Source organism: Bradyrhizobium neotropicale (genome assembly GCF_001641695.1).
Lineage (GTDB): Bacteria > Pseudomonadota > Alphaproteobacteria > Rhizobiales > Xanthobacteraceae > Bradyrhizobium > Bradyrhizobium neotropicale.
This window is the reverse complement of the sequence record NZ_LSEF01000058.1, coordinates 44249-99735: the sequence shown is the minus strand read 5'-3', so window position 1 is coordinate 99735 and position 55487 is coordinate 44249. Positions and strand designations below refer to the sequence as shown.

The window sequence follows — 55487 nt, the reverse complement described above, 5'->3', positions numbered from 1 at the left end:
GGTTTCTAGTAGCGCTTGCCGCTCGCGGAACCGCCCGAAGCGGGATCGTTGACCGTCCCCCTGGGCGCCGCGCTGCCCGTGGTGCCGACCGCGCCCTTCGTCCCTTTGGTCGACTTCATGCCCATCTTCTCGCCCGGAGCCCCCTGCTCGGTGCTGAGATCCTCATCCCCACTGCCGGCCGTGCCGCCCTGCATGGGTTTGCTTTGCACGGTGCCGCCTGTCTTGGCGCCGGATGACGTGCCTTGTGCGAGAACGGGCGTCGCAATGAGAGCCGAGACAGCGCATGCGATCACAGAGGTCTTGACCAACTTCATCCATTTCTCCTGGATTTTTTCGCGATGAACGGTTCGGCTGTTTCCCACGCCGCTCGGCTGCACCGGACCATGTCATCGCGTAAAGAACTCGAACGGCGCGGTCGTCATGCAATCCGCGTCGTGTGGTCATCGTTTAGGGATTTCGGGGCGCTTTCGCGGAATTGTGCTCCTCATATGCGGCAGCGCGGAACACACGCACGCCGCGAGCACCACCGCTTGCAGCGAAATAGCCCGCTACTACCACCGCATCTCTGACGCCGCCTAGAGTTTGCGCGCGCTGACGTTGATGTGGATGAGCGGGCTCTTGGTGATGCGCGCAGTCGTGCTGGGATTGTGCACCGCAGTGGTGCTGGTGGTGCGGGTTGCCGACGCGCAAATGCCTTTGCCGGCCGCAAAGCCGCCGGATGGCGCGACGCTGTTCAAGCAGCAATGCGCGGTGTGCCACACGATGGATACGTCAGCGCCGATGCGGCAGGGCCCGCCGCTGGTCAAGGTCGTGGGACGGCCGGCCGGCAAGGTCGAAGGCTTCCGCTATTCGGAGAGCCTCGCGAAAGCGGAGTTCATCTGGGACGAGGCCAGGCTCGATGCCTGGTTGACCAATCCGCAAGCCGTCATTCCCGGCGTGGTCATGGCCTACCGGCAGGCCAAGCCGGAGACGCGCGCCGCCATCATCGCTTACCTGAAGGAGCAGAACTGAATGGCGAAACCGGTCCATTCCATGATCCGTGTATTCGATGAGGCGCGATCGCTCGACTTCTACAGGCGCGCCTTCGGCCTCGAGGTCACAGATCACCTGAAGTTCGCGGACTTTGCCTTGATCTACCTGCGTCACCCGTCCTCACCTTTCGAGGTGGAACTGACGGTCAATTTCGATCGCAAGGAACCGTACGGCCTGGGTGACGGCTACGGCCATCTCGCCGTGGTGGTCGAGGATCTCGATGCCGAGCACGCGCGCTTCGAGCGCGAGAAGCTCGCGCCGGGACCGCTGCGCGACTTCAAGCACGATGGCAAGACGCTGGCGCGCTTCTTCTTCGTCAGTGATCCCGATGGCTACAAGATCGAGGTGATCCAGCGGGGCGGACGTTTCAATTAATCAAAATCACAAGAACTACGGAGGAACACCATGAGAGAAGTCGACCGTCGAAGCAAGCATAGCCGCCGCGTCTTTCTCAAGGGCGCGGCGACGGCCGTGCCGGTCGTGGCCGCAGCGACCAGCGTCGGCGTCAGCATCGAGAGCGCCTGGGCCGACGATGCGAGCGCATTGGAACCCGCGACGATGAAGACGCTGCTGAAGGTCGCACGCGACATCTATCCGCACGATGTTCTCGGTGACAGCTACTACATCGTCGCGATCAAGCCGTGGGACGGCAAGGCGGCCAAGGATCCCGCCGTCAAATCGCTGATCAGCGACGGCATCGCCCGGCTCGACCAGAATGCGCGCGACCGTCACAAGCTGCCCTATGCCGAAGTGCCCTGGGAGGCCGACCGCGTGGTGCTGCTGAAAGAGATCGAGCAGAGCGACTTCTTCCAGAAGGTGCGCGGCGACCTCATCGTATCGCTCTACAATCAGAAAGAGGTCTGGCCGAAGTTCGGTTACGAGGGCTCCTCCGCCGAGCACGGCGGCTACATCAACCGCGGCTTTGCCGACATCGACTGGCTGCCGAAGGCTTAGGTCGCACCCCAACGGTTCAGGAGAACGCATATGGCAAAATTCGATCTGAACGACAGTGGCGTTGTGGTGATCGTCGGCTCCGGAGCCGGTGGCGGCACGCTGGGCAACGAGCTCGCGCAGAAGGGCGTCAAGGTCGTCATTCTCGAAGCAGGTCCTCGCATCGAGAACCAGGACTTCATCAACGACGAGTGGGACAGCTTTTCCCAGCTCGCCTGGTCGGACACGCGCACCACGTCGGGAACATGGCGCGTCGCCAAGGACTTCCCGAATCTTCCCGCCTGGATCGTCAAGGCGGTCGGCGGCTCGACGGTGCATTGGGCCGGCGCCTCGCTGCGCTTCGACGAGCACGAGTTCAAGGTGAAAAGCACCTACGGCAACATTCCCGGCGCCAACCTGCTGGACTGGCCGGTCACGCTCGCGGAGATGGAGCCATGGTACGCCAAAGCCGAGAACAAGATGGGCGTGACCCGCACCAACGGCATTCCCGGACTTCCCGGCAACAATAATTTCAAGGTGCTCGAAGCCGGCGCGAAGAAGCTCGGCTACAAGACCGTGCACACCGGCAACATGGCGATCAACAGCCAGCCACGCGATGGACGCGGCTCCTGCCAGCAGATCGGCTTCTGCTTCCAGGGCTGCAAATCCGGCGCGAAATGGTCGACGCTCTATACCGAGATCCCGAAGGGCGAGGCGACCGGCAATCTCGAGGTCCGGCCCAACAGCATGGTGATCAAGATCGAGCACGACGCCAGCGGCAAGGTCACCGGCGTCGTCTATGCCGACGAGAGCGGCGCGACGCAGCGCCAGAAGGCGCGCATCGTTGCGGTCGCCGGCAATTCGATCGAGAGCCCGCGGCTGCTGCTCAACAGCGCCTCGACCATGTTCCCCGACGGCCTCGCCAACTCCAGCGGCCAGGTCGGCCGCAACTACATGCGCCACATGACGGGCAGCGTCTACGCGGTGTTCGAAAAGTCGGTGCACATGTATCGCGGCACGACCATGGCCGGCATCATCCGCGACGAGGCGGCCAACAATCCGAAGCGCGGCTTCGTCGGCGGCTACGAGATGGAGACGCTGTCGATCGGCCTGCCGTTCATGGCCGCGTTCCTCAATCCCGGCGCCTGGGGACGTCCGTTCACCTCAGCGCTCGACGGCTATCCGCGGATGGCCGGCATGTGGCTGGTCGGCGAGGACATGCCGCAGGAAACCAACCGCATCACGCTCGATCCGACCGTGAAGGACAAGCACGGAATGTCGGTCGCGAGCGTGCATTTCGACGATCATCCCAACGATGTCGCGATGCGCGCCCACGCCTACAAGCAGGGTGCCGCGGTCTACGACGCTGTCGGCGCCACCGTGACCTATCCGACGCCGCCCTATCCGAGCACTCACAATCTCGGCACCAACCGGATGAGCGAGAAGGCGAAGGATGGCGTCGTCAACAAGTTCGGGCAGACCCACGACATCAAGAATCTGTTCGTCTCGGACGGCAGCCAGTTCACCAGCGGCGCGGCCTGCAATCCGACGCTGACCATCGTCGCGCTCGCCATCCGGCAGGCCGACTACATCGCCGGCGCGATGCAGAAGAAGGAGATCTAGTGTTGTGACTCCGACAATCCATTCCGTCATTCCGGGGCCGGAGCGGAGCGAGGGAGCCCGGAATCCATCAGGCCGCAGAGTATGTGGGTAAATGGATTCTCAGATGCGCAATTGCGCATCATAGCTCGCGACTTCGTCGCGCCCCGGAATGACGCTGAGTGAACCTATAGCGAAGCGGCTCTGTCCTTTCGGACAGAGCCGCTTTTGCTTTAGGGGAAGCGCGCACCTGATGATGGATGGCTATTCAGCCGCATCGAGAATGGGCGTAACCGCCCTCTTGAAGTCCTGCACCGGCGCCATGCTCCTGGAGCGGTAGATCAGGCAGGAGCAGCGCAGCAGCGAGGCGAAATTGTTGACCTCGCCGTGATGGTCGAGGACCTCGTTGTAGAGCGTCGTCAGGAACTTGCCGAGGCTCATGCTCTCCTTGGCCGCGATCTCCTCCAGTGTGTCCCAAAACGCCATTTCCAGGCGGATCGAGGTGCAATGCCCGTCGATCCGCAATGAGCGGGTCTGGGACTCGTAGTCGCGTTGGGGCTGATGCGCGAAGAGATGGCACATGGCGTCCTCCCGTCCTGTTGCCATTTTTTCACGATGCTACACCCCTGCCCCACGCCTCACAATCAGGACTGCGGCAGGAGATTGGCACCCGTCACCGGCGCGCGAACGTCCAATGTCTTCAATGTGATAGACCTTCCCCTTCCCCAGCCTGTCACGATGGGGTTGCTCAACACATGCTTTTGACGCAACACGGCTTAAGATAACGCGACCAGCGAATCCCCAGACCTAAGCCCATGCCCGTCCGCCAGCTTCCAGAGCAAGTCGTCAACCGCATCGCCGCCGGCGAGGTGGTCGAGCGCCCGGCGAGCGTGGTCAAGGAGCTCGTCGAGAACGCGATCGATGCCGGTGCGAGCAGGATCGACGTGTTCACCGATGGCGGCGGGCGGCGGCGGATCGGCATCACCGACGACGGCGGCGGCATGACCGCGAAGGACCTGTCGCTTGCGGTCGAGCGCCATGCCACCTCCAAGCTCGACGACGAGGACCTGCTGCAGATCCGCACGCTCGGGTTCCGTGGCGAGGCACTGCCCTCGATCGGCTCGGTCGCGCGGCTCTCGATCACGACGCGGCATGCGAGCGAGCCGCATGCCTGGGCGCTGTCGGTCGAGGGCGGCGACAAGTCCGAGATCATGCCGGCGGCGCTGGCGCACGGCACCCGCGTCGAGGTCAACGACCTCTTCTACGCGACACCGGCGCGGCTGAAGTTTCTGAAGACCGACCGCACCGAGGCCGAAGCCATCCGCGAGGTGGTGCGGCGCCTGGCGATGGCGCGGCCGGATATCGCCTTCACGCTGGCAGGCGAGGAGCGCGCACCAGTCACCTGGGCCGCGGCGCTGCCCGGCGCCGCCGGCCGCCTGACGCGGCTCGGCGATATTTTGGGGGCGGAGTTCCGCAGCCACGCCATCGAGGTTCACGCCGAACGCGAGGGCGTCGTGGTCGCCGGCTATGCCGCCGCCCCTGCGCTGACGAAAGCCAACGCACTCGGGCAGTATCTGTTCGTCAACGGCCGCCCGGTGCGCGACAAGCTGATCCTCGGCGCGGTGCGCGCGGCCTATTCCGACTATCTGCCGCGCGACCGCCATCCCGTGGTGGCGCTGTTCGTCACGCTCGACCCGCGCGAGGTCGACGCCAACGTGCATCCGGCCAAGACCGAGGTGCGGTTCCGCAACGCCGGCCTCGTGCGCGCCCTGATCGTGCATGGATTGAAGGAGGGCTTGGCGCGCGAGGGTCGGCGCACGGCCGCCAACAGCGGCGGCAGCGCGTTGTCCTCGTTCCGCCCTGCTTTCGCGCCACGCCCGGCGAGCTGGGACTGGCGGCAGTCGCCGTCGGCGCCTACGGCGCCGCAGCCGTCGTTCGACGGCGCCGCCGCGCCCGTTTTCGCGGAGCGCGCGCAGGCCGCCTTTGATGTCGGCGCACCGAGCGCAGATGTGCGGATCGAGACGCAGCCGATCGGCGACCTCGTCGATCGCCCACTCGGGGCAGCCCGCACGCAGATCCACGAAAACTACATCGTCTCGCAGACGCGCGACGGCCTCGTCATCGTCGACCAGCATGCCGCACACGAGCGCATCGTCTATGAGCGGCTGAAGGCGTCATTGGCAGCCAACGGCGTGCAGCGGCAGATCCTCCTGATCCCCGAGATCGTCGAGATGGATGAGGGCACGGTCGAGCGATTGCTCGCACGCGGCGACGAGCTTGCGTCCTTCGGGCTCGCGATCGAATCCTTCGGCCCCGGCGCGGTCGCTGTGCGCGAGACGCCGTCGCTGCTCGGCAAGACCAATGCGGGCGGCTTGTTGCGCGACCTCGCCGAGCACATGGCCGAATGGGACGAGGCGCTGCCGCTGGAGCGCCGCCTGATGCACGTCGCTGCCACCATGGCCTGCCATGGTTCGGTACGTGCCGGCCGCCGGCTCAAGCCGGAGGAGATGAACGCACTGCTGCGCGAGATGGAGGAGACGCCGAACTCCGGCCAGTGCAATCACGGCCGGCCGACCTATGTCGAGCTGAAGCTTGCGGATGTGGAGAAGCTGTTCGGGCGAAGGTAAGTTCGAACTCGTAGGGTGGGCAAAGGCGCGCAGCGCCGTGCCCACCATCTCACGACGTGGTGGGCACGCTTCGCTTTGCCCACCCTACGATCTCTACGAAGCTCTCAGAAACACGAACTCCGTGTCATCATAAGCGCGCCGCTCCAACTCCTCGTAGCCTTCAGGCGCCGCGAATAGCGCGGCCTTCGCCTCCTCGACCACCAGCAGCGCACCCGGCGTAAGCCAGCCGCCGTCGCGCAACGAGGCGAGCGCCTGCTCGGCAAAACCTTTGCCATAGGGCGGATCGAGAAACACCAGCGAGAACGGCTCGACCGGATGCGCGGGGCCGAGATCGGTCGCATCGCGGCGATAGACCTTGGTCACACCGCCAAGGCCGAGCGCCTCGACATTGTTGCGGAGCAACGCGCGGGCCTCGGCGCCGTTGTCGACGAACAGCGTGAATTTCGCGCCGCGCGAGACCGCCTCGATGCCGAGCGCGCCGGTGCCGGCGAAGAGATCGAGCACGCGCGCATCCTGGATCGGATCGTCATAGGCGTGCACGAGAATGTTGAACACGGACTCGCGCAGGCGATCCGCAGTCGGGCGGATGTCGCGCGAGGACGGTGAGGCGAGATTGCGCCCCTTCAATCGACCGCCGACGACGCGCAACTAGTCCTCCCGCGGCTTCAAATCGCGCTTGCCGTGATAGCCGCGCTTGGGACGGCGCGGCGGGCCATAGCCTGAGGCCTCGAGCTCGTTGCGCTCGCGCGCCTCCTCGCTGCCGGTGCGCTGCACCAGCACGCGACGGCCCTTGCGGTCGCTGATCACCGCCCTCTTGCTCACCGGCTTCTTCTCGCGCGGGGCATCGTCGTCGCGCGAAGCAGATTTCGAGGGCACGTCGAACTGCGCGCCCGACTTCTCGATCACCTTGTCGCCGAGCTGCTCGCGCAGCACGCGCGACTTGATCTCGTCGACCTGGCCTTCGGGAATCTCGCCGAGTTGGAACGGGCCGTAGGACACGCGGATCAGCCGGTTCACCTCGAGCCCGAGATGGGCGCAGACGTTGCGCACCTCGCGGTTCTTGCCTTCGCGGATCGCGAACACCAGCCAGACATTGGCGCCCTGGTCGCGCTCCAGCGTCGCCTCGATCGGACCATATTTGACGCCCTCGACCTCGATGCCGTTCTTGAGCTCGTCGAGCTGCGCCTGGGTGACGTCGCCATGAGCGCGGACGCGGTAGCGGCGCAGCCAGCCGGTATCCGGCAGTTCGAGCGTGCGCGCGAGCCCGCCATCATTGGTGAGCAGCAGCAGGCCTTCAGTGTTGAAGTCGAGCCGGCCGACCGAGATCAGACGCGGCAGGCCTTCGGGCAGATTGTCGAACACGGTCGGACGTCCCTCGGGATCGTCATGCGTCGTCATCAGCCCGCGCGGCTTGTGATAGAGGAACAGCCGCGTGCGCTCGCGCGGCGGCAACGGCTTGCCGTCGACGGCGACGACGTCGTTCTGGGTGACGTCCAGCGCCGGCGAATTGATCACCCGGCCGTTGACGGTGACACGCCCTTGCGTGACCATCTCCTCGGCGTCGCGGCGCGAAGCGAGACCCGCGCGCGCCAGCACCTTGGCGATGCGCTCGCCGGCCTTCTTCGGCTTCGGCGCCTCGTCGCGATGAGGACGGCCCTCGAAATCACGATCGCGCTCGCGATAGGCGCCGCGGCCGCCAAAGGCCGGGCGCCTGGTGAAGATCTGGCTGTCGTCCTCGTTGTCGCGGCGCGGACGGTCGCGGAAGCGGCCCTCGCTGCGCGGATGCTCGTGCCAGTCGGAACGGCCCTCGCCGCGATCCTCGCGCGAACGACCGAACCTCGGACGGTCCTCGCCAAAGCGCTCCTCGCGCGAACGCGAGAAACGCGGGCGATCCTCACCGCCCTCGTCGCGCCGCCGGGGGAAGCGCGGACGATCCTCGCTGCGCCCGCCTTCCCGGCGGTCGTCGCGCTGACGCCAGGGCTTCTCCTCGCCGCGGTCGCGGCCGCCAAAGTCCTTGCCGAAAGGTTTGCCAAAATTCTTGCGAGGGCGGTCGTCCCGATCGCGCGGACGGTCGCCGAAGCTGCGCTTGCGATCCCCGCCCTCGAAATCGCGCTTGCGATCACCGAAGTCGCGCTTTCGCTCTTTCCCCTCGAAATCACGATCGCGGCCAAAATCCTTGCGGGGCCGATCCGAGCCGCCACGCGAAAACTTGCGGTCCTCGAAGCGCCGCTCGGAGCGCTCGCCACGCGGCGCGCGCTCGTCACGGTCGAATTTCGGGCGATCTCCGCGCGGCTTGAACGGGCGGTCGCCACGCGGCTTGAAGCTGCGCTCGCCGCGATCCTCGCCACCGCGGTCGTCGCGCTTGAAGCGCGGCCGGTCGCTGAAGTCGCGGCGCGGGGCGTCGCCCTCCTCACGGCGGCGGAACGGACGGCTGTCGCGGTCGCCGCGGGAGGGGCGCTCGTCGCGGTCGCCCTTGCCGGCAAAGCCGCGCTTGGCGAACTTCTTCTCAGGTCCCCTCGGCTTGCCGCTGCGGCCCTTGAATGACCCCTTGGGCCCGCCTCGATCACGCCGGCCGCGCGGGGAATCGTTGTGTTTGTCGCTGTCGCGGGGCATGAAGCGTCTCACTTAGGGATGGTCAAAAGGGCATTGTGCGCGCTCATTCCGAGCCGCATGCTCAGGCAAAACCGGTATCCACTCTTGCTGAAGGCGGAGCTAGTAGCAGGTTTCTGGCGATGATACGAGGCATGAAAGCCCCTTCTTTCATGGATTTGGCGCTCAAGACGGCCGAAAATGCCGGAAAATCGGGCGAAGTTCCGATTGGATGCGTGGTGGTCCGCAATTACGAGGTCATCGCCACCGCGGCCAACCGGACGCTGACCGACCACGACCCCACGGCCCATGCCGAGATCATCGCACTGCGCGAGGCCGCCCAAAAGATCGGCAGCGAGCGGCTGGTGGACTGCGATCTCTACGTGACGCTGGAGCCCTGCACCATGTGTGCGGGCGCGATCTCCTTTGCAAGGGTCAGGCGGCTCTATTACGGGGCCGCCGACCCCAAGGGCGGCGCGGTCGAGTCCGGCGTACGCTTCTTCGCCTCGCCCACCTGCCACCACGTGCCGGAGGTCTATTCCGCGGTCGGCGAGAGCGAGGCGGCGCGGCTGCTCAGGGAGTTCTTTCGGGAGCGGCGGTAGGCGCCCTCCCCGTCATTGCGAGCGCAGCGAAGCAATCCAGAGTCTTTCCGCGGGGACAGTCTGGATTGCTTCGCTGCGCTCGCAATGACGATGGGGATCAAGCCGAGAAGAAGTCGCGCAGCGCCTCCGCAGTGACGCTCGGATTCTCCTCCGTGAGGAAGTGCCCGGAATCCACCGGCATGCCGTCCACGTTCGTGGCCCATTGCTTCCAGGTGTCGAGCGGCGTGGCCGCGGCCTGCGCGACGCCGGCATTGCCCCAGAGCGCGAGCATCGGGACCGTGATCTTCTTGCCGGCCTCGAAATCGGCCTTGTCGAGGTCGTAGTCGAAATAGGCGCCGGCGCGGTAGTCCTCGCACATCGCGTGCACGCGCGCGGGGTCGCGGAACGGCGCGATGTAGTGCTCGAGCGCGCGCTTGTCGATGGCGTCAAGCGTCTTCGACTTGGTCTGGCTCGCCACCTTGAAACGCAGGAAGAACTCGCCATTGCCCGAGATCAGCGTCTCCGGCAACGGATAGGGCTGCGCAAGGAAAGTCCAGTGATAGATCTTCAGCGCGTACTGCCGGTTCATCCGCTCCCAGTAATTATAGGTCGGTAGGATATCGAGCACGGCAAGCCGCGACAGCCGGCCGGGATGATCGAGCGCGAGCCGGTAGGAGACCCGGCCGCCGCGGTCGTGGCCGGCGAGCGCGAAGTGCACGTGGCCGAGCTGCTCCATCGCCTGCACCATGGCCTTCGCCATCGCGCGCTTGCTGTAGGGGATATGCAGTGCGTCGCTCTCGGGCATGTCGGACCAGCCATAGCCCGGCAGGTCGGCGATGATCAGCGTGAAGGCATCCGCAAGCTCGGGCGCCACGCGGTGCCACATCACATGCGTCTCGGAGAAGCCATGCAGGAGCAAAAGCGGCGGCCCCTTGCCGCCGACACGCGCGAAGACCCGGCCAAAAGACGTATTGATCCATTCGGAGGCGAAGCCGGGATAGAGGTCGGCGAGATCGGACATCTTTTGCATCCTTATCCGGTTGTTCCCGTGGCACCCGGTGGAGAGCCCATGGTGCCCCCAGCCAAAATCTCAAAAACAACCCCATGCAAAGTAGCATGGCAGTTGCCGGCAAGGATGCTCCGATTGCGCGCCGGCGGGAAAAACGGCTGTCAGCTCTTGGCCTTCTCCGCTTCCACCGCCTGCCAGCCGATGTCGCGGCGGCAGAAGCCTTCCGGCCAGTTGATGCGGTCGACGGCCTGATAAGCGCGGCTCTGCGCTTCCGTCACGGTCTTGCCGAGCGCGCAGACATTGAGCACGCGGCCGCCATTGGCGAGGATCGCACCGTCCTTCGCGACGGTGCCGGCATGGAAGATCTCGACGGTGTCGACCTTGGCGGCCTCGTCGAGCCCTTCGATGCGCGTGCCCTTCTGGTAGTCGCCGGGATAACCCTTCGCGGCCATCACCACGGTGAGCGCGGATTCCGGGTACCAGCGCAGATCAAAATGCTTCAACTCCCCGTCGCAGGCGGCGATGAACGCCGGCACGATGTCCGACATCATGCGCAGCATCAGCACCTGGCACTCGGGATCACCGAAGCGGACGTTGAACTCGAACAGTTTTGGCCCCTGCGAGGTCAGCATGATCCCGGCATAGAGCACGCCGCGGAACGGCGTGCCGCGCTTCTTCATGCCGGCAACCGTCGGCAAAATGATCTTCGCCATGATCGCGTCATGGATCGCGGGCGTGACCAGCGGCGTCGGCGAATAGGCGCCCATGCCGCCGGTGTTGGGGCCGACGTCGTGATCGAACACACGCTTGTGGTCCTGGGCCGAGGCGAGCGGAATCGCGGTCTCGCCGTCGCAGAGTGCGAAGAAGCTGATCTCGCGGCCCGGCAGGAATTCCTCGATCACGACCTCGGCGCCGGCCTCGCCAAAGGCGCCCTCGAACATCATGGCAATAGCGTCCTCCGCCTCGCGCACGGTCTTGGCGACGACGACTCCCTTGCCGGCGGCAAGGCCGTCCGCCTTCACCACGATCGGGGCGCCCTGGCTCTGGACGTAGGCAAGCGCGTCGGCGGCTTTCGTGAAGCGCTTGTAGGCGCCGGTCGGAATACCAAATTCGGTGCACAGCGCCTTGGTGAAGCCCTTGGAGCTTTCGAGCTGGGCGGCCGCCTTGCTCGGTCCGAACGCCTTGATGCCGGCGGCGGTGAGGTCATCGATAATGCCGGCCGCAAGCGGCGTCTCCGGGCCAACCACCACGAGCTCGACGGCGTTTGTCTTGCAGAAGTCGATCACGGCGGCATGGTCGGCGACATCCAGCGCCACGCATTCCGCCTCCCGCGCGATGCCCGCATTGCCGGGCGCGCACCAGAATTTGGTCACCAGGGGAGAGGCGGCGATTTTCCACGCCAGCGCATGTTCGCGGCCGCCGGAACCGAGCAGGAGAATGTGCATCGAAGGCTCAGGATTAGGGGTTTGCTGGACGCGTCGGTCGCACGAATCGGCGCTGGTCTCAAGGGGCTTGCCCCGAACTCCCCGTCATTCCGGGGCGCGCCCTCTTGGGCGCGAGCCCGGAATCCATCAGGCCGCAGTGTTGGTGGTGCGATGGCTTCCGGGCTCGCGACTTCGTCGCGCCCCGGAATGACGGCGAGAGGGGGACGCCCCCGGAATGACGATGACGGCTAGACCTGTTTCCCCGCAATGATCTCCTGCAACGTCGCAACATGCCGCGCGAAGGCGCCGCGGCCGGCTGCGGTGGCGATGACTGTCGTTTGCGGCTTCTTGCCGACGAAGGCTTTCTCCACCGAGACGTAGCCGGCCTTGGCCAAAGTCTCGATATGCGCCCCGAGATTGCCGTCGGTCGCGCCGGTCAGCTTCTTCAGCCGGGAGAATTCCAAACCCGTGGCCGTCGGCAGCGCGTTCAGCGCCGCCATGATCTTCAGTCGCAGCGGCTGGTGGATGATGTCGTCGAGCTCGGCCATCAGTTTCGTCGCATCCAGAGGCCACCCAGGATCAGGCCACCGCCATTGACGAAAGCCATCCAGAGAGGAAACCCCTCACCGATGTAGAAATAGCCGAACAGCGTCAGCGCGGTGATGCCGAGACCGATCGCCACGAACGCAGTGCCGAACCAGAGGCCTGCAAGGGTGTAGAACAACATGAAATAGATCGGCCAGAACGCACCAAGCTGGCGCGGACCGAAATGACCGAGAACACTGGTGCAGACGTAGCCGAATGCAAAGAACAACAAGAACACCAGGGGGAGCCTGACGTCGAAGGCCGAGCCATGGGTGCGCGGCGGATTGAAGAGACGGAGCGCGACCAGACCACAGACGCCCAGAATGTTCACGGCAACCCACGTGTAGCCGGCCTGGACCGGCCAGAGCCAGGTCGCGAGATTGCCGGCAAATACCAGCCCTCCCCACCACAGGGCAGCAAGACTTGCCAGTTCATAGAGCTGCGATTGCCGCACGCGCTGGACGATGTCGTGGACGTCGGCGAGCGCCTCGGCGGCCTCCTTGCTGTCGATCATGATTGCCCGCTCTCCCGCGTTGCCACGTCCTCGGCGATCGTCGAGACCGCCTTCGGATTGGTGACCATCCCCATGTGGTTGATGCCGTCGAGCACCTTGACGTCGACCTGTGGCTTCACCGCCTGCACGGCCTCGGCGTACTTGTCCGAGATCATTATCTCGTCTTCGGCGCCGGCGAAGATCGTCATCGGATGCGTCACCGCCGGAAGATCGAGACGATAGCCGCGCGTCGCGAAGTTGCGCATCAGGCGGTCGGAATAGGTCGGGACCAGGATCCGCTCGGAATTCGGCGGGACTGCGAAGGCGAGCACCGGAAGCTGCGCGCAGCAGTCGATGCCGAGCTTGCGTAGCGCGGCGAGCGCGAACAGGCGCGGAAGGTCGGCGTTGGCCCAGCCGCCGGCATGCGGCCTGTTGGTCGGCGCGTCGTAGCCGAGATAGGGCGCGATCAGCACGGTGCGGACGAACAGATCCTGCATGATCGGGGTGGCCGCGACGCGCAGCGAGAAGCCGGCGCCGGCGGAATGACCGATCAGGATCAGCGGCAGATCGGGCGCGCTCTTGCGGACATGCGCGACGAAATCGATGAGATCGTCCTCGAGCTGACCGACATAGCCGATGTCGCCGCGCGTGCCCGAGGCGCCGTGGCCACGGATGTCGAGCGCCCAGGTCTCGACGCCGCGCATCGCGAGCGCCGCGGTCAGCGCGTGATTGACCGTGGCGGAGGAAGCCGAGGAGCCGTGGATGAAGATGGCGCCGCGTCCGCTCGCCGCCCCCTTCGCAGCGTAGTGCCGAAAGCCCAGCCAGGTGCCATCGCGCGCCTGAAAGCGCTCCAGCGCCGGCAGCGTGGACCAATCGATACCCTTGGCGGAGTCCGAGACCGAGCGCATCTCGGCGGGCCGCTGCAGCGGCGTCGCGATCAGTGCCGTCAGCAGCAGCGCCACTGCGCCGACCGCACAGAGCCCCCATTTCAGCAGGTTCAAGACACCGCGTAGCAGCCGGATCGCCATAGCCCCAACTCCGATGATTTCGCCATCAATAGATAACTCTATAGTACAGAGTACTCTTGCGATCAATCCCAGGATTGGCGCCGCGCGGCGAAAATCCTTAACGTCGAGTCCGACCCCAAAATGCCGAATCGTTTGCCGATGCCGCCTGCGGAACAACTGCTCAACGCGCCCGAATTCACCGTCTCCGAGCTCTCGCTGTCCCTGAAGCGGACGGTCGAGGATGCCTATGGCCATGTCCGGGTCCGCGGCGAGATCTCCGGCTTCCGTGGCGCCCATTCCTCCGGGCACTGCTATTTCGCGCTCAAGGACGAGAGCGCCAAGATCGAGGCGGTGATCTGGAAGGGCGTCCACAGCCGGATGCGCTTCAAGCCCCAGGAAGGGCTCGAGGTCATCGCCACCGGCAAGCTCACCACCTATCCGGGCTCCTCGAAGTACCAGATCGTGATCGAGGCGCTGGAGCCGGCCGGCATCGGCGCGCTGATGGCGCTGATGGAGGAGCGCAAGAAGAAGCTCGCCGCCGAGGGCCTGTTCGACGAGGCGCGAAAGCAGCTCCTGCCGTGGCTGCCGGAGGTGATCGGCGTCGTGACCTCGCCGACCGGCGCGGTCATCCGCGACATCCTGCACCGGCTCGAAGACCGCTTTCCCCGCCGCGTGCTGGTCTGGCCGGTCAAGGTGCAGGGCGAAGGCTCGGCCGAGCAGGTCGCGGCCGCGATCCGCGGCTTCAACGCGCTGCCCGAGGGCGGCAAGATTCCGCGGCCCGACGTGCTGATCGTGGCGCGCGGCGGCGGCTCGCTGGAGGATCTCTGGTCGTTCAACGAGGAGATCGTGGTCCGCGCCGCGGCCGAGAGCATGATCCCGCTGATCTCGGCGGTCGGGCATGAGACCGATATCACCCTGATCGATTTCGCCGCCGACAAGCGCGCGCCGACGCCAACGGCCGCGGCCGAAATGGCCGTGCCCGTGCGCAGCGATCTCTTCGTCGAGGTCGCCGACCTCGCCCGCCGCACCCGCGCCTATTGGCAGCGCAGCCAGGAAAGCCGCCGCAACGAGCTGCGCGCCGCCGCACGCGCGCTGCCGGCCGCAGGCGATCTCCTCGCGATTCCGCGCCAACGCCTCGACTCCGCGGGTGCCGCCCTGCCCCGCGGCCTCAAGGCCAACACACATGCGCATTTCCGCAGGTTCACCGCCGCCAGCGCGAAACTGACGCTGCGGGTGCTGCACGGCCAGATCGCGCAGGCCGACCATCGGCTCACCGTGTGCGGCGAGCGGCTCGGCCTGTCCGCGCGTTCCCTGCTGCGGCAGCGGCGCGACCGCTTCGCCGGACTTGACGTGCGGCTGCGCGCCTCGCGCCTCTCCAACGCGCAGGCCCAGCGCAACGCAATCGCCCGCCAGCGCGAGCGCACGCATCGTCTTGCCGAGCGCGCCGGCCGCGCGCTGGCGACGCTGCTGCAACGGCTCGATGCTCGCGTCGAGAACAGCGGCAAGCTGCTCTCCGCGCTGTCCTATCGCAGTGTGCTCGCGCGCGGCTTTGCTCTCGTGCGCGACGAGGCCGGCCATCCCCTGCACTCCGCCGACGCGGTCGGACCGAATTCAAGGCTCGAGATCGAGTTCGGCGATGGACGCGTGGGCGCGACGGCCGATGCCGATCGCCCTGAACCGGTTACGGAGCGTGCGCCAGCGCAGCCGAAGCCTGCATCGCGCGAGGCCAAGCCCGCACCGAAGCGCAAGCCGGTGGATCAGGGCAGCTTGTTCTAGAGGTAAGCGAGGCTCTCTGTCGTTCCCCGCCAAAGCGGGGAATCCAGTACGCCGCGGCTTCTCCGTATCACGTCGCCGTCTCTGGAACCCTCGATCGCCCGATCACGTCGGGCGATGACACCGAGTATGTGGGATGCGCGCCGCATACTCACCGTCGTCCTGGCGAAAGCCAGGACCGAGAGATCGCGCGCGTCGCCGATCTAAAGAAAGTTACTAATGGAGATTTTCGGCCAAGTCTCTGTTCGCCGCGCCGCTTCAATCTTCGCTGACCAAGCGTCAATGAGATTGCCGAGCACCAATCGTCCGTTACCGCGAATGTCCGGCCATTTCATCGTCGGCGTTCCCAACGGTAATGAAATTACGCCATGCGCCGCCGACAGCAGGGCCGTTGCCAGGCGCTGCGCCAGCATGGGCGTCGTCTCCACACCTAGTTCGGAAAGATACTCCCCGATTGAAGTCACAAAAATCCCGTATCCCCGCCGGGAGATCTCGGTCTCCCCGAAATAGACGCCGTCGGGAAAGCGTCGGTCCTCGACCGTCCCGGCCATCGAATAGAGCGATCGGAAGTGATCGGGGTTGTCGATCCAATAGTCGATATAGGTCTCCATGACGCGCCGCAGCCGGGTCTCACCGCCGGAATGTCGCGCGCGCACCCGTTCGAGCCGATCGGCCATTTCCTCGAGGTTGCGTTCCTTGACCGCCAGCAGCAGCAGGATCTTGGTCGGGAAATATTTGAGCACCGTCCCCTTCGAATAGCCGAGTGCGTCGGCGATCTTCTGGATCGAAACTGTTTCGAGGCTGCCCCTCGCGAATTCCCTGCGCGCGGTTTCAAGAATGCGAGCCTGCAAAGCCTGCTTGTCGGCCTCCTGACGCGCGCGCCGCTGAAACCGGCGCGTCCCCTCGGGCTTTCCTGACCGTTTGATCGACATTGCAAGATCTCCGCTGGTCTCTCCATGCAGCTACATCGCTGGAATCACAAGCAAAGAAGCGTCCCTTCATTCGCAGCTTGCCACCATCCAAATAAATGACTATGGTCAATTAATTCTGCAAGACAACAATGGGAGGGAGCAATGGCGAGATTGGCGCTCGGCTATGCCTGCAGTGATTTCGATCCGTTCGACTGGGACACCCGCATCGATCCCTATCCCGCCTATGCCGCGCTTCGCGCCGCGGGCCCGGTCATCCGCCTCGAGAAATACGGCATCTTCGCCGTGCCTCGGTTTGCCGAGATCAAGGCGATCTTCGCCGACCATGTAAACTTCAGTAATGCCGGCGGCGCCGGCATCGCCAATTACTTCAAGGAAAAGCCGTGGCGTCCGCCGAGCATCGTGCTTGAGGCCGATCCGCCGCTGCATACACGCACGCGTAAAGTGCTGGCGCGGATCATGTCGCCGGGCGCGATGCGGAAGCTCGAGGATGCCTTCAAGGCCAAGGCGGTCGAACTCGCCGACGAACTTGTCGAAAGGAAATCGTTCGACGCGATCCGCGACCTCGCCGAAGTGTTTCCGGTGACGGTGTTCCCGGACGCGCTCGGTATCGACAATGAGGGCCGCGAAAACTTTTTGACCTACGGCGCGATGGTGTTTGCCGGCATGGGACCGGAGAACGATTATTTCCGAAGCCTGATGGCGCACGCGCCCAAGGTGCTGCCTTGGGTCACCGCGAAGTGCCAGCGGGACGCTTTGGCTCCCGGCAGTTTCGGCGCGCAGGTCTATGAAGCGGCCGACTCCGGAGAAATCACCCAGGAAGAGGCGCCGCTGCTCGTCCGGTCGTTTCTCTCGGCCGGACTGGACACGACTATCAGTGCCACCGGCATGGCGCTCTATAGTCTTGCCCGTCATCCTGAGCAGTGGGCCATCCTGGCCGCCAATCCGTCGCTCGCGCGCGCAGCATTCGACGAGACGCTGCGCTACGATTCCGCCGCACCTTACGTGTTCCGGACCACGCCGCACGAAACCGAGATCGCGGGCGTTCCGATCGGCAAGCACGAGAAGGTGTTGCTGCTGATTGCTTCGGCGAATCGCGACGACACGCGGTGGGAGCGAGCCGACCAGTTCGACGTCACCCGGCGCGTCGCGGGACATATCGGGTTCGGAACCGGCATCCACGGCTGCGTCGGCCAGATGGTCGCGCGGCTGGAAGGCGAAGCCGTGCTGGCCGCACTGGCCGCGCGCGTCGCATCAATCGAGATCACGGGTGAGCCGGTTTACCGCGACAGCAGCGGATTGCGCGCGCTCAGCTCATTGCCGGTGCGCGTTGTGACGAAATAGCTCGGGGCTCGTCGCGGCGGGCAGGCGTGCTTCAGGCCGGACGGGGCGCGCTTAGTGAACAGCATGCTGAGCCGGGTTGCACGGAGGAAAATGATGGATGCAAATAGCGTTAAGCAAATTGCCAGGACCTGGATGGACCTTCTCTTGCAGAAGGATGCGGCCGCCTTCGCGGCGCTTTTCGAGGAAGACGGGGTTTATATCGATCCTGCCTTTGGGATCGCCCGGAGGGGCACAAAGTTCGTCAGTATCCATCATGAGAAGTGGCATGCCGCCGTTCCCGATTTTCGGGCCGACGTTGAAAGGATTCTCGTCGATGGACGAACCGCAGTCATCCAATATCTTGGGCAAGGCACCTTTAGCGGTGAGGCTCTTGGACCTCCGGACCATCGAGTAGAGCCGACTGACAGGGCGTTCAAAGCCCGAGCCGTTGTGATCCTGGATTTCAGCGAAGCGGGGCGCGTGCGCTCTTGCGTCGAATACTACGATCGGCTGAGCATGCCAAATGGCGACCGCCGTCCCTTTGCCGACGATCTGACGCTCGACGGACTCTAAGCCAGATGCGGTAGCGGCTGTTCGGCCGACAAAGTTGAACAGCCGGCCCCGTCATCCTGAGGCGCTCGCGAAGCGAGCCTCGAAGGATGAACGGCCGGGATGCGGCCGGGCCGTCGCCCTTCGAGGGCCGCGGTCGCGGCCACCTCCAGGGACAATGGCTTCGCCATTGCGCGGGGTGACGGTGGCGCTTCAGCGGCAGGACAATCCCGCGTCGATCGTGGTCCAGAAGCCGCAATGTTCCGGCGCAAGCTGCGGTGCGCCGGCGCGGGCCTCGAAGAGGAAGATCGCGACGGTGAAGATGACCAGTGCAGAGGAGAAGAGCAGGACGCGGTGGCGCATGTGATTGGCGTTTAATCGACATCATGGTCGAACTATGGCGGCACTGTTTGCGCTGAAACCGGCAGCCGTTCCATCCGTAGATTCCCGGTCGGCCATCTTGTTCCGTGCAGGGCGGTGGTCGATGCGGGGCTGTCCGCCTCACATTGTTCCTCGGGCGGCCCCGCTTCGGACTACCGCGCCAGCCACTCCGCGACTTCCTTCTGCGCCTCCGCGCGCGCTTCCGTGTCGGTGCCGAGATGGCCACGGTCCGGCGTTGCAGCGTCGGTGCTGCCGGCGAGCGCGTGCACCGGCAAATTGGCGCGGTCGAAATCGTGATAGGCGCCGGGATAGACCACGATGCGCGCAAGCGCGCTGCGGCCATGCGCGCCGTCGATCATCTGGCGGCAGGCCGGCGGCGACGACACGTCATCGTTGCCGCCGATCAGGAGCAGCGTCGGCACGCGCGTGCTCCAGCCGAGGCCTGCGGAAATCCGGCAGTCCGGGTAGAAGGCGACGGCGGCGCGAAAATCGGGCCCGGCGTCGCGTGCCGCATTCTGCGGGCGCACCGCCCAGAGCAGCGCGCTGGCGCCGTTCGCCCAGCCGATCAGGCTGACCCGATCGCGCGCCACCCAGGTCTGCTTCATCAGCCAGGCGCGCGAGGCCACGATATCGGCGACGCGCTCGCGCCGCGCCTTGACGTGCCCTTCCTTGACCCGGCATTGCGGCCCGACTTCGCGCGAGCCGTAGCTGTCGGGCAGCAGCACCGCGTTACCTGTCTTGAGGAATTGCAGGGCCCAGTCGCGATAGCGCGGCGCGACCGGGTCGGAATGGCCGCCGAGCCCCCCGCAGCCATGCAGTGCAATCACCGTCGGAAACGGCCCTGCCCCATCTGGCTTGTAGAGCTGCGCATGCAGGACCCCACCCGCTAGCGGAATATCAACCTGCTGCGGCGCAGGCGTGGACGCGGTCGCAGGCGCGGTCGCCGCATGGGCGGGCGACAGCAGAAGCGCCAGGAACAGGGCGATTGACGGAAGGCGCATCGGAGACTGCCGTGAGTGACCGGGACCAGCGATCCTTCGCGCGAGCACTATCATGCGTGAACGGCGGCAAAACATCACAAGTCGGTGGGTTTAACGGGCGGACAAGCCACCCTATTTATGGTAATCGGATTCATCACATCACGCCCTGAATGGGCCTTCCACGGAGACTTTCGACCGTGCTGAACAAGTTCGGCCCCTCGGGCCATGGCGAGGCGCAGGTACAATATCTCGACGGCGACTTCCGCGTGATCTCGCCGGGGACCTATGTGCGCTGCGTCGTGACGGACACGAGGATTCCGCTCGACGAGCTGAAATACTGGAGCGTGGACCTGCAGGAGGCCTACGCCACTCCAGCCGCAGTGTTGCAGCGGCATTTTCCCGGCGCGCTGAAGCCGCAGCCGTAAGGACGCGGCCGCCCGCCTATTGTTGCTCCGCGCCATCCATACCCACACAGCTTTTGACGAAAGTCTTCCGGGGCTCGCCGACGATCTTCTGATCGATCGCCTGCTTCAGGCAGTCGAGCCGTGCCTGGGCCATGCAGAGCTGCATTTGGTCCCGCTTGTCCTGCCCCTTCAGGTTCTGCGTCGAGCTGAGACAGGTCACGCGCTTGGTCGCGGGAACCGGCACCGTCGCGGTCGGCGCGGCGGGTGCGGCTGCAGGCGGTGAAGGCGTCTGGGCAAAGGCGGACGCAACAATCAGACACACAAGGCTGGCAACAACGGTCGCGGACGGCAGTTTCATGGAACTCTCCTGATCGAACTTAACTCGATAGGAGTCTGGCGATGAATGTCGGGTGAATGATCGTCGTCACGCTGGCGAAGCCCCTCCTGCATCGCCCTGGCGAAAGCCAGGGCCCATCCCTTGACTGTCGATGTGGCGCTGAGCCGGTGCCGCAGTGCCCCACCAAATCCGGTGGGGTCGCAGGATCACTTCAGCTCCCGCATGGTCGATGCGGCGCGCACGCCTGATGGCGTCTCGCCGAAGTGCCGGCGGAACATGCGATTGAAATGAGAAACATCACCAAAGCCGACCGCAAACGCGATATCGAGGATGGTCAAATGCAGATGCTGCGGGTCAGTCAACATCGCGAAGGCACGCTCTAGTCGACGTCCTGCAAGGTGCTCGGTGAATGACTTTCCGGTCCCCTCGAGCAAATTTTGCACGTATCGCCGCGACATACCGAGCGCCCCGGCGACATTGTTCAGATCGAAATTGGGATCGCTGAAGCGTTGTGCGACCTCCGCCAGGATCGCCTGCAACTTGGCTGCCTTCACACCACGCTCCGCAACGATGTTTGCAGCTTCGGCGGTCGGCCCGAGCGTCGCGGCCACGAGATCGAGGAGATGTGCGCCGACGGTGGAGGCCAGTTTTGATGACGGAGGCTCCTTGAAGGAGGCGAGCGACCGCAGGTAGCGGTCGAGGAGTCTAAGCGCCGGTCCGGAACGCACCGGCCGACCGGATAGATCCTCCGGGTGCGCAACCAGAGACCTAAGGGCCGCAGCCTGCACGGTCACGAATCTGACGTTGCCGCCACGCGGCCCAAATACTCGCAGCGGCCTTCCCCGGTCGACCAAACAAGCGGAGCCGGCATCATGGACATGGTCCTCGCCGGCATTTGCAAACTGGACCGGTCCAGCCTCGACGATGTTCAGTCCGAATTGGTCACGGCTATCCTTGAGGTGGTGTTGGTGACGGATAAACTCCACCGGCGTGGCGACAAGGCGACAAACGCCAATCGCGCCGAGCTGCAGATGGGTGACGTCGATACGCGGGCGGCCGCCGCTGTGATCTATCACGTCCAAGGCGAGGTTCAGCCGCGCAAACTCCTCACGGAACGTGGAGGACCGCGCGCGCTCCGGCAGCATCTCGGTCGACCATCGCAAGAGGTGAGATGACGTTGGCATTTCGGCCTCCCGTTCTGGGGGCCAGCCCTCGGGAAATCATATCGGACCGCGCTTCGCTGCTGTGTGAAATGGATTACAAAGGGGGAGGCAGGCTACGCGACATGACCGCGCGCGCCCCCGCTGCGCGCTGCGCGCGATGAGTTGGCGCACCCGCCGCGCAGATTGTGGCGGGCAACGAGACCGCAGCTTCCTTCACTTGCGAGAACAACCAGCCCTATCGTCGCCAGCGACGATGCCCGTGGTCATGTGCGAGCTCCGAAAACATATGCCATCTCGTGCACGCGCCGATCAGGGGCACGCGGCCTGGCCGGGATCCCTGCCGGCGCAGCGAACCCCACGCGGCGAATCGCCGAAGCGAGCTCGGAACAAGCGATTGAAATGCGAAACATCCGAGAAGCCGACCTCCAGGGCGATGTCGGAAATCAGCTGCGCGCTGACGCGCGCCTCGGTTAGCAGCTTGAGAGCAAGTTGGAGACGCAACTCGTTCACGTGCCCGGTGAACGATGACCCTGATGACGCCATCAGGCGCTGCAGATAGCGAGGTGAGATGCCTTGGCAACGGGCGACCGTCTCGACGCTAAGTCCTGGGTCCTGAAAGTGTGCCGCGATGTAGTCGAGTACGGCGCTGTGGCGCGCGGCCACGACCGCGCTCGCATCGCTCTCGCCCAGGGGCGCGCACTCGCTGACTGCGAGCGCCACGAGATCATGGATGTGAACCATGACCGCATCACGCAGCTTGGGGGCGGCCAGAGCCCCCTCCTTGAATGCCGACTTCAGATAAGCCATCAGGAGACGAAGCGCTTCGGTTCGGCAGGAAATCAGCCGCATGGCGAGGCCTTCAATGTCCGTCACGCGCTGTGCAAGCGCGTCGCGCGGCACGGCCAGACCGAACAGTAATCCGTCAACATAGGTGACGGTGACGGGCTCCGAATGCAGAATTCCGATTGCGTCGCCGGCGCAAAGCCCAATGTCCCGGCCGCGCTGCGAGAGCTGACTTCTGCCGGGTGAGCCGACGATGAGACCGATCGAGTCATCACCATCAGCAATGCTCGCCTGCAGGCGCCTGAAGCGCATGGACGAGCCTTTCAGTGCGAGCGTGCGCAGACCCGGGATCGCTTGCAGCGTTGCGTCGGCCTGAAACGGAACGTTCGATATCGGCTCGATATCGACGTGAACTATCCCTCGCACAAAGCTCTCGCGCCAGAGCGGAAGTCGCAAGCGCTCCGGAAGCTCGCGCGACGAGAATCGATGCGATACGAAATCGGCTGCGTCCGTAGACATGGGGGACCTCCAGCCTTGACAAAAACATCGGGTTGAAATGCTACGACAGGCCGCTGTCGGTATCCGTATTTTGCAATTCGCGCACCACGCCGTCTTCGCAAAGGTGCGCAGAACTCCAAGAAGTTACATCACTTGCCTGCTAGTCTCATTCACCTGTGAGCAATACTGTTGTGAACTGGCTCACGTAGCGGCCAGAAAATTACGCCTACACGGATTGCGAGAGTCGCGGTGCAGAAAATCTCCTTTAAGGGGAGACAAGCGTGATGGCTCTATTTCAAATTGCTGCCATCGGATCCGATTTGAACGTCCCTGGCAGGGTGCAAGCGCAAATCCATCTTTACGACGTCGTTCGCGATTGATCGAACTCAACGGTCCGCGACGCAAACGTTTTGCAGCACTGGATGTCCCCTGATACCGATTTCGTGGCGTTCCTTGGCCGCCACATCGTCATCAGAGTTTGTCGGACAAAAATTGCTTTCCGGCACCGTTCGTTTTTACCGCCGGCTGGAATGCTCGAAATCTATCACGCGGGATGTCAACGCTGTTGATCAAGCGAGGGTTCGATCATGTCCACCATAGTCGACATGCTTTACCGTGAGTACTGCCGCGCCCGCCTCGCCGAAATGCGAAAGCAGCTCTCCATACCGGTTGCCAGCGACGACACGCTGCAAGAGCCGTGGGAGGACGGTGATACTTCCGACTCCGGCGATCAGCACAGCGGCTGGGCGACGAAAGAACCCCGGACCATCAGGTAGCTGGGGCGCGCAACCGCATCGCCTGGTCGGAGACCCGCTCGGCCCGCGCAAGTCCCCGAGCATCCGCACGTCTCATCGACCTACCTCCGATGAGGGCATGCGCGCACGCCGTGCAGGTCAACAGATGCTTGATAGAACTCACACCTCGAAGCGATTGATCGGCGAAACTCCGCCGGAGTTCCGCGGGGCCGGCCGCGACCTGCGCATCGATGCCTGTCGGGGGATCGCGCTGTGGTGGATATTCCTTGACCATGTGCCCAACAACATCGGAAGCTGGCTGACACCGCGCAATTACGGCTTCTGCGATGCCGCCGAGATATTCATGTTCATCTCGGGCGTGACCTGTGCGCTGGCCTACGGCAGGACACGTCAGCGCGACGGCTGGAGCGGCATGATCGGCCGTTCGCTGCGGCGGGGATGGGACATCTACGCCGCGTTTCTGCTGCTCACGCTCGCTTGCGCCGTCCTCGTCTACCTCACGGGCAGCGATGATCTTGCCGACGATAGCAATACGCGAATTCTGTTCGAGCAGCCGGGGGCGAGCCTTGCGCACGCCGCAATCCTCCAATATCGCCCTGTCAACACCGACGTCCTGCCGGTTTTCGTGATCTTTCACGTGTTGTTCGCGCCGCTGTTGTGGCTGCTGCTGCGAGCACCAAACGTGACGCTGGGCCTTTCGCTGGCGCTTTATGCGCTCGTGCACGTCTTCGGCTGGAGCGTTCCAGCCTGGCCCAACAGCGTCTGGTTCTTCAATCCGCTGGCCTGGCAGCTTCTGATCGTGCTGGGCGCTTGGTGCGTCATCGAGGGAGAGAAATTCCGGCCGTGGGTGATGTCGCGCCCAGCGCTTGTTCTTGCCATTCTCTATCTGGTTTTCAGCCTGGTCCTTGCACTGAGTTGGGGCATCAAGCCACTGGTCCCGCAGGCATTGACGGACCTGGTATTTCCATTGGACAAATCCAATCTCAGTCCGTTGCGGCTGCTGCATTTCCTGGCTCTTGCAGTTGTGGCGTTACGGCTCATTCCCCAGGATTGGCGAGGGCTATCGTCGCCGGTGCTGCGCTGCGCGAGGTGCTGTGGCGAGAATTCGCTGCCGATCTATTGTCTCGGCGTCCTTCTGGCGCTCGCCGGCCACCTTACGCTGCTCGACATCTCGGCGGGGCTCGCGATGCAGATCCTGCTCAGTCTTGCTGGAATCCTGATGATGATCGCCGTCGCGAGGCTGCTGCACGCAATCAACAACAAGCGCTCGCGGCAGCCCCAGCGGACGCAGATGGACGAGACGGTCTCGCCGACATTCTCGAGCTGTCAGGCCGACGGAACGCTTTGGCCCGGGACCAGGACCACATCACATTAATCGCTTGGTGAATCTCAGCGGCGTGCGAACCGTCGCTCGCGCGCCTTGTAGAGATGGTCGCTGATCAGGCGGCTGAGCGCTGCGCGGTCGTCGAACTCGAGCTGGACCGCGAACGGCACCATGTCATCAGGCACGCCCTCGCTGCCACGCAAGCGGGCAAGATCTTTTTCCGTGGTCACAAGCGTGAGCTGCTCGCGCCTGGCGTCGGCGACAAGCGCGGCGATCTCGGCCTGCGAGAACATGTGGTGATCGGCGAAGGGACGCGTGCGCGCGACGTCGATGCCGCTGGCCTGCAGGGTGCGGAAGAAGCGCCCGGGATCGCCGATGCCGGCGAAGGCCAGGACCTGCCTGCCGAAGAGCTGCGCGACGGACGCAGCATCCGGCTTCAGCCGCGCGCGCAGCACCGGCCTGTCCCGCGCGACGATCTCCGCCGCGACATCGTCGGCGGCATGGCCATCGCCGATCAGCACCAGCGCGTCGGTGCGCGCGAGCTGCCCCTTCAGCGGCGCGCGGAGAGGGCCGGCGGGGAACACCTTGCCGTTGCCGAGGCCGCGCTCGCTGTCGATCACGATCAGCGAAGCATCCTTGGTGATGTGCGGATTCTGAAAGCCGTCATCCATCAGGATGACGGTCGCGCCTTGCGACCTGGCGAGCGCCACGCCGTCGAGGCGGTCGCGCGCGACCGCGACCGGCACGTCGCGCACCATCATCAGGGGCTCGTCGCCGACATCGGCCGCGGTGTGCCGCTCGCGATCGACCATGACGGGGCCCTTCAGGCGTCCGCCATAGCCGCGGCTGAGCACGACCGGTGTCTCGCCGAGCTCGCGCAACAGCTTGGTCAGCGCGAGCACGGTCGGCGTCTTGCCGGCGCCGCCGACATGGTAGTTGCCGACGCAGATCACGGGGATGCCGGCGTCGAAGCCCTTGCGCGCCATGCGCCGCGCGGTGATCGCGCCGTAGAGCGCGCCCAATGGCTGGAGAAGATGCGACTTCGGGGAACGTGGCCGGTACCAGAAGGCCGGCTCACGCATTGGCGGCTCCCATCTCGATCCGCAATTGCAGCAGATACGGCTCGAGCGCCGCCATGGTGCGATCGAGCGCACCGCCGAGTTCCTCGACCACGCCGGTGCCGGCGCGCTGCATTCTGTCGCGCACGGCTGGATCGGCCAGCAGCTGGCCGAGCTGCTTCACCAGAGCTTCCTGCGACTCCGCCTGCCGCGTCCCGCCGCTTCCGTCGAGCGCCGCATAGACGTCGGTGAAGTTGAAGACGTGCGGACCATGGACGATCGCAGCGCCGAGCTTGATCGCCTCGATCGGGTTCTGCCCGCCATGGGGGATCAGCGACCCGCCCATGAACACGATCGGCGAGAGGCGGTAGAACAGGCCGAGCTCCCCCATGGTGTCGGCGACGTAGATGTCGGTCGTGGCCGTCGGCAGCTCCTCGCGCGAGCGCAGGGCCGGCGTCAGGCCCGAGGCCGTGATCAGGCCGGCGATCGAGGAGCCGCGATCCGGATGGCGCGGCACGATCACGGTCAGGAGCTGCGGAAAGAAGCCGACGAGGCTGCGATGCGCCGCCACCAGCATCTCGTCCTCGCCCGGATGGGTCGAGGCCGCGACGATGATCGGACGGCCCCGCGTCATCGCCATCAGGCGCTCGAGCTTGGCGGGATCTGCGGGCGGCGCCGGCACGTCGAGCTTGAGATTGCCGGTGATGACGACGTCGCGGCCGCCAAGCGTGGCAAAACGCTCGGCGTCGATCTTCGATTGCGCCAGGCAGATGTCGAAGCGCGACAAGAGCGCCGAGATGGTGCCGTGCATCCGCCGCCAGCGCGGGAAGGAGCGGTGCGACATCCGCCCGTTGATCAGCACCATCGGCAAGCGGCGCGCCGCGCCGGCCAGGATCAGGTTCGGCCACAAATCGGATTCGATGAACAGCGCCAGCGATGGCTTCCAGTGATCGAGGAAGCGCGCGACGTAGCGCGGGGAATCGTACGGCACGTATTGATGGATGACGTCGGGCGGGAAACGCTTGGCCACGACGGCGGCCGAGGTCACGGTGCCTGAGGTGAGCAGGATGCGCAGGTTGAGATCGCGCAGCCGTTCGATCAGCGCCGCCGCAGCCAGCACCTCGCCGACGCTCGCGCCATGGATCCAGACCAGCGGCCCGTGCGGCCGCACGTCCCGGGACAGGCCGCGCCGCTCGCCGACGCGCGCGGGGTCTTCCTTGCCCTGCTTCAGCCGCCGCTTGATCAGCGCAGGCGCAAGTGGCACCAGGCCGGAAGCCAGGCGCCTGTACATCCGCAGCGTCATCGGCAGCGAACTAGGCAGCGACTTAGGCATCTTGGGGTCCCGGGCGGCCGAGTTGCGCATAGGCGCGACGGGTCGCTTCGTTCAAGGTGTCCTCCAGATCCTGCCGCAGCGCTTCCATGGTGGCCGCGTCGGCGTCCGGAGGGACGTGGATTTCCTTGATGCCGACCAGGGCGCCCCGTCCGAATGGCAAATTGATGGTGGTGCGGTCCCAGTTCTTCAGCCGGATGAAGCGACTGGTCGCCATCGCGAAAGGCATGATCGGCCGCCCCGATTCCCGTGCGAGCATGATGATGCCGAGTCCGGCCACGCGCGAGCGCTTCGGGACATCGGCGGTCAGCGCGACATTACAACCGTCCTGAAGCGTGCGCACCATCTCCTTGAAGGCGCCGACCCCACCTTTGCGGTGGAAAGCCCCGCCATGATCGCCGGAACCGCGGATCGTGCCGATGCCGAGCCGCTCGGCGGCGATGGCATTGAACTCGCCGTCGCGGTGCCGGGAGATCAGCACCCTGGCCTTGTACCAGTCCTTGTTCTTGATGAACGGGGTGAGGAAATGCTGGCCGTGCCAGAAGGCGAAGATCGCAGGGATCTGCGGCTCGACGCGAGCGTAGACGTCAGGCGGATCGAACGTGAACTTGTTGGTCCGCCAGACCAGCCGCAGATATTCGGCCGCCAGGATCCCGACGGCACGCTGAAACCAGCTGCTCCGCAGCGTATTGCGAAGCAGTCTCTTCAACGTGCCGGCTTCGATTCTTGATTCGGGTCGAGCAGCCGGTGGAGATGGACGATGAAATAGCGCATCTGCGCATTGTCGACCGTGCTCTGCGCCTTGGCCCGCCAGGCGGCGTGAGCGGTCGCATAGTTCGGATAGAGGCCGACGATCTCGACGTCGTCGAGATTCTTGAACGTGTTGTGCTCGAGATCGACGAGCTCGCCGCCGATGACGAGATGCAGCAGTTGTTGCGGGGCACTATCTGACATGGATTCTCTTCCTAACGGACTGCCCGGCAAGCAGTATTCGACAAGCACAGCCGACGCGCTTCAGGGCAAGGGGCGGTTTCGAAAATGCGCGACGATGCTCGCATGACGATCCAGGCCCGCTGCCACCAGCACCCCGTGCGCCACTTCCCGGCGGTTATAGAGGAGGGGTTCTCCGGAGAGGTCGCTCATCCTACCATCCGCTTCCTGCACGATCAAATCCGCAGCCGCAAGATCCCAATCATGGCTATTGCCCCCCGCAAAAGCCGCATCCAGCGCGCCGTGGGCGACCCGGCACAGCCGAAGCGCCAGCGAACCGATTCGCGGATGCAGCTTGATCTCGCCCGGTGATGGCTTGAGCCGCTCGACCAGCGGTTTCGGGCCGGCCACGCGGGAGAAGTCGAGCTCGGCCCCTAGCCTCGCCCGCACGCGCCTGTCGTTGAGGGTCGTGTCCTGCCCGCGCGCGGCGAAAAAGAACTCGTCGCTGGTCGGCGCGAACACCGCAGCGAGCACGGGCGAGGCCCCCTCGACCAGCGCTACGCTGACGCACCAGTCGTCGTGGCCGCCCAGATAGTTGCGCGTGCCGTCGATGGGATCGACGACCCAGACCAGGCGCCGCGACAGCCGCGCCTGGTCATCGGCGCTTTCCTCCGACAACCAGCCATAATCGGGCGTCGCGCCGCGCAAGCGCGCTTCGAGGAGATCGTTGACGGCGATGTCGGCTTCGGAGACCGGCGAGGACGCGCCCTTGATCCACTTCTTCAGCTCGGTGCCGAACATCGACAGCGCGAGCGCGCCTGCTTCCCGCACCGTGTCTTTCAGCAGCGCCGCGTCGCGGGCCAGAATGGTCTCGTCCAGGGAGTTCGCGTCAGCGTCCGCCAAGCGTCAAACCCTCGATGCGCACCGTCGGCGCATTGATGCCGTAGCGGAACTCGAGGTCGCTGGCGGGCTGCATCGACTTGAAGATCTCGAACAGGTGCCCTGCGATCGTGACCTCGCTCACGGGATAGGTGATTTCGCCGTTCTCGATCCAGAAGCCGGAGGCGCCGCGGCTGTAATCGCCGGTGACGCCATTGACGCCCGAGCCGATCAGGTCGGTGACGTAGAAACCCTGCTTGATGTCGGAGATCAGCTCGGCCGGCGTCGGCGTGCCGGCCTCGAGATGCAGATTGTACGGCCCCGGCGAGGGCGAGGACGACACGCCGCGATGGGCATGGCCGGTGGTCGCAAGGCCCAGCTCGCGCGCGGTCGCGCAATCCAAAAGCCAGGTCGTCAGCACGCCCTCGTCGACCAGCGCCTGCCTCTTCACGGCGACGCCTTCCGCATCGAAGGTCTGCGAGCGCAGGCCGCGCTTGCGCAGCGGATCGTCGATGATGCGGATGTTCCTGGCGAAGAGTTGCTGACCGAGCTTGTCCTTCAAAAAGCTCGTCTTGCGCGCGATCGAGGCGCCGTTGATGGCGCCGACGACATGGCCGACCAGCGAGCCCGCCACGCGCGGATCGAACACGACCGGCACCTTGCAGGTCTCGACCTTGCGCGGATTGGAGCGCTTCACCGTACGCTCGCCGGCCGAACGGCCGACATATTCGGGCGACAGGAGATCCGAGGCATGCGGCGCCGAGGTGAAATCATAGTCGCGCTCCATGCCGGTGCCTTCGCCGGAGATCGCGGTCGCGGAGATGCCCTGGCTCGAGCGCAGATAAGAGCCATGGAAGCCGGTGCTGGTGACGAGCACCATGCCGCCGATACCGGCGGAAGCCGACGCGCCGCCGGACTTGGTCACGCCCTTCACGGCGATCGCGGCCGCTTCCGCTTCGAGCGCACGCCGCTCGAGCTCGGTGGTCGCCGGCACGTTGGAATCGAGCAGGTCGAGATCGGGGAAGTCGCGCGCAAGCAGCGCGGGATCGGCGAGCCCGACATATTTGTCGACTGGCGCAACGCGCGCCATCGCCACCGCACGCTCAGCGAGCTTGGCGACGGCATCGCCGCTGACGTCGTTGGTCGACACCACCGCCTGGCGCTGGCCGACCAGCACGCGCAGCCCGACATCGTCGCCCTCGGAACGCTCGGATTCCTCGACGCGGCCGTCACGCACCTCGACGCCCTGCGAGATGCCGCGCACCGCGACCGCATCGGCGGCGTCCGCGCCGGCGCGCTTCGCCGCATCCACCAGCCGCTGCGCGAGATCCGACAGCTGAGACTGATCGAACAGGTCGCGGCCAGACTTGGAGGAATCCTTGGGCGAAAGCGTCGAGCTTGCGGATGGTGAAGAGTTCACGAACGAAATCCTGTTGGGGGCGGGTTCGAAGGCCGAGGGGCCGAACCCACCAGATGTGCCCGATTGGAGCGGACTTCAAGCATTTTCGGCCCGCCGAAAGCTCAGATTCGCGGCAGCGCGGCAACGTCCCGTCAATCATGCGCGCCAAGGTCTTGTCAATCATGAGCGGCAGTGACGGGGGGTTAACCAGCCTTTTTAAGCGGTTTCCGAAGCTTCCCGCGCTAAGGTCCTCGCATCGACCGGGAACATAATCCCGGCGGGGAGACTAAAGCCGTGAGGCGTCAAACAGCAACATGCGGGGTCGCTCCCGCCGGGTCGAGCCGCGCATTGCGGCTCGACCCTCTTTCCCTTCCGGTCCGCTTCGACGCGCACGATCCGCGCGCCGACGGCCACACCAGACAGATCGAGCTTCATCGCGAACGCGTCGTGCTGCGCCGTGCGATCCGCGGCATGCAGATGGCGGTCAACGTCCGCGTCAGTGATTTCACCGGCATCGCATTGCGCGGCGATGACGCGGCGCAGACGCTCGTCCTGGTCCACCGCGATCCCTCGCTTTCCATTCCGCTGCTCGTCAGCGCCGATGGCGACGAGATCCTCGAAGCCTGGGCGACCTGGAGCGAGATCTTCGCGCTGCCGCAGCTCGACGAAGGCACGCGCGAGCCCGCGCCGCGGCGCCGCCGATGCAACGCCATCCGCGCCCGCCGTCCGAAATTCCTGATGCGCCGCCGCGCCGGCATTGCGCGCGAGCTTTCCATTCATCGCGACGAGCGCGAGATCATCGCAAGGAACTGAGCAAGGATTTGTAGGGTGGGTTAGCCGAAGGCGTAACCCACCTCTTTTGTGTCCGCAGAAGCAGACAGTGGTGGGTTAAGCTTCGCTAACCCACCCTACGAGTTCTACGCTGCCCGCATCACCGCGTCCGCGAGCAATCCCGCAAACAATAGCAGCCCCGCATCGCGGTTCGATTTGAATAGCCGCAAACAGAGCGCAGGATCGTTGATCCTGAGCCGCATGATCTGCCAGACCAGATGCAGGGCGAAGGCCAACAGCCCGAGCCAGGCCGGCCAGCGCGCATCGCCAGATGCCAGCGCGATGCCGATCAGCATCACCGCGAGCCCGTAGAACATGATGAGCGCCTGATGCGTGTGCGCGCCGAACAGGCGCGCGGTCGACTTGATGCCGATCAGCGCATCGTCCTCGGTGTCCTGGTGCGCGTAGATGGTGTCATAGCCGATTACCCAGGCGATCGCGCCGGCATAGAGCACGAGCGCGGTCACATCGATGCGGGCGAAGGTGACGGCAAATCCCATCAGGGCGCCCCAGGAGAAGGCGAGGCCGAGCACGATCTGCGGCCACCAGGTGATGCGCTTCATGAAGGGATAGATCGCGACGATCACGAGCGAGGCGATCCCGGTCAAAATCGCGAAGCGGTTGAACTGCAGCAGCACGACGAGCCCGATCAGGGCCTGCGCGACCAGGAAGATCAGCGCCTGCGTCACGCTCACCTGCCCAGAGGGCAGCGGCCGCGAACGCGTACGCTCGACCCTGGCATCGAGGTCGCGGTCGGTGATGTCGTTCCAGGTGCAGCCGGCGCCACGCATCACGAAGGCGCCGATGAAGAACAGGACGATGATGAGCGGCAGGCTGCCGATGTCGTGCGCCATGCCGGCGGCGAGCGCTGCCGACCACCAGCACGGCATCAACAGAAGCCAGGAGCCAATCGGACGATCGAAGCGGGACAGCCGCAGGTAAGGCCGCGCCCATTGCGGCGCGACCGTATCCACCCAGTTGCCGGTGGAATCGGCAACGCGGGCGGAGGCGCTAGTGCCCGGTTTTCGAAGTTCGTATTCCATCGCTATGCATTCCGGTACGAACTTCGAAAACTATAAGGGCACTAGCTAGAAATCACAGCTCACGTGCCGCTTATCGATTTGAAGTTCCTAGAAGGAATTCGCAGCAAGCACTGTAGGAACTTCAAATCGGCGGCACGTGGCTCATCGGGTCAGAACGTTGCCGTTGAGCGTGTCGAAGGTGCTGCCGCCCTTCTTGCCGGCATTGGCCTCCGGCACCGAAGCCGAGGAGCCGAGCACCTCGCTCAGCGAGGGGCCGGCCGGTCCGCGCGGACCACCCTGCTGCATCTGCTGCGCCACCATGCAGACCTTCTTCTGCATGTTTTCGGTATTCTTGTGCCCGGCCTTCATCTGATCGCCGATCTGCGGCGGGATTCCGCATTTGGCGGCGTGGCTCTCGATGTACTTGATCATCTTGACCTCAGCCTGGCTGAAGTTGCCGATCAGCTTGCAGGCCTCGTCCGGCGGAGCGTGACGGTCGCTCGCGGCCTTGATCAACTTGCCGCGCTTCTCGGCCTCCTCACGCAAGGGGATGAAGGCCTTCATGCATTCCTCACCGGGGCCGCTCTGCGTCGGCGGCGCCGCGCTGAACGCGCCACCACCACCGCCGAGGGGGGCCGCGCCATTCGCGGGAAAGGACGATTGCGGCGCCGTGCCCACGGAGGCGACCGGAGCCGAACCGTTAACCGGCGGAAAGGCGGAATCGGAAGTCGCGGCCTGACCGGGCAGCGGCGCCGGGAAGGCGCCTTGCGCATAAGCTCCTGCGCCGCCCATGATGACCGTGGCGGCAGTGATCGGAACCATCAAACGACGGATCATGAAGGCTGTCTCTCCGGCGGGAGCTACGGGGTTCGGCGTCTTCCTAATTGAAGCGCAACCAGCGTGTTCGCGTTTTTACGATTCCCGCCGCCGCTTAACAACCCGTCGAATTGGGCAAGAGCGCGGCGCCGGGACGCACCGTGGGGGCAATAATTACCCCCGAAAGTGCTGCTTTCGGTTAAGAACGGCAGCAAATCGGACCTTGAGCAATGCCCTCCCACGATTTTCGCGCCCCCCGCCTGTTTGTCGACGCCCCCCTTGCGCAGGACGCCAGGGTCGCGCTCGACCGCGACCAGAGCAATTATCTCGGAAATGTGCTCAGGCTCGGCGCCGGCGCCTCCGTCCTGGCGTTCAACGGGCGTGACGGCGAGTGGCAGGCCGCGATCGAGGGCCGGAAACGCCCCGACAGCCTGGTGATCCTGCAGCAGACCCGCCCGCAGGACACCCTGCCCGACCTCGCCTATGTCTTCGCGCCGCTGAAGCACGCCCGGCTGGATTACACGGTCCAGAAGGCCGTGGAGATGGGCGCCGCCACCCTGCAGCCGGTGCTGACCCGGTTCACCCAGGCCTCGCGCGTCAACAGCGAGCGCATGCGCGCCAATGTGATCGAGGCGGCCGAGCAATGCGGCATCCTGAGCCTTGCCTCCGTGGCCGAACCGGTGGCGCTCGAGCGCTTTCTAAGCCAGCGCGAATCAAGCCGCCTGCTGGTGTTCTGCGACGAGGCAGCCGACGTCGAGAACCCGATTCGCGGCCTTCAGGACGCGCGCGAGGCAGGGCACGGCACCGACGTGCTGATCGGTCCCGAAGGCGGCTTCGCCGAGGAAGAGCGGGCGCTGCTGTTGCGGCAGCCTAAAATCCTGCGGCTGGCGCTCGGCCCCCGGATCCTGCGCGCCGACACGGCCGCGGTCGCGGCTCTGGCGCTGGTCCAGGCGGTGCTGGGCGATTGGGGCGGCGGATCGGTCTAATTGGTTTCCGCGGGCACGCTCTGTAAGCCTCAGGCAATCCCGACGCGGAAGCACCCCCACCCCAACCCTCCCCCGCAAGCGGGAGAGGGAGCGCACCTGTTTCGCGGCCGCAAGCGGGCCGGTCGAATCCCCGCCAGCCATGTGCATTGGCCGAACCGTTAAGCGATTGATCCTTTGGAGGTCGAAACCGCCACCCGGCCATGCTAAGGGGCTGCGCCAACGCCCCTTCCCCCTTTTCCGCCCGGGTCCACCGGGACGATGGGACCTGAGATGACCGCGACTGCCATCCCGAACGCTGCCGGCTCCGCCTGGGCGGATACGCTGCTCCTGTCGTTCGCGCAGGCCGGCTACCTCAGGGCCGAGCCCGCCATATTGCAACCGGCCGAACCGTTCCTGGACCTCTCCGGAGAGGACATCCGCAAGAGCCTGTACCTCACGACGGACCTGACCGGGGAGGAGCTCTGCCTGCGTCCGGACCTGACCATCCCGGTGGCGCGCGACTATCTCTCCTCCGGCCGCGCCGGCCAGCCGGCCGGCTTCAGCTATCTCGGTCCGGTATTTCGTTACCGCAGCGGCCAGCCCAGCGAATTCCTTCAGGCCGGCATCGAGTCCTTTGGCCGCCAGGACCGCGCCGCGGCCGATGCCGAGATGCTGGCGCTGGCGCTGGAGGCGACCGCGGCCTTCGGCGTGAGCGACGTCGAAATCCGCACCGGCGACGTGGCGCTGTTCAACGCGCTGCTCGATGCGCTCGACCTCTACCCGGTCTGGCGCCGCCGCCTGGTCAAGGACTTCAACCGCAAGATCAGCCTCGAGCAGGACCTGGAGCGCCTCGCGCACGCCACCACCGCGACCCGCAGCGAATATGAGGGCGTGCTCGCCGCGCTCGCCGGCTCCGACCGCAAGGCGGCGCTTGCCTTCGTCACCGACCTGATGTCGATCGCCGGCACCACAAATGTCGGCGGCCGCACCACGGCCGAGATCGCCGACCGCTTCCTCGAGCAATCGACGCTGAAGGGCGGCGCGCTGCCGCGCGAGGCGCTCGCCGTGCTGAAGCGCTTCCTGGCAATCTCGGGCAATCCCGACGACGCCATTGCCGAGCTGCGCGCACTCACCACTGAAGCAAAGCTCGACATCACGGCCGCGATCGACCAGTTCGAAAGCCGGATCGGCTTCATGGCGGCACGCGGCATCGACGTGAAGCAGACGCGCTTCTCGACCGCGTTCGGGCGCGGGCTCGATTACTACACCGGCTTCGAATTCGAACTGCATCACAGGGGCAACGGCGCCGAGCCGCTGGTCGCCGGCGGCCGCTATGACGGGCTGATGACCCAGCTCGGATCGGTCGCGCCGATCCCCGCCGTCGGCTTCTCGGTCTGGGTGGATGCGCTGACCCGGATCGGCCGCAAGGAGCTCAAGTCATGAGCGCGCCATTCGTCCTGGCCGTTCCCTCCAAGGGCCGCCTTCAGGAAAACACCGAGGCCTTTTTCGCCCGTGCAGGCCTCAAGCTGTCGAAGGCCGGCGGCGCCCGCGACTATCGCGGCACGATCGCAGGCCTCGACAATGTCGAGGTCGCCTATCTCTCGGCGAGCGAGATCGCCTCGCAACTGGCCCGCGGCTTCGCGCATCTCGGCGTCACCGGCGAAGATCTGGTGCGCGAGAACATCGCGGACGCCGACACGCGCGTGTCCCTGATCGAGGGGCTCGGCTTCGGCTACGCCGACGTTGTCGTCGCCGTGCCGCAGGCCTGGATCGACGTCCGCACCATGGCCGACCTCGACGACGTCACCACCGGCTTCCGCGAGCAGCATCACATGCGGATGCGGGTCGCGACCAAGTTCATCAACCTCACCCGCGCCTTCTTCTCGAGCCACGGCATCGTCGACTACCGCATCGTCGAAAGCGCCGGTGCGACCGAAGGTGCGCCGGCGGCCGGCGCCGCCGAGCTGATCGTCGACATCACCACGACCGGCGCGACGCTCGCCGCCAACGGATTGAGGGTGCTCGACGACGGCGTGATGCTGCGTAGCCAGGCCAATCTGGTCGCCTCCAGGGACGCCGACTGGTCGCCGCAGGCCCGGGAGACCGCGCGCGTCATCCTGGATCACATCGCGGCGCGGGCGCGGGCCACCAAATACCGCGAGGTCCGCACCCGATTCCGCCAGTGCGACGCCGCCCTGCTCGGCGAAGCTCACAGCCGGTTCGGCGTCGAAACCCCGTTCGGCGGGCCGACCTCGTCGGGCATGCTCACGTTGCACTGCCCGCCGGGCCAGCTCTATGCGCTCGCGAGCTTCCTGCGCGACCATGGCGCCGAGACGGTGTCGGTCGGTTCGCTCGATTACGTGTTCGACCGGGAGAACCCGCTGTTCGCCAAGCTCGAGACATTCCTGCGGCGGTGAGACCCGGGGTTCATTCAGCGTAGCGACAGCAAGCGGCAGCTACCATATGCTGTTTGGAACAATTGAAGGTCTGTGGAACCTTGATCGATGACGCTGGGCTCTGACGTTTCCACCCTGACGACCACCGTGGCCAACGCCGCGGCGAAGGGGCTGTCGATTGTCGTCCCCGTCTACAATGAGGCCGCGGGACTTTCGATCCTGCACGAGCGGATCTGCGAGCTCGCCAGGACCCTGCGGCAGCGCTACCGCCTGTCTTGCGAGGTCGTCTATGTCGACGACGGCAGCGCGGATGCGACGCTGTCGATCGCCCGCGCACTGCCCGCCGACGCGCTCGATGTCCAGGTGGTCTCGCTGTCGCGCAATTTCGGCAAGGAGGCGGCGCTGATGGCCGGCCTCGATCATGCCCGCCGCGGCGCCGTGATGTTCATGGACGGCGACGGCCAGCATCCGCCGGCCCTGGTCGAGCAGCTCGTGCGGCACTGGATCGAAGACGGCTACGACGTCGTCTATACCGCCAAGGCGCATCGCGACAACGAGACCTTCCTGCGGCGGCTCGCCGTGCACGGCTTCTACGCGCTGATCAACTGGGGCGCGCGCCAGAAGATCCCCGAGGACGCCGGCGACTTCCGCCTGCTGTCACCGCGTGCGGTGGCAGCACTCAGGCAGTTGCCGGAGCGCAACCGCTTCTTCAAGGGGCTCGCAAGCTGGATCGGTTTCCGCCAGATCCGCGTCGACTACGAGCCGGCGCCGCGCACCCATGGCGTGACCACGTTCAACGCCGCACGCCTGCTCGGCCTGTCGATCGAGGGCCTGACTTCGTTCTCGGTGGCGCCGCTGCGCTTTGCCAGCCTGCTCGGCGTGATCCTGGCAGGCGGCGCGTTCCTGTTCGGCCTCTCGATCCTCTGGGAGGTCTGGACCACCGGCAAGCAGGTGCCCGGCTATCCCTCGCTCGTGGTCGGCCTGATGACGATCGGCGGCGTGCAGCTCATCATGATCGGCATTGTCGGCGAATATATCGGTAAGATCCTGTCCGAGCTGAAGGCGCGCCCGATCTACTTCGTTGCCGAGCACAGCGAGAAGCGCTTCGAGACCGACACGGCCGACGACGCCTCGAAGAGGACGGCGGCCGAATGAGCGAGGCCGCGACGCCGCGGCGGATCTGGCTCTGTGCCGACGACTACGGCATCAGCCCCGGCGTCAACCGCGCCATCCGCGATTTGATCGAACGCGGCCGCCTCAACGCCACTTCGGTGATGATGGTCGGTCCCGCGATCGACCACGGCGAGATCGACGCGCTGAACGCCGCAGCCAAGAACAGCCCGCGTTGCGCGATCGGACTGCACGTGACGCTGTCGGCGCCGTTCCGGCCGCTCACCATGCATTTCCGTCCGCTCGACGGCGACATGTTCTTAGGATTTCCGAAACTGCTGCGCGCAGGCCTTACCCGGCGGCTCGACCGCGAATTCTTTCGCAATGAGGTGAAGGCGCAGCTCGCGGCCTTCGCGGAAGCCTTCGGCCGTGCGCCGGATTTCGTCGACGGCCATCAGCATGTGCAGCTCTTTCCGCAGGTGCGCGACGGCTTTGTCGATGCGGTCAGCGAGGTCGCGCCAAAGGCGTGGGTGCGCCAGGGCGGCCGCGACCTGCCGCTGGCGCAACGGCTGGCTTCGCCCAAGGCGCTGGTGCTCGATGTCCTCAGCGCGCAATTCCGCCAGCGCGCCCGCCGTGCCGGCCTCGGCTTCAATCCCGCCTTTGCCGGCGCCTATGACTTCACGCGGGCCGCCGATTTCGGCGCGCTGATGCAGCAATTCATCCAGGGCCTGCCGGATGGCGGCCTCATCATGTGCCACCCCGGCTTCGTCGACGATGTCCTCACCGGCCTCGACCCGATGACGGATGTGCGCGAGCGCGAGCATGCCTATCTCGCCAGCGACGCGTTCCCGCGCCTGCTTGGGTCAAGCAACGTGACATTGGCATGAAACGGCCGAAGGCAGGCTGCCGGGCAGCTTGTCGCATACCGAAATTTAATCCGCAGGCCACTGTTGGGGCCACATTGGAACCCTACATCTTCGACGCGCATGTTTCGCGCAAAGGAGACTGACCATGACGCCGCAGGAACGCCAGCTCGTCGACGAGCTTTTCGATCGGCTTTCGAAACTCGAGAATGCACCGCGCGATCCCGATGCGATCGCCGCGATCTCCGATGGCCTGCGCAAGGCGCCCGGCGCGATCTATGCGCTGGTGCAGACCGTGCTGTTGCAGGACGAGGCGCTGAAGCGCGCCCATGCCCGCATCCAGGAGCTGGAGGCGGCCCACGCGCCGGAGCAGGCGCAGTCCGGCGGCTTCCTGGACTCCATGCGCGAGTCGCTGTTCGGCGCGAGCCCCTCGCGCGGCTCGGTTCCGAACGTGCCGCCGCGTGACTCGCGGCCGGTGTGGAACACCGGCCAGGCGATGCAGCAAACGCAGCCGGGTTACGGCCAGCCGCCCTACGGACAGGCTTATGGTCAGGGCCAGGGCTATGGCGCCCCGCCGGTCGGCGGTGGCGGCGGCTCCTTCCTCGGCACGGCCGCGGCCGCGGCCGCAGGTGTCGTCGGCGGCTCGCTGCTGCTCTCAAGCATCCGCAACATGATGGGCGGACCGCATCAGCAGGCCTTTGGCGATACCAGCATCGCCGGGGACCGCGGCGGCGGCAGCCCGTGGGGCGGCAGCGACCAGTCCGGCGGCTCGCTCGCGCGCGATGCCGGCCTCAACGATATCGGCTCGAACCGCAGCGACGATTCCCGACAGGGCTTCGTCGACCAGGCGTCGAACGACGATCGCAATGACAACGATCAGAACTACGACGACGATCACGACGACGACAACACGGACATGGCCGACGACAGCGATTTCGGCGGCGACGACGATGGCGGCAGCGATTACGCGTAATGCTACTCTTCCTGCGTCAAACAAAACGGCCGCCGATAAGGCGGCCGTTCTCGTTTAATGCCCAGAACTCTTCCCTTCTCCCTTTGTGGGCGAAGGTGGCGCAAAGCGCCGGATGAGGGGTTTTCTCCGCGCATGCGGATGCGGTTTACTCGCGGAGAGACCCCCTCACCCGGCTTCGCGTTCCGCGAAACCACCCTCTCCCACAACAAGGGGAGAGGGTAAGCAGCGAGCGCTTGGCCTCACATCACCACGACCTTGGTACCGACATTGACGCGGCCATAGAGGTCGATGACGTCCTCGTTGCGCATGCGGATGCAGCCCGAGGAGACGTTGGTGCCGATGGTCCAGGGCTCGTTGGAGCCGTGGATGCGGTAGAGCGTCGAGCCCAGATACATCGCGCGCGCGCCAAGCGGGTTTTCAGGACCGCCCTCCATGTGCCGCGGCAGGTCGGGACGGCGGGCGATCATCTCGGCCGGCGGTGTCCAGTCCGGCCATTCGCGCTTGGCCGTGATCGACTTCACGCCGGTCCAGGTAAAGCCCTCGCGTCCGACGCCGATGCCGTAGCGCAGCGCCCTGCCGTTGCCTTCGACGAGATAGAGGAACTTGTTCGAAGAATCGACCACGATGGTGCCGGCACTTTCCTTGCCGCTATAGTCAACGAGTTGTTTCTCGAATTTCGGATCGAACGGACGCTGCCGCGGGTCGATCCCCTCCTGTTGAACCGCGCCCTGCATCTGCGGGTCACCGCCCATCGGCGGCATACGGCGCTGGTCGTAATAGGCCGGCTGCTGCTGATACATCGGCTGCTGTTGCTGCGGATAATAGGTCCGGCCGCGCCCGGGGGCATCGCCGAACAAGAACTCGATGAAGCCGCCGCCCATGTTCGAATTCATGTTCGAGTTGGAGGCGACGCGCACCGGTGCCGGCGGGACCTGCGGCGCGTAGAGCACCGCGGGCGGATCGTTCGGCACGGTATTGTCGAAGGCGCTCGCGCTGTCAGCGCCGGCCATGAAGGTGCAAGCGCTGCCGAGCAGCGCGACAGACATTCTCTTGAACATCGACGTACTCTGTACTGTTTCGTCTAGATCGCATTCGTCGTGGAGAGCGCCTGGCTGATCCGCGCTTCCCGACGTGGTCAATAAAGCTCAAAAGCAAATCGGTTTGGTAAACGTATCAGGCGTTTCGATTCACCACGCTGTCAGCACGGGTGCAATTTGGCGATCAGCGTTTATTTTCGGTGAACGGCGAATTCGCATGGTTAATCGCTCCTTTGCGCGCCGTCGCCCGCGGCCGCATCACAGTTCCCGCTGTGAACTTCGTGTTAAATCGCTTCTGCCTACAAAGACGCGTGAGTGAGGTGGGGGGAGTATCCTAATGGCTGTTCACCGCAAACGTTTTCGCGTCGAGGAAGCTGTCGTCGGCGAGATGCCAATTCCTGAAGTAATCGACGAGGCCCTTCCGATGCATAGCGAGATCATGGCCGAGCTGCGCGCGATCCGTGCACAGATGGCCCGCAGCAGTCACGCAGCCCACGCCGCGCTGCCGCCGAGCGAAACCGTCATGGCGCAGGAAGTTGCCGATGCGCGCGCGATGCTGGAAACCTATCGCGCCCAGATCGAGCAGTGCGAGAAGCTCAAGGTCGAGCTCGACCTCATTCACGACGCCATCAGCCGCACCAAGCGCGAGATCGCGGTGCTGCACGGCAAGAGCTTCAACGGCGAGGAGATGGCAAAGGTCAATGGCGAGCTCGGCGCGGTCGTCGGCGGCACCGAGCAGGCGACCCAGCAGATCCTTGAAGCCGCCGAATCGATCGACCAGGCCGCATCCGCGCTGTCCAAGGTGGACTCGATCGACCAGCAGAAGCGGCTCGCCGACGATATCCAGGAACGCGTCATCTCGATCTTCGAGGCCTGCAACTTCCAGGACCTGACCGGCCAGCGCATCAACAAGGTCATGACCACGATGAAGTTCATCGAGCAGCACATCAATGCGATGATGGACATCTGGGGCGGCGTCGACGCGATCAAGGCGCATGCGCCGCCGATCATCGACACCCGCGACGAGGACGCCAAGCTGCTCAACGGTCCGAAACTCACCGGCGACGTCGGCCATGCCTCGCAGGACGACATCGACGCGCTGTTCGACTGAGCGGACGGAGATAGCGAAAATAAAAAACGCCGGCTCTCGCCGGCGTTTTTTTGTCGTTGCGAGCGAACCTCGCAACGACGAGTGGTCACGCCTTCGGCGCGCAGCGGACGTAGACCATGTTGCCGTAACGGGTGGCGGCGTCCTTGTCGATGAAGCGGGTGATCAGGACGCGGCCGTCGAAGGAGACGATCTCGCGATCCTGTTCGCCGGGGGTCGGACCGGACGGTCCGATATAATTCTTGCCGCTCGGCGAGCCCTTGAGCCGCAGTTCCTGCGGGGTCGCCTGGTCGGCCAGATGCATGATCACGCCGCCGGAGGAACCGGCGCCGATCACATAAGGATTCTTGCACTGTGCACGCGCGGCGGCTTCGGTGCGGGCACGGTCGGCCGGGTTCTGGAACGAGGCGAGGCCCCAGCGGCCGACGATCTCGTCGGCGCGGATGCTCGCCGGCATTTCCGGCCCGGTGCCGGGCTCGGCCTCGGGTGCCGGCTGGGACGAGGAGAAGGACGGCAGGCTCATACCGCCGCCGCAGGCGCCAAGCAGCAGCGCCAACAATGAGGCGGCGGCCAGATTGGCAGCCGTCCGCGCCTGAGCTGAACTGATCATGGCATTCCCCCGAACAAGACCTTGGCCACACCCCTCCCGCAGCCAAGCGCAAAACCGCTGCCGGAGCAATGACGTCCTTTTATACGCCAACACCCCGAACGAGTTTCCGAAAACACCATCCTATATCCGCCTCACCAATCGCTTAACCACCTTTGCTTGACAGGATCGCGGCCAAGCCATATTTCCGGGCGCACTATTAGCACTCGGAAAGACCGATTGCTAAGCGCACCATTCGACCCTCGGAGAGGTTGGATGGAAGCTCCGCCCTCACCCACTTCCGCTGTTTTCGACAAGCGAGCCTCCAAAGGGAAACGTCATGGCTAAGTCCAAATTTCGTCCGCTGCATGACCGTGTCGTGGTCAAACGTATCGACGCCGAGGAAAAGACCAAGGGCGGCATCATCATTCCGGACACTGCCAAGGAAAAGCCGTCCCAGGGTGAAGTCGTCGCCGTCGGCCCGGGCGGCCGCGACGAGACCGGCAAGCTGATCCCGATCGACCTCAAGGTCGGCGACCGCGTGCTGTTCGGCAAGTGGTCGGGCACCGAAGTCAAGATCGACAACGAAGAGCTCCTGATCATGAAGGAGTCGGACATCATGGGCGTGCTGGCCTAAGGCCATCAGCCTGAACCGCCGCTGAATGCTCCATCGTCATGCCCGGGCCCAACCCGGGCATCCATCGTTCTTCGTATGATGATGAATTGCCGGCCAGGCCCGGCAATGACGAGGGAAAATGCGGCGCCCCATCGATCCAAGTTTTTCAGGAGTTAGAAAATGGCTGCCAAAGACGTCAAATTTTCCGGAGACGCGCGCGAACGCATGCTGCGCGGCGTCGACGTTCTCGCCAACGCCGTCAAGGTGACGCTCGGCCCGAAGGGCCGCAACGTCGTCATCGAGAAGTCGTTCGGCGCGCCCCGCATCACCAAGGACGGCGTCACCGTCGCCAAGGAGATCGAGCTCGAGGACAAGTTCGAGAACATGGGCGCCCAGATGGTGCGCGAGGTCGCTTCCAAGACCAACGACCTCGCCGGCGACGGTACCACCACCGCGACCGTGCTGGCCCAGGCCATCGTGCGCGAAGGCGCCAAGGCGGTTGCCGCCGGCATGAACCCGATGGACCTCAAGCGCGGTATCGACACCGCGGTGGCGGCCGTGATCAAGGACATCGAGAAGCGCGCCAAGCCGGTCGCCTCCTCTTCCGAGGTCGCCCAGGTCGGCACCATCTCGGCCAACGGCGATTCCGCCATCGGCAAGATGATCGCCCAGGCGATGCAGAAGGTCGGCAACGAGGGCGTCATCACGGTCGAGGAAAACAAGTCGCTCGACACCGAAGTCGACATCGTCGAGGGCATGAAGTTCGACCGCGGCTATCTGTCGCCCTACTTCGTCACCAACGCCGAGAAGATGACCGCCGAGCTCGAGGACGCCTACATCCTGCTGCACGAGAAGAAGCTGTCCGGCCTGCAGGCCATGCTGCCGGTGCTGGAAGCCGTTGTGCAGTCGGGCAAGCCGCTCGTCATCATCGCCGAGGACGTCGAGGGTGAGGCGCTGGCGACGCTGGTCGTCAACCGCCTACGCGGTGGCCTCAAGGTCGCCGCCGTCAAGGCGCCGGGCTTCGGCGATCGCCGCAAGGCCATGCTCGAGGACATCGCGATCCTCACCGGCGGCCAGCTCATCTCGGAAGATCTCGGCATGAAGCTCGAGAACGTCACGGTGAAGATGCTCGGCCGCGCCGGCAAGGTCGTGATCGACAAGGAGAACACCACGATCGTCAAGGGCGCCGGCAAGAAGCCCGACATCGAGGCCCGCGTCGGCCAGATCAAGGCGCAGATCGAGGAGACCACCTCGGACTACGACCGTGAGAAGCTGCAGGAGCGTCTCGCCAAGCTCGCCGGCGGCGTCGCGGTGATCCGCGTCGGCGGCGCGACCGAGATCGAGGTCAAGGAGAAGAAGGACCGCGTCGAGGACGCGCTCAACGCCACCCGCGCCGCGGTGCAGGAAGGCATCGTCCCCGGCGGCGGCGTCGCGCTGCTCCGTGCCAAGAAGGCGGTCGGCCGCCTCTCCAACGACAATGCCGACGTTCAGGCCGGCATCAACATCGTGTTGAAGGCGCTGGAAGCTCCGGTCCGCCAGATCTCCGAGAACGCCGGCCTCGAAGGCTCGGTCGTCGTCGGCAAGATCCTGGAGAACAAGTCCGAGACCTTCGGCTTCGACGCCCAGAACGAGGACTATGTCGACATGGTCGAGAAGGGCATCATCGATCCGGCCAAGGTGGTTCGCACCGCGCTCCAGGACGCCTCGTCGGTGGCAGGCCTCTTGGTGACGACCGAAGCCATGGTCGCCGAAATGCCGAAGAAGGACGCGCCCCCGGCGATGCCGCCCGGCGGCGGCATGGGCGGCTTCTAAGGCCTGTTCCTTCCATTACGATCGTGCGAAGGCCGCCTCCGGGCGGCCTTCTTTTTTGCCGATGATACCTCTCGCTTTCCAATTCAACCGACGGCCAAAACCCACTACGGTGGCGCGCCGATTCGATTGCTCGAGGATTTCATCGATGCGCGCGCCTCTGGTCTGCCCGACTGTTCTCCTGGCGGCTTTGCTTGCCATTTCGCCTGAAGTCGCATCCGCCCAGATGAAGCTGTCGCCGAAGGCCACGGCACCTGGCGGCGTGGAGACGCGCTATTTCACCTCGATCGACGGGCTGATGGACGGCAATGCCGACGTGATCCTCAAGGAGACGCGGCAGGGCAAGACGGTCACCGCGGCCGTGCTCGACGTCTGCTATCCCGTCGCGAAGAATTCCGACCGCAAGGACCGCTTCGTCGCCAACCTCCAGGTCGCGGGCCAGACGCTGACCGGCACGACGCAGAGCGTCGGCGAGAAGGCGCCGGTCACTGTCAAGCTGCTGCGCAAGCCGACCGGCGACACCTTTGAATTCCGCGGCCAGATCTCGATCGGCCAGGTCGTGACCGAGGTCACCTCCCCCGACAATTCCGACCTCAGCGAGAAGGAATTTCTGGACAACCAGACCTCCGACGACGGCATCACGCCGCAGCCGAAGGATTTCACCGAGGTCTCGCCGGAAGCGATCGCGGTCAAGGTCAAGCTCGATGCGGCGACCGACGTCCTGAAGAGCCTGAAGGGCCAGGACGTCGAGGTGACGCTGGCGAGCCTCTCGGTCGGCTGCGACGCGCTCCGCGCCGGCGAGCAGACCATCAACATGTCGGTCGATCCGGAGCGCGCACCCGCGCTGCTCGCCAAGCTCAAGGCGATGCCGGGCGTCACCGCCGCAGGCTGGACCGCAGGAATGACCGAAATGGATCGCACCATCCGCTTCCCTGCCGCCGACTGGCGCGACGGCGACAAGATCAACCGCGACAAGCTCGCCACCGCCGTCTCGAACGTCCTGAGCAGGACGCTCGCAGCGAAGCCGGTCTCGCAGAGCTTCAGCCCGACCACCGGCAAGCTCAAGCTCGTCTTCAAACGGCCGAACCAGGATTTCCCCGCGCTCGAGCTCACCGACACGATCGAGGTCGCCGGCCTCGTCTCCGCGGACAAGCCGGGCTCAACCGACAAGCTCATGCTCTGGATCGGCAGCCCCTCGACCACGACCGCCGACGAGAGCACCGGCGCGAAGCTCAATCTGTCGGACGAGGCGGCGACCGACGAGGAGGGCGACCAGCCCGACGACAACGGCTCGGTCGAGGCGCTCGTCAAGGAGCTGAAGGGCCAGCGCTGGGATGCCGACAAGTCGCTGTGGAAATAGGCTGAGCCGCCGCAGCCGTTCGCCGGATTGTTAAGATTCGATTCAGTCTAAGCGGCCATCATCGGTTAGCCGAACGTGGGTCGCATCATGCAAGACCACGAGCTGAGTACCCTTGGAAACATCCGGCCCGGGAATGTGGTTGGCGGCCAATTGCCGAGGCAGCCAGCCAGCCTGTGGGATCTCTTAAGCCACGATCGCGAAGAAGTGCTGGTCCTACGAGACCCCTATGGTGTTCGAGCGCGCACCTTTCTGCTGTTCACGATCGCACTTGTGGCAAGCTTTGGACTGGGATGGGCCGGGGGCCTGAATTGGCCTGCGTTCGCGAGCATGTTTGGCGTCAGCCCGATTGCCCAGAAAGCAGTGCCCTCATTGCGAGCTTCTGAAACAAGATCCGGGGGCAAGATTGAAGGCGCTCGAAAAACGGCCTCTTCCTCCGAGCAAACCGCACCCGCTTTCGTAGGAAGCATTCCCAAGACTTCCACCACCTCGAGCGCGCGCCCGTCGACGGCCTCGCAAGCACATACGAGCCCATCCGCGCCAGCGATGGCAATGAGGCAGCCCCTGGCGCCGGCACCTGAAACGAGGCCGACAACCATCCCCGGGTGGATGGTTGTCGACGTTCGGGACGGAACTGCTGTTCTCGAAGGCCCTGAGGGAATGCGGATGGCCGCGCGCGGCGACACTATTCCCGGACTTGGGCGAATAGACTCCATCGTGCGCTGGGGCAATCGCTGGATCGTCGCCACCGCCAATGGATTGATTGCGACGCCGTAACCGTCCAAAGACTATGGGGCGCCGGCTGCAGCGAAGCTCAATTCCCGTTCATGCGGAAACGCAGCGGCTTCGGGCCGATCAGCGTGAGCACGTCGCCCTGGCGCTTCCAGGTCTCGGTGCCGGCGAGCGCCGCCACGAGGTCGTCATCGGCCTGCGCCTTGGCGGGCGGGCAGGAGCGGTCCTGGATCTGGCCGGGGACGAAGATCACGGTGTTGCCGGCAACCGAGAACTGACCCTTGCCGCCCTTGCACCAGAGCTCCAGCACGACCTCGCCATTGTCGCCGATCTCGATGTTCGGAATCCGCTTCGAGCCGGGCTGCGGCAACGCCTCGAGCGTCATCTCGGTGCCGAACGGGAAGCCCTCCTCGGCAGAAGCAACTCCCGACATCAGCAGCACCGCGACCGCCGCACACATCACCTGCTTGAGCGAACCCATATTGAGTGAACCCATGACACCTCTCGAACCGTCCTGACCCGGCGCACCTTCTATAAGACGGCGGCAATATTGAGAAGGTTCGTGCACCGCGGGCGCAAAAATCCCCGCGGGACTTAACCCGCGGGGATTCGTTACAGCAGGACGCGCGAGGCTACTTCAGCACCAGCGCCGTGAACGGCCAGACATAGGCCTGCAACGTCACGAGCACGCCGACCAAGCAGGCCAGCACGATCGAATGCCAGAACACGAAGCGCAGGATCGTGCCCTCATGCCCGTACCACCGCGTCGCGGTCGAGGCGACCACGATCGACTGCGCATCGATCATCTTGCCCATCACGCCGCCGGAGGAGTTCGCCGCCGCCATCAGCACCGGCGACAGGCCGATCTGCTCGGAGGTGATCCTCTGCAGGTTGCCGAACAGGATGTTCGAGGCGGTATCCGATCCCGTCAGCGCCACGCCCAACCAGCCGAGCAGCGTGCCGAAGAAGGGATAGAGCACGCCGGTCGCCGCGAAGGCGAGACCGAGCGTCGCGTCGACACCGGAGAGGCGGGTGAGCGTGCCGATCGCGAGCATCGCCGAGATCGTGATCAGCGAGATCGCGCACAGCCGGATCGTACGACCATACTCCACCAGCAGGCGCCCCGGCCCAACCCCCATCAGGACGCCGGAGATGATCGCCGCGATCAGCATGCCGGTGCCGGTGAACGACAGATAGGTGAACGAGAACACCGCGCCTTCCGCCGTCGGCTTGGCGGCCACCGGCGGCATCTTGTTGATCATCTGGTGCAGGTCGGGAACGGCGTAGTTCCAGGTGAAGATCGAGTTCGCCCAGGTCTTGAACGCACCGTTGCCCCAGATCAGCATCACGATACAGACGATGATCCACGGCAAGAGCGCGCTCCACAACTCGGACTGGGTGAGCGGCGTCTTGTCGAGCGGCGTGGCCTTTTCCATTTGCGCGGCCGACTCGTCGTGGCCGCGCAGCTCGGGCGACAACCAGAGCTGCTTCGGCTGCCACACCTTCAGGAACAGGATGAGCGCGCCCATCGAGATCAACGACGCCCCGATGTCGACGATCCAGGGATTGATGAAGTTGGAGATCACGAATTGCGGGACCGCGAACGACACGCCGGTGACGAGGATCGCCGGCCAGACGTCCCTCATGCCGCGCCAGCCCGCGAACGCCCAGACCACCCAGAACGGCACGATCAGGGAGAAGAACGGCAATTGCCGGCCGACCATCGCGCCGAGGATGTAGGGATCGAGCCCGGTGACGGACGCAAGGCCCTGGATCGGCGTGCCGAGTGCGCCATAAGCCACCGGCGCGGTGTTGGCGATCAGCGACAGGCCTGATGCGGCGAGCGGCGAGAAGCCGAGGCCGATCAGCACCGCACCGGTGATCGCGACCGGCGTGCCGAAGCCCGAGGCGCCTTCGAAGAACGCGCCGAACGAGAACGCGACCAGCAAGAGCTGCAGGCGCCTGTCCTCGGTGACGCCGCCGATGGCGCGCTTGAGTAGTTCAAAACGCCCGGTGCTCACCGTGACCTGGTAGAGGAAGATGACGTTGAGAACGATCCAGCCGATCGGGAAGAAGCCCGTGACGATGCCGAGCACCGAGGCGCGGATCGACATGCCCGCCGGCATGGTGAAGATGAAGATCGTGATCAGATTGGTGATGATCACGGCGATCACGGCCGCGATGTGCGCTTTCACGCGCCCGCTCGCGATCATGATCAAGAGCGAGACGACCGGAATGGCCGCCGCGATGGTCGACAGCGCCGCGTTGTTCAGCGGGTTATAGATTTGATTCCACATGTCTTCCTCCCCCACGCATTCGTGCCGCAGGACAGCCAGCGTGGACAGCCGGCCTGCTTGACGCTGGTAGCGATAACCCCCGAGCCTGTAGCGAATTCCCCTGCGATACGCGGCGGTTCCCATCCGCTCACAAGCTCGCGAAGTCGGAAAGGCCCCCACCCCGCGCCGTTAATGCCCATGCTAGGGTCGCCGACCCGGACAACGCAAATTGCACAACTTGCGACTTTAGTCTAAGCGCGCTTATTTCCGCCGTTGCTACAGGCAGTTGCGCACACCCCCGCAGGAGACCCGCTCTGTGAAGAACATCCGCGCCACGCTCGCGACCGTTTGGCGAATCGCCATCCCCTATTTCCGATCGGAGGACAAATGGGCTGGCCGCGGCCTGCTCGTCGCCGTCGTCGCGATCGAGCTGGCGCTGGTCGCGATCAACGTCCTCGTCAATCAGTGGCAGAACCGGTTCTACAGTGCACTCCAGGCCTATGATCTGGACGAGTTCGTCCGGGAGATCTGGATCTTCCTTGGCCTCGCCTTCACCTACGTCGCACTGGCCGTCTACAAGCTCTATTTGAACCAATGGCTGCAGATCCGCTGGCGGCAATGGCTGACGCGGCACTATCTCGGCGAATGGCTTGAGGACGCCACGCACTACCGTATGCAGCTCAGGGGCGACGCCGCCGACAACCCGGACCAGCGCATCACCGAGGACGTCAAGACGTTCGTCGAGCAAACGCTGACCATTGGCCTCGGTCTGCTGTCGGCCATCGTGACGCTGGCCTCGTTCATCGTCATCCTGTGGGGCCTGTCCGACAAGGCGCCCCTGCACATTTACGGCACCGATCTCACCATCCCCGGTTTCCTGGTCTGGTGTGCGCTGGCTTACGCGATCCTGGGCACGGCCTTGACGCACTGGATCGGTGTCCCGCTGGTCAACCTGAATTTCGAGCAGCAGCGCTTTGAAGCCGATTTCCGCTTCAACCTGGTCCGGGTGCGCGAAAATTCCGAACAGATCGCGCTCCTGAAGGGTGAAGGCGCCGAGCGAGGGCGCCTGTTGCACCGCTTCGGATTCGTGATCGCCAACTGGTACGCGATCATGAGCCGGACCAAGCGTCTCACCGCGTTCACGGCGAGCTATCAGCAGGCGGCGGTGGTCTTTCCCTATGTGATGGTGGCGCCCGCCTTCTTCGCCAAGAGGATCCAGCTTGGCGACATGATGCAGACCGGCTCGGCATTCGGCAGCGTGCAGGATGCGCTGTCCTTCTTCGTCACGGCCTATCGCTCGCTCGCCGAATGGCGCGCGGTGGTCGCCCGTCTCGACGGCTTCGAGATGTCGGTCAGCTCGGCGGCCCATATCGGCGCGCACGAGCCGACCATCGGCGTCGCGCCAGCCGGCGCAGGCAAGGCCATCGCACTCAAGCAGCTGCTGGTGAAGCTGCCGAACGGCGCGCCCCTGGTCGCGGCCGATAGCTTCACGATCCAGCCGTCGGAGCGGGTGCTGGTGACCGGACCGTCGGGCTCCGGCAAATCGACGCTGTTCCGCGCCATCGCCGGCATCTGGCCGTTCGGTACCGGCACGATCGCCATTCCCGAAAAGGCCAGGCTGATGATGCTGCCGCAGCGGCCGTATTTCCCGGTAGGGCCGCTCGGCGACGCCGTGATCTACCCCGCCGAGCACGGCACGATCGCGGCCGACAAGATCAGGGAGGCGCTGACGGCCGTCGGCATGCCGCGGCTGGCCGATCGGCTCGACGAGGAAGGGCACTGGAACCGGACGCTGTCGCTGGGCGAGCAGCAGCGCCTGGGGCTCGCCCGCGCGCTGCTGCATACGCCGGACTATCTGTTCCTCGACGAGGCCACCGCCTCGCTCGACGAGCCCTCCGAGAACCGACTGTACCGGCTGCTGACGGACAAGCTGCCGGATGCCACCATCGTCTCGATCGGGCACCGCTCGACGCTCGACGTCTTCCACACACGCAAGGTGGCGATGTCTGAGAGTGGCGAGCTCCACATTCTCGGCAACAGCGCCGAGCCGGTCGACGCAGAGCCAAGCGCGGCACGCTGAGACCGCTCGCGCTGTCCTCCGTAGCGGTCATGGCCTGGCTCGTCCCGGCCATGACGTCTTGCCCAGTGGCACGAGGGACGTGGATGCCCGGGCATGACGACGGCTATCAATCCGGCGCCTCCACGAAAGACCTTCGCGGCCCAAAAAGCAAAAAGGGCGGCAGGTTATCCTGCCGCCCTTTTCAGTCAGTCTCGGGAGAAACTTACTTCAGGTTGGTCATCGCCGTCAGGTCGAACGACAGCTTGGCAATACCGGCCGCGCCGCACCAGTTGGAGCCGACGCCGGACGGATTGATCGGAGTGAGGGAGGTACCCTGGTTCACAGCGATGTTGCCGCGGGCAGCAAAGTCGCTGGTGAAGGCGTTGCAGTTACCCTTGGACAGATCAGTGTCGGAGTAACGCAGGTCCAGCGTGAAGACCTTGTAGGTGAAGCCGATACCGATGTTCCAGGTGTTGTAGTCGGCATATTTGATGCCGTTCGGGAAGGTCTGCGTGCCGTAGAAGCTGTCGGACGTACCCAGCCACTGACGGCCGAATTCGCCGGACACATACATGCCGACGCCGCTCGAACCGAAGATCGTGCTGGGCGCGATGTACTTGCCGGTTATCGACGTATAGTTACCCCAGGCACCGGAGTTCAGGTAGCTCGGCGTATAGTACTCGTTCACGCCGAACGCCCAGTTGTCGTTCACCGTGTAGGTCATCTTGCCGTAGACTTCGAAGAAGCTCAGGTCCTTCTTGATCACGTTGCCGTTGATCAGGGCCTGCGAGGCGCAATCGGCGCCCTGGAAGTTGCCCGCGAAGTCGACGCCGTTGCCGCCGAAGAAGCAGCTTCCGCCCGGATACAGGTAGCCCCAGACGCCGATATCGAAGGCGAAGGCACCGAAGGTCGGGCGGATACCGCCATAGACATCGATCTCGGCCGCGGCGCGGTTCGGAAAGGAGATGCTCTCACCGGACACGCCCACGTAGAGCTGGAGGTCCTTGGTGACGTTGTAGCGCGGCTCGAAATAGGCCGTGACCGACGGCTTGTGGTTCGACTGCGTGATGCCGCGGAAGATGTAGTCGCTCATGATGCCGCCGCCGAAGGCGACGTCCCACGGGTCAAAGGCGGGCGGCGGCGGCGCCTTCACAGCCTTCACCGGCAGATCTGCCGCCAGTGCCGAACCCGTCACCATTGCCAGCGCCGTTGCCAACAAAGTCACTTTCTTCATTTCGATCCCCATACCAGTCTGAACCCACAGTCGGATCTGGAGCCCCCCAAGGGCGAGCGATACCTGACTGAAAAACAACGGTCGCAATCTGGAGCGGGGGCAGTTAAGCCGGAAGCAAAAATCGACGGCATCTGCTGACTTTTTAGGCGTTCAAGCCTTTCCACGAAAGGTTGTCGCCGTGTGTTGCATCCCGAACACAGCTTTTGCATTCCCCGTGTGTCCGGCACCCGTGGTGCTACGGAGACGGCCATGCTGTGGGGACTTCGGGCCACGAATCAAACGGCAGCATGATTCGGCGCCGGTCCCGGCGATGCGAAAAGGCCGCAGCATCCCGGCTGCGGCCTCCCGTCTTCAGGTCGTTCCGGAGGATACGGGAGAGCCTAGCCGTGACCTTCGGCCGGCGTCGAATCCGCGGAGGGCATCGCCCAGCTTGTTTCCGGTGCGGGCTCGGGAGCCGGAGCCTCCATCGGTGCCGGCGCCTTCGGAGCCGGAGCAGCCTTCGCCTTCGCGCGCTTCTTGGGGGCGGCCTTCTTCGCGGCCTTCTTGGCTGCCGTCTTCGGTGCGGCCTTCTTTGCCGATTTCTTGGCCGATTTCTTGGCCGATTTCCTGGCTGACGTCTTGGCCGCTTTCTTCGCGGACTTCTTTGCTGCTTTCTTCTTCGCGGTCTTCTTCGCCGCTACAACCTTCTTCGCCTTTTTGGCCTTCTTGCTTTTCTTCTTCTTCGCCTTCGCCATCGTGGTCCTCCTGTTGCCGCCTAACAATGGTTCATCGGGCGTCTTCAGTCGTCACCTCGGGACGCAGCGCCGCTCGACTAGTTCAATGCCGGCCGCGAACCGCCCGTCGCCCAATCGAGAAGCTCAATCGTGTGTACGACCGGAACTGACGTGCCGCTGGCAATCTGCACCATGCAGCCGATATTGCCCGCGGCAATCATGTCCGGCTTGACGCTCGCGATGTTGGCGACCTTGCGATCGCGCAACCTGCCCGCAAGGTCGGGCTGGAGAATGTTGTAGGTCCCCGCCGAACCGCAACACAAATGGCTCTCCGGGACATCTTTCACCACGAATCCATTCTTGGAAAGCAATTCTTTCGGAAGCCCAGTGATTTTCTGCCCGTGCTGCAATGAACAAGCGGAGTGATAGGCGACGACGATGTTGTCGCCTCGCATCGTTGGCGCGAGGCCAAGACCGGCGACGTACTCGGTGATGTCCTTGGCCAGCGCTGAGACCTGTGCCGCATCGGCTGCGAAGTCGCGATCCTCGCGCAGGAGATAGCCGTAGTCCTTGACCACGGTGCCGCAACCGGACGTGGTCACCAGGATGGCGTCGAGCCCCTCCCTCGCCGCTTCCGCACGCCATGCCCTGACATTGGCGCGGGCACGGGCGAGCGCGTCGTCGTCGCGGCCGAGGTGATGGGTCAATGCGCCGCAGCATTGTTCGTCCTTGACCAGGACGACCTCGATGCCGTGCCGGGTCAGGAGATTGATGGCGGCCTGGTTGATGCGCGGCGCCAGCACCTGTTGCGCGCAGCCCTGGAGCAGCGCGACCCGGCCTCGCTTCTTGCCGAGGGGCGCGAACACGCTGCCCGGGGCAGGTCCCGGTGATGGCAGGCGGTGTGGGGCCAGCGCCAGCATCGCCTTGATCCGCTGGATCAGGCCGGGCGTCGGCGACGGCCGCGGGGTCGGCAGGAGCACGGTGAGGGGGCGCGCCAGCCGGGCCAGCCACATGCTGGCGCGGAAGCGCTGCGGGTCCGGCAGGACGAAGGCGAGCACCGCGCGCAACAGCCGCTCGGCGAGCGGCCTCTGGTAGCGCTGCTCGATCCTGACCCGGGCCTGGTCGACGAGGTGCATGTAGTGCACCCCTGAGGGGCAGGTCGTCATGCAGGCAAGGCACGACAGGCAGCGGTCGATGTGCTTGACCACATCCGCCGTCGGCGCCTGGTCCTTCTCCAGCATCTCCTTGATCAGGTAGATGCGGCCGCGCGGGCTATCGAGCTCGTCGCCGAGCAGCACATAGGTCGGACAGGTCGCGGTGCAGAACCCGCAATGGACGCAGGCGCGCAGGATCTTGTCGGCTTCCGCGATGTCGGGGTCGGCGAGCTGCGCGAGTGAGAATTCGGTCTTCATGCCGCAGCCCCCCGCGTCAGCCGTCCACGGTTGAGGATGATCTTCGGATCGAAGCTGGCGCGGACCCGCTCGCTCAGCGCCGCGATCCCAACGGCCTGCGGATGGAACACGTCGACATTGCGCCTGACGTCCTCAGCCGCCCGGATCAGCGTGGCATGCCCGCCGAAGGCATCGACGCGCTGTCGCACGGTCGACGCATGCGCATCGCCCTTCGGCGGCAGCGCGGCCCAGATCAGCCCGCCACCCCAATCGTAGATCACGTCGCCCCCGGTCTCGCGGCCCAATTGCGCGCCGAGCGCTCCCCCCGCGGCCGGCGGGCAGACGATTCGCCAGACCGGCCAGGCACCGAGCGCGCCGCCCGCCGCGAACGGCAGGGCGTCGCGGATCGTGGCCCATAGCGTCGCGGACGCCGCATCCTCGATGAGCGTCGCGGTCCCAAACGGCGCCAGCAACTCGCGCAGCGAGCCCGCACGGTGAACCGCGGAGGCCTTGATGCCCTCGAGCCGCAGCACCGTCAACGCCTCGCCCTGGCCTGCGATGTCGCCAAGGCCGTCCGTCCTGGCGCGGAACGCCGATTTCGGCAGATGCGCTGCGCCGGAGACGTCATAGGGCGAGCCGAGCGCCGCGGTCATGGCCTTGTTGGCGGCGGCATCGTCGAGTCCGCGGAGCAGCAGCGTCCGCTCGGCCTCAGGCTTCGGCATGACCTTGAGCGTGACCTCCGTCATCACCGACAGCGTGCCCCAGGAGCCGCTAAGCAGCTTGCAGAGATCGTAGCCGGTGACATTCTTCACCACCTTGCCACCGGTCTTGAAGCTGTCGCCGAAGCCGGAGACGGCGTGCGCCCCGAGCAGATGGTCGCGCGCCCCGCCCGCACGGATGCGCCGCGGGCCGGCGAGGCCCG

55 protein-coding genes are annotated in these 55487 nt (G+C 65.1%); 24 read left to right on the top strand and 31 right to left on the bottom strand.

Going from position 1 to position 55487, the window contains the following annotated elements; genetic code table 11:
• Positions 1 to 5: 5 nt before the first annotated feature.
• Positions 6 to 314 (bottom strand): hypothetical protein, encoded by a 309-nt coding sequence (locus tag AXW67_RS18820; protein ID WP_063679149.1) that lies wholly within the window; start codon positions 312 to 314, stop codon positions 6 to 8.
• A gap of 310 nt (positions 315 to 624) precedes the next feature.
• Here AXW67_RS18820 and AXW67_RS18815 point away from each other — a divergent pair, with 310 nt between their 5' ends.
• From AXW67_RS18815 to AXW67_RS18800, 4 genes are read left to right on the top strand one after another with little or no spacing between them, the layout of a single operon-like run.
• Complete coding sequence (locus AXW67_RS18815; RefSeq protein ID WP_082907961.1) at positions 625 to 1011, top strand: c-type cytochrome; 387 nt, start codon at positions 625 to 627, stop codon at positions 1009 to 1011.
• Positions 1012 to 1407 carry a VOC family protein gene (locus AXW67_RS18810; protein WP_063679071.1) on the top strand — a complete coding sequence of 132 codons (396 nt, stop codon included), beginning with the start codon at positions 1012 to 1014 and terminating at the stop codon, positions 1405 to 1407.
• Positions 1408 to 1437: 30 nt separating this feature from the next.
• Positions 1438 to 1986, top strand: coding sequence for a hypothetical protein (locus AXW67_RS18805; protein WP_063679070.1), 549 nt, complete (start codon positions 1438 to 1440; stop codon positions 1984 to 1986).
• A gap of 30 nt (positions 1987 to 2016) precedes the next feature.
• Complete coding sequence (locus AXW67_RS18800; RefSeq protein WP_063679069.1) at positions 2017 to 3585, top strand: GMC family oxidoreductase; 1569 nt, start codon at positions 2017 to 2019, stop codon at positions 3583 to 3585.
• Between the two features lie 240 nt (positions 3586 to 3825).
• On the opposite strand, the gene AXW67_RS18795 is transcribed toward AXW67_RS18800, so the two are convergent.
• Complete coding sequence (locus AXW67_RS18795; RefSeq protein WP_063679068.1) at positions 3826 to 4143, bottom strand: ribbon-helix-helix domain-containing protein; 318 nt, start codon at positions 4141 to 4143, stop codon at positions 3826 to 3828.
• 233 nt (positions 4144 to 4376) lie between these two features.
• Here AXW67_RS18795 and mutL point away from each other — a divergent pair, with 233 nt between their 5' ends.
• Positions 4377 to 6188 (top strand): DNA mismatch repair endonuclease MutL, encoded by a 1812-nt coding sequence (gene mutL, locus AXW67_RS18790; RefSeq protein WP_063679067.1) that lies wholly within the window; start codon positions 4377 to 4379, stop codon positions 6186 to 6188.
• A 93-nt stretch (positions 6189 to 6281) separates the two neighbouring features.
• Here mutL and rsmD read toward each other — a convergent pair whose 3' ends face one another.
• On the bottom strand, positions 6282 to 6836 hold the full coding sequence (gene rsmD / locus AXW67_RS18785) for a 16S rRNA (guanine(966)-N(2))-methyltransferase RsmD (protein ID WP_063679066.1): 555 nt from the start codon (positions 6834 to 6836) through the stop codon (positions 6282 to 6284).
• Positions 6837 to 8801, bottom strand: coding sequence for a pseudouridine synthase (locus AXW67_RS18780; protein ID WP_063679065.1), 1965 nt, complete (start codon positions 8799 to 8801; stop codon positions 6837 to 6839). It abuts the gene before it with no gap.
• 119 nt (positions 8802 to 8920) lie between these two features.
• Between AXW67_RS18780 and AXW67_RS18775 the strand changes: the two genes are divergently transcribed.
• Positions 8921 to 9379 carry a nucleoside deaminase gene (locus tag AXW67_RS18775; protein WP_063679064.1) on the top strand — a complete coding sequence of 153 codons (459 nt, stop codon included), beginning with the start codon at positions 8921 to 8923 and terminating at the stop codon, positions 9377 to 9379.
• A 97-nt stretch (positions 9380 to 9476) separates the two neighbouring features.
• Here the strand turns inward: AXW67_RS18775 and AXW67_RS18770 are convergent, their stop codons facing one another.
• The 5 genes from AXW67_RS18770 to AXW67_RS18750 form a co-directional block, all read right to left on the bottom strand.
• Positions 9477 to 10379, bottom strand: coding sequence for an alpha/beta fold hydrolase (locus AXW67_RS18770; protein ID WP_063679147.1), 903 nt, complete (start codon positions 10377 to 10379; stop codon positions 9477 to 9479).
• A 149-nt stretch (positions 10380 to 10528) separates the two neighbouring features.
• Positions 10529 to 11812 (bottom strand): phosphoribosylamine--glycine ligase, encoded by a 1284-nt coding sequence (purD, locus tag AXW67_RS18765; RefSeq protein WP_063679063.1) that lies wholly within the window; start codon positions 11810 to 11812, stop codon positions 10529 to 10531.
• A 227-nt stretch (positions 11813 to 12039) separates the two neighbouring features.
• Complete coding sequence (locus AXW67_RS18760) at positions 12040 to 12339, bottom strand: winged helix-turn-helix domain-containing protein (protein ID WP_063679062.1); 300 nt, start codon at positions 12337 to 12339, stop codon at positions 12040 to 12042.
• On the bottom strand, positions 12339 to 12890 hold the full coding sequence (locus tag AXW67_RS18755; protein WP_063679061.1) for a hypothetical protein: 552 nt from the start codon (positions 12888 to 12890) through the stop codon (positions 12339 to 12341). Before AXW67_RS18755 ends, AXW67_RS18760 begins: the two co-directional genes overlap by 1 nt.
• Complete coding sequence (locus AXW67_RS18750) at positions 12887 to 13897, bottom strand: alpha/beta hydrolase (RefSeq protein ID WP_063679060.1); 1011 nt, start codon at positions 13895 to 13897, stop codon at positions 12887 to 12889. The genes AXW67_RS18755 and AXW67_RS18750 overlap by 4 nt, the downstream gene beginning before the upstream one ends.
• Before the next feature lie 120 nt (positions 13898 to 14017).
• On the opposite strand from AXW67_RS18750, the gene xseA reads away from it, so the two are divergent.
• Entirely contained in the window at positions 14018 to 15652 is a 1635-nt protein-coding gene (gene xseA / locus AXW67_RS18745) for an exodeoxyribonuclease VII large subunit (RefSeq protein WP_082907954.1), read from the top strand.
• Between the two features lie 200 nt (positions 15653 to 15852).
• On the opposite strand, the gene AXW67_RS18740 is transcribed toward xseA, so the two are convergent.
• A complete protein-coding gene (locus tag AXW67_RS18740; protein WP_063679059.1) occupies positions 15853 to 16581 on the bottom strand; it encodes a TetR/AcrR family transcriptional regulator in 729 nt (242 codons plus the stop codon).
• A gap of 141 nt (positions 16582 to 16722) precedes the next feature.
• Here AXW67_RS18740 and AXW67_RS18735 point away from each other — a divergent pair, with 141 nt between their 5' ends.
• Entirely contained in the window at positions 16723 to 17922 is a 1200-nt protein-coding gene (locus AXW67_RS18735) for a cytochrome P450 (RefSeq protein ID WP_063679058.1), read from the top strand.
• Positions 17923 to 18015: 93 nt separating this feature from the next.
• The gene (locus AXW67_RS18730) at positions 18016 to 18474 is read left to right on the top strand and encodes a nuclear transport factor 2 family protein (RefSeq protein WP_161491272.1); all 459 of its coding nucleotides are present in this window, start codon (positions 18016 to 18018) and stop codon (positions 18472 to 18474) included.
• Positions 18475 to 18663: 189 nt separating this feature from the next.
• Here the strand turns inward: AXW67_RS18730 and AXW67_RS42000 are convergent, their stop codons facing one another.
• Positions 18664 to 18813, bottom strand: coding sequence for a hypothetical protein (locus tag AXW67_RS42000; RefSeq protein WP_145927705.1), 150 nt, complete (start codon positions 18811 to 18813; stop codon positions 18664 to 18666).
• A 170-nt stretch (positions 18814 to 18983) separates the two neighbouring features.
• Complete coding sequence (locus tag AXW67_RS18725) at positions 18984 to 19832, bottom strand: dienelactone hydrolase family protein (RefSeq protein WP_063679056.1); 849 nt, start codon at positions 19830 to 19832, stop codon at positions 18984 to 18986.
• Between the two features lie 176 nt (positions 19833 to 20008).
• Between AXW67_RS18725 and AXW67_RS18720 the strand changes: the two genes are divergently transcribed.
• Positions 20009 to 20236 carry a DUF2093 domain-containing protein gene (locus tag AXW67_RS18720; RefSeq protein ID WP_063679145.1) on the top strand — a complete coding sequence of 76 codons (228 nt, stop codon included), beginning with the start codon at positions 20009 to 20011 and terminating at the stop codon, positions 20234 to 20236.
• A gap of 16 nt (positions 20237 to 20252) precedes the next feature.
• Here the strand turns inward: AXW67_RS18720 and AXW67_RS18715 are convergent, their stop codons facing one another.
• The 3 genes from AXW67_RS18715 to AXW67_RS18700 all read right to left on the bottom strand — a co-directional run bounded on the left by AXW67_RS18715 (position 20253) and on the right by AXW67_RS18700 (position 22954).
• A complete protein-coding gene (locus AXW67_RS18715; RefSeq protein WP_063679055.1) occupies positions 20253 to 20573 on the bottom strand; it encodes a hypothetical protein in 321 nt (106 codons plus the stop codon).
• A 185-nt stretch (positions 20574 to 20758) separates the two neighbouring features.
• Entirely contained in the window at positions 20759 to 21736 is a 978-nt protein-coding gene (locus AXW67_RS40630) for a helix-turn-helix transcriptional regulator (RefSeq protein WP_082907952.1), read from the bottom strand.
• A gap of 288 nt (positions 21737 to 22024) precedes the next feature.
• Entirely contained in the window at positions 22025 to 22954 is a 930-nt protein-coding gene (locus AXW67_RS18700; RefSeq protein WP_245315621.1) for a helix-turn-helix domain-containing protein, read from the bottom strand.
• A gap of 629 nt (positions 22955 to 23583) precedes the next feature.
• On the opposite strand from AXW67_RS18700, the gene AXW67_RS18695 reads away from it, so the two are divergent.
• Both AXW67_RS18695 and AXW67_RS18690 read left to right on the top strand, forming a co-directional pair.
• Positions 23584 to 23772, top strand: a complete 189-nt coding sequence (locus AXW67_RS18695) for a hypothetical protein (RefSeq protein ID WP_063679051.1) — start codon at positions 23584 to 23586, stop codon at positions 23770 to 23772.
• 124 nt (positions 23773 to 23896) lie between these two features.
• The gene (locus AXW67_RS18690) at positions 23897 to 25126 is read left to right on the top strand and encodes an OpgC family protein (RefSeq protein ID WP_063679050.1); all 1230 of its coding nucleotides are present in this window, start codon (positions 23897 to 23899) and stop codon (positions 25124 to 25126) included.
• A gap of 14 nt (positions 25127 to 25140) precedes the next feature.
• Here the strand turns inward: AXW67_RS18690 and lpxK are convergent, their stop codons facing one another.
• The 6 genes from lpxK to AXW67_RS18660 are packed head-to-tail and all read right to left on the bottom strand — an operon-like array spanning position 25141 to position 30692.
• Positions 25141 to 26157 (bottom strand): tetraacyldisaccharide 4'-kinase, encoded by a 1017-nt coding sequence (gene lpxK / locus AXW67_RS18685; protein WP_063679049.1) that lies wholly within the window; start codon positions 26155 to 26157, stop codon positions 25141 to 25143.
• Positions 26150 to 27496: a 3-deoxy-D-manno-octulosonic acid transferase gene (locus AXW67_RS18680; RefSeq protein ID WP_145927703.1), complete on the bottom strand. Its 1347-nt coding sequence runs from the start codon at positions 27494 to 27496 to the stop codon at positions 26150 to 26152. The genes lpxK and AXW67_RS18680 overlap by 8 nt, the downstream gene beginning before the upstream one ends.
• Positions 27459 to 28172, bottom strand: a complete 714-nt coding sequence (locus AXW67_RS18675) for a lysophospholipid acyltransferase family protein (protein ID WP_027551944.1) — start codon at positions 28170 to 28172, stop codon at positions 27459 to 27461. The genes AXW67_RS18680 and AXW67_RS18675 overlap by 38 nt, the downstream gene beginning before the upstream one ends.
• Entirely contained in the window at positions 28169 to 28417 is a 249-nt protein-coding gene (locus AXW67_RS18670; RefSeq protein WP_027551945.1) for a DUF4170 domain-containing protein, read from the bottom strand. Before AXW67_RS18670 ends, AXW67_RS18675 begins: the two co-directional genes overlap by 4 nt.
• Before the next feature lie 60 nt (positions 28418 to 28477).
• A complete protein-coding gene (locus AXW67_RS18665; protein ID WP_063679048.1) occupies positions 28478 to 29296 on the bottom strand; it encodes a 3'(2'),5'-bisphosphate nucleotidase CysQ in 819 nt (272 codons plus the stop codon).
• Positions 29283 to 30692: a TldD/PmbA family protein gene (locus AXW67_RS18660; RefSeq protein WP_063679047.1), complete on the bottom strand. Its 1410-nt coding sequence runs from the start codon at positions 30690 to 30692 to the stop codon at positions 29283 to 29285. Before AXW67_RS18660 ends, AXW67_RS18665 begins: the two co-directional genes overlap by 14 nt.
• A 273-nt stretch (positions 30693 to 30965) precedes the next feature.
• On the opposite strand from AXW67_RS18660, the gene AXW67_RS18655 reads away from it, so the two are divergent.
• Positions 30966 to 31484 (top strand): DUF6101 family protein, encoded by a 519-nt coding sequence (locus AXW67_RS18655; protein ID WP_063679046.1) that lies wholly within the window; start codon positions 30966 to 30968, stop codon positions 31482 to 31484.
• Positions 31485 to 31588: 104 nt separating this feature from the next.
• Here the strand turns inward: AXW67_RS18655 and ubiA are convergent, their stop codons facing one another.
• On the bottom strand, positions 31589 to 32545 hold the full coding sequence (gene ubiA / locus AXW67_RS18650; RefSeq protein ID WP_063679045.1) for a 4-hydroxybenzoate octaprenyltransferase: 957 nt from the start codon (positions 32543 to 32545) through the stop codon (positions 31589 to 31591).
• 141 nt (positions 32546 to 32686) lie between these two features.
• Entirely contained in the window at positions 32687 to 33361 is a 675-nt protein-coding gene (locus AXW67_RS18645) for a hypothetical protein (protein WP_063679044.1), read from the bottom strand.
• Positions 33362 to 33570: 209 nt separating this feature from the next.
• Here AXW67_RS18645 and AXW67_RS18640 point away from each other — a divergent pair, with 209 nt between their 5' ends.
• The 6 genes from AXW67_RS18640 to AXW67_RS18615 all read left to right on the top strand — a co-directional run bounded on the left by AXW67_RS18640 (position 33571) and on the right by AXW67_RS18615 (position 39647).
• Entirely contained in the window at positions 33571 to 34326 is a 756-nt protein-coding gene (locus AXW67_RS18640; protein ID WP_063679043.1) for a 16S rRNA (uracil(1498)-N(3))-methyltransferase, read from the top strand.
• 270 nt (positions 34327 to 34596) lie between these two features.
• Positions 34597 to 35748 carry an ATP phosphoribosyltransferase regulatory subunit gene (locus AXW67_RS18635; RefSeq protein ID WP_063679042.1) on the top strand — a complete coding sequence of 384 codons (1152 nt, stop codon included), beginning with the start codon at positions 34597 to 34599 and terminating at the stop codon, positions 35746 to 35748.
• Positions 35745 to 36722 carry an ATP phosphoribosyltransferase gene (gene hisG / locus AXW67_RS18630; protein WP_027551953.1) on the top strand — a complete coding sequence of 326 codons (978 nt, stop codon included), beginning with the start codon at positions 35745 to 35747 and terminating at the stop codon, positions 36720 to 36722. Before AXW67_RS18635 ends, hisG begins: the two co-directional genes overlap by 4 nt.
• Positions 36723 to 36809: 87 nt before the next feature.
• The gene (locus AXW67_RS18625; protein WP_063679041.1) at positions 36810 to 37856 is read left to right on the top strand and encodes a glycosyltransferase family 2 protein; all 1047 of its coding nucleotides are present in this window, start codon (positions 36810 to 36812) and stop codon (positions 37854 to 37856) included.
• Entirely contained in the window at positions 37853 to 38698 is an 846-nt protein-coding gene (locus AXW67_RS18620; protein ID WP_063679040.1) for a ChbG/HpnK family deacetylase, read from the top strand. The genes AXW67_RS18625 and AXW67_RS18620 overlap by 4 nt, the downstream gene beginning before the upstream one ends.
• Positions 38699 to 38822: 124 nt before the next feature.
• Positions 38823 to 39647: a DUF2076 domain-containing protein gene (locus AXW67_RS18615; RefSeq protein WP_063679039.1), complete on the top strand. Its 825-nt coding sequence runs from the start codon at positions 38823 to 38825 to the stop codon at positions 39645 to 39647.
• Between the two features lie 239 nt (positions 39648 to 39886).
• Here the strand turns inward: AXW67_RS18615 and AXW67_RS18610 are convergent, their stop codons facing one another.
• On the bottom strand, positions 39887 to 40705 hold the full coding sequence (locus AXW67_RS18610; RefSeq protein WP_063679038.1) for a L,D-transpeptidase: 819 nt from the start codon (positions 40703 to 40705) through the stop codon (positions 39887 to 39889).
• 316 nt (positions 40706 to 41021) lie between these two features.
• Here AXW67_RS18610 and AXW67_RS18605 point away from each other — a divergent pair, with 316 nt between their 5' ends.
• The gene (locus AXW67_RS18605; protein ID WP_063679037.1) at positions 41022 to 41795 is read left to right on the top strand and encodes a protein phosphatase CheZ; all 774 of its coding nucleotides are present in this window, start codon (positions 41022 to 41024) and stop codon (positions 41793 to 41795) included.
• An 85-nt stretch (positions 41796 to 41880) separates the two neighbouring features.
• Here the strand turns inward: AXW67_RS18605 and AXW67_RS18600 are convergent, their stop codons facing one another.
• Positions 41881 to 42402, bottom strand: coding sequence for a hypothetical protein (locus AXW67_RS18600; RefSeq protein WP_063679036.1), 522 nt, complete (start codon positions 42400 to 42402; stop codon positions 41881 to 41883).
• A 316-nt stretch (positions 42403 to 42718) separates the two neighbouring features.
• Between AXW67_RS18600 and AXW67_RS18595 the strand changes: the two genes are divergently transcribed.
• From AXW67_RS18595 to AXW67_RS18585, 3 genes are all read left to right on the top strand, one after another.
• Entirely contained in the window at positions 42719 to 43015 is a 297-nt protein-coding gene (locus tag AXW67_RS18595; RefSeq protein WP_025033779.1) for a co-chaperone GroES, read from the top strand.
• A gap of 159 nt (positions 43016 to 43174) precedes the next feature.
• A complete protein-coding gene (gene groL / locus AXW67_RS18590; RefSeq protein ID WP_027551960.1) occupies positions 43175 to 44806 on the top strand; it encodes a chaperonin GroEL in 1632 nt (543 codons plus the stop codon).
• A 145-nt stretch (positions 44807 to 44951) separates the two neighbouring features.
• Entirely contained in the window at positions 44952 to 46163 is a 1212-nt protein-coding gene (locus tag AXW67_RS18585; protein ID WP_063679035.1) for a hypothetical protein, read from the top strand.
• A gap of 811 nt (positions 46164 to 46974) precedes the next feature.
• Here the strand turns inward: AXW67_RS18585 and AXW67_RS18575 are convergent.
• Positions 46975 to 47373 (bottom strand): META domain-containing protein, encoded by a 399-nt coding sequence (locus AXW67_RS18575; protein WP_063679143.1) that lies wholly within the window; start codon positions 47371 to 47373, stop codon positions 46975 to 46977.
• A gap of 151 nt (positions 47374 to 47524) precedes the next feature.
• A complete protein-coding gene (locus tag AXW67_RS18570) occupies positions 47525 to 49189 on the bottom strand; it encodes an L-lactate permease (protein WP_063679033.1) in 1665 nt (554 codons plus the stop codon).
• A 295-nt stretch (positions 49190 to 49484) separates the two neighbouring features.
• Between AXW67_RS18570 and AXW67_RS18565 the strand changes: the two genes are divergently transcribed.
• Positions 49485 to 51248 (top strand): ABC transporter ATP-binding protein/permease, encoded by a 1764-nt coding sequence (locus AXW67_RS18565; protein WP_063679032.1) that lies wholly within the window; start codon positions 49485 to 49487, stop codon positions 51246 to 51248.
• Positions 51249 to 51450: 202 nt separating this feature from the next.
• On the opposite strand, the gene AXW67_RS18560 is transcribed toward AXW67_RS18565, so the two are convergent.
• The 4 genes from AXW67_RS18560 to AXW67_RS18545 all read right to left on the bottom strand — a co-directional run.
• A complete protein-coding gene (locus AXW67_RS18560) occupies positions 51451 to 52461 on the bottom strand; it encodes a TorF family putative porin (protein ID WP_027551965.1) in 1011 nt (336 codons plus the stop codon).
• A 380-nt stretch (positions 52462 to 52841) separates the two neighbouring features.
• On the bottom strand, positions 52842 to 53195 hold the full coding sequence (locus tag AXW67_RS18555) for a hypothetical protein (protein ID WP_063679031.1): 354 nt from the start codon (positions 53193 to 53195) through the stop codon (positions 52842 to 52844).
• A 77-nt stretch (positions 53196 to 53272) separates the two neighbouring features.
• A complete protein-coding gene (glcF, locus tag AXW67_RS18550; protein WP_063679030.1) occupies positions 53273 to 54586 on the bottom strand; it encodes a glycolate oxidase subunit GlcF in 1314 nt (437 codons plus the stop codon).
• Positions 54583 to 55487, bottom strand: a 905-nt coding sequence (locus tag AXW67_RS18545; protein ID WP_245315619.1) for a glycolate oxidase subunit GlcE family protein, incomplete at its 5' end; no start/stop codon positions are given. The genes glcF and AXW67_RS18545, both read right to left, overlap by 4 nt.

Excerpts from the sequence above, each read along its gene's own strand:
- AXW67_RS18645 (WP_063679044.1), bottom strand. The coding sequence starts at position 33,361 with ATGATCCGTCGTTTGATGGTTCCGATCACTGCCGCCACGGTCATCATG.
- AXW67_RS18690 (WP_063679050.1), top strand. The coding sequence starts at position 23,897 with ATGCTTGATAGAACTCACACCTCGAAGCGATTGATCGGCGAAACTCCG.
- glcF (WP_063679030.1), bottom strand. The coding sequence starts at position 54,586 with ATGAAGACCGAATTCTCACTCGCGCAGCTCGCCGACCCCGACATCGCG.
- AXW67_RS18795 (WP_063679068.1), bottom strand. The coding sequence starts at position 4,143 with ATGTGCCATCTCTTCGCGCATCAGCCCCAACGCGACTACGAGTCCCAG.
- AXW67_RS18810 (WP_063679071.1), top strand. The coding sequence starts at position 1,012 with ATGGCGAAACCGGTCCATTCCATGATCCGTGTATTCGATGAGGCGCGA.
- AXW67_RS18800 (WP_063679069.1), top strand. The coding sequence starts at position 2,017 with ATGGCAAAATTCGATCTGAACGACAGTGGCGTTGTGGTGATCGTCGGC.
- mutL (WP_063679067.1), top strand. The coding sequence starts at position 4,377 with ATGCCCGTCCGCCAGCTTCCAGAGCAAGTCGTCAACCGCATCGCCGCC.
- AXW67_RS18770 (WP_063679147.1), bottom strand. The coding sequence starts at position 10,379 with ATGTCCGATCTCGCCGACCTCTATCCCGGCTTCGCCTCCGAATGGATC.
- AXW67_RS42000 (WP_145927705.1), bottom strand. The coding sequence starts at position 18,813 with ATGCGCCACCGCGTCCTGCTCTTCTCCTCTGCACTGGTCATCTTCACC.
- AXW67_RS18760 (WP_063679062.1), bottom strand. The coding sequence starts at position 12,339 with ATGGCCGAGCTCGACGACATCATCCACCAGCCGCTGCGACTGAAGATC.
- AXW67_RS18815 (WP_082907961.1), top strand. The coding sequence starts at position 625 with ATGCGCGCAGTCGTGCTGGGATTGTGCACCGCAGTGGTGCTGGTGGTG.
- AXW67_RS18715 (WP_063679055.1), bottom strand. The coding sequence starts at position 20,573 with ATGAAACTGCCGTCCGCGACCGTTGTTGCCAGCCTTGTGTGTCTGATT.
- AXW67_RS18625 (WP_063679041.1), top strand. The coding sequence starts at position 36,810 with ATGACGCTGGGCTCTGACGTTTCCACCCTGACGACCACCGTGGCCAAC.
- AXW67_RS18640 (WP_063679043.1), top strand. The coding sequence starts at position 33,571 with ATGCCCTCCCACGATTTTCGCGCCCCCCGCCTGTTTGTCGACGCCCCC.
- AXW67_RS18605 (WP_063679037.1), top strand. The coding sequence starts at position 41,022 with ATGGCTGTTCACCGCAAACGTTTTCGCGTCGAGGAAGCTGTCGTCGGC.
- AXW67_RS18730 (WP_161491272.1), top strand. The coding sequence starts at position 18,016 with ATGGATGCAAATAGCGTTAAGCAAATTGCCAGGACCTGGATGGACCTT.
- AXW67_RS40630 (WP_082907952.1), bottom strand. The coding sequence starts at position 21,736 with ATGCCAACGTCATCTCACCTCTTGCGATGGTCGACCGAGATGCTGCCG.
- AXW67_RS18805 (WP_063679070.1), top strand. The coding sequence starts at position 1,438 with ATGAGAGAAGTCGACCGTCGAAGCAAGCATAGCCGCCGCGTCTTTCTC.
- AXW67_RS18575 (WP_063679143.1), bottom strand. The coding sequence starts at position 47,373 with ATGGGTTCGCTCAAGCAGGTGATGTGTGCGGCGGTCGCGGTGCTGCTG.
- AXW67_RS18595 (WP_025033779.1), top strand. The coding sequence starts at position 42,719 with ATGGCTAAGTCCAAATTTCGTCCGCTGCATGACCGTGTCGTGGTCAAA.
- AXW67_RS18750 (WP_063679060.1), bottom strand. The coding sequence starts at position 13,897 with ATGGCGATCCGGCTGCTACGCGGTGTCTTGAACCTGCTGAAATGGGGG.
- AXW67_RS18780 (WP_063679065.1), bottom strand. The coding sequence starts at position 8,801 with ATGCCCCGCGACAGCGACAAACACAACGATTCCCCGCGCGGCCGGCGT.
- lpxK (WP_063679049.1), bottom strand. The coding sequence starts at position 26,157 with ATGCGTGAGCCGGCCTTCTGGTACCGGCCACGTTCCCCGAAGTCGCAT.
- AXW67_RS18555 (WP_063679031.1), bottom strand. The coding sequence starts at position 53,195 with ATGGCGAAGGCGAAGAAGAAGAAAAGCAAGAAGGCCAAAAAGGCGAAG.
- AXW67_RS18735 (WP_063679058.1), top strand. The coding sequence starts at position 16,723 with ATGGCGAGATTGGCGCTCGGCTATGCCTGCAGTGATTTCGATCCGTTC.
- groL (WP_027551960.1), top strand. The coding sequence starts at position 43,175 with ATGGCTGCCAAAGACGTCAAATTTTCCGGAGACGCGCGCGAACGCATG.
- xseA (WP_082907954.1), top strand. The coding sequence starts at position 14,018 with ATGCCGAATCGTTTGCCGATGCCGCCTGCGGAACAACTGCTCAACGCG.
- AXW67_RS18695 (WP_063679051.1), top strand. The coding sequence starts at position 23,584 with ATGTCCACCATAGTCGACATGCTTTACCGTGAGTACTGCCGCGCCCGC.
- AXW67_RS18635 (WP_063679042.1), top strand. The coding sequence starts at position 34,597 with ATGACCGCGACTGCCATCCCGAACGCTGCCGGCTCCGCCTGGGCGGAT.
- AXW67_RS18600 (WP_063679036.1), bottom strand. The coding sequence starts at position 42,402 with ATGATCAGTTCAGCTCAGGCGCGGACGGCTGCCAATCTGGCCGCCGCC.
- AXW67_RS18755 (WP_063679061.1), bottom strand. The coding sequence starts at position 12,890 with ATGATCGACAGCAAGGAGGCCGCCGAGGCGCTCGCCGACGTCCACGAC.
- AXW67_RS18610 (WP_063679038.1), bottom strand. The coding sequence starts at position 40,705 with ATGTTCAAGAGAATGTCTGTCGCGCTGCTCGGCAGCGCTTGCACCTTC.
- AXW67_RS18620 (WP_063679040.1), top strand. The coding sequence starts at position 37,853 with ATGAGCGAGGCCGCGACGCCGCGGCGGATCTGGCTCTGTGCCGACGAC.
- AXW67_RS18680 (WP_145927703.1), bottom strand. The coding sequence starts at position 27,496 with ATGCGCAACTCGGCCGCCCGGGACCCCAAGATGCCTAAGTCGCTGCCT.
- hisG (WP_027551953.1), top strand. The coding sequence starts at position 35,745 with ATGAGCGCGCCATTCGTCCTGGCCGTTCCCTCCAAGGGCCGCCTTCAG.
- purD (WP_063679063.1), bottom strand. The coding sequence starts at position 11,812 with ATGCACATTCTCCTGCTCGGTTCCGGCGGCCGCGAACATGCGCTGGCG.
- AXW67_RS18670 (WP_027551945.1), bottom strand. The coding sequence starts at position 28,417 with ATGTCAGATAGTGCCCCGCAACAACTGCTGCATCTCGTCATCGGCGGC.
- AXW67_RS18725 (WP_063679056.1), bottom strand. The coding sequence starts at position 19,832 with ATGCGCCTTCCGTCAATCGCCCTGTTCCTGGCGCTTCTGCTGTCGCCC.
- AXW67_RS18775 (WP_063679064.1), top strand. The coding sequence starts at position 8,921 with ATGATACGAGGCATGAAAGCCCCTTCTTTCATGGATTTGGCGCTCAAG.
- AXW67_RS18740 (WP_063679059.1), bottom strand. The coding sequence starts at position 16,581 with ATGTCGATCAAACGGTCAGGAAAGCCCGAGGGGACGCGCCGGTTTCAG.
- AXW67_RS18585 (WP_063679035.1), top strand. The coding sequence starts at position 44,952 with ATGCGCGCGCCTCTGGTCTGCCCGACTGTTCTCCTGGCGGCTTTGCTT.
- AXW67_RS18615 (WP_063679039.1), top strand. The coding sequence starts at position 38,823 with ATGACGCCGCAGGAACGCCAGCTCGTCGACGAGCTTTTCGATCGGCTT.
- AXW67_RS18570 (WP_063679033.1), bottom strand. The coding sequence starts at position 49,189 with ATGTGGAATCAAATCTATAACCCGCTGAACAACGCGGCGCTGTCGACC.
- AXW67_RS18560 (WP_027551965.1), bottom strand. The coding sequence starts at position 52,461 with ATGAAGAAAGTGACTTTGTTGGCAACGGCGCTGGCAATGGTGACGGGT.
- AXW67_RS18820 (WP_063679149.1), bottom strand. The coding sequence starts at position 314 with ATGAAGTTGGTCAAGACCTCTGTGATCGCATGCGCTGTCTCGGCTCTC.
- ubiA (WP_063679045.1), bottom strand. The coding sequence starts at position 32,545 with ATGGAATACGAACTTCGAAAACCGGGCACTAGCGCCTCCGCCCGCGTT.